The 55,668-nt window shown below is 57.7% G+C and carries 55 protein-coding genes, 2 pseudogenes and 1 CRISPR repeat array (1 of these 58 only partly in view); of the genes and pseudogenes, 18 read left to right on the top strand and 39 right to left on the bottom strand.

Features of this window, described 5'->3' with window-relative positions; all coding sequences use genetic code 11:
- A protein-coding gene (locus D3D01_RS04245) for an MBL fold metallo-hydrolase (protein WP_121511361.1) crosses the window boundary here: on the top strand, positions 1-584 show its 3' portion. Its footprint begins 163 nt before the window's first position; only the last 584 of its 747 coding nucleotides appear in the window; its start codon lies off the left edge, out of view; the stop codon is at positions 582-584.
- Positions 585-608: 24 nt separating this feature from the next.
- Here D3D01_RS04245 and D3D01_RS04240 read toward each other — a convergent pair whose 3' ends face one another.
- From D3D01_RS04240 to D3D01_RS04225, 4 genes are all read right to left on the bottom strand, one after another.
- Positions 609-1,904, bottom strand: a complete 1,296-nt coding sequence (locus D3D01_RS04240; RefSeq protein ID WP_101351060.1) for an NUDIX domain-containing protein — start codon at positions 1,902-1,904, stop codon at positions 609-611.
- Between the two features lie 73 nt (positions 1,905-1,977).
- Entirely contained in the window at positions 1,978-3,081 is a 1,104-nt protein-coding gene (locus tag D3D01_RS04235; protein ID WP_121511360.1) for an aminotransferase class V-fold PLP-dependent enzyme, read from the bottom strand.
- A gap of 218 nt (positions 3,082-3,299) precedes the next feature.
- Complete coding sequence (gene rdfA, locus D3D01_RS04230; RefSeq protein WP_121511359.1) at positions 3,300-3,917, bottom strand: rod-determining factor RdfA; 618 nt, start codon at positions 3,915-3,917, stop codon at positions 3,300-3,302.
- A 44-nt stretch (positions 3,918-3,961) separates the two neighbouring features.
- Positions 3,962-5,923, bottom strand: a complete 1,962-nt coding sequence (locus D3D01_RS04225; protein ID WP_121511358.1) for an archaea-specific SMC-related protein — start codon at positions 5,921-5,923, stop codon at positions 3,962-3,964.
- 305 nt (positions 5,924-6,228) lie between these two features.
- Here D3D01_RS04225 and D3D01_RS04220 point away from each other — a divergent pair, with 305 nt between their 5' ends.
- The 3 genes from D3D01_RS04220 to crcB are packed head-to-tail and all read left to right on the top strand — an operon-like array spanning position 6,229 to position 7,321.
- The gene (locus tag D3D01_RS04220) at positions 6,229-6,576 is read left to right on the top strand and encodes a hypothetical protein (protein ID WP_004590827.1); all 348 of its coding nucleotides are present in this window, start codon (positions 6,229-6,231) and stop codon (positions 6,574-6,576) included.
- Between the two features lie 2 nt (positions 6,577-6,578).
- Positions 6,579-6,962 (top strand): CrcB family protein, encoded by a 384-nt coding sequence (locus D3D01_RS04215; RefSeq protein ID WP_121511357.1) that lies wholly within the window; start codon positions 6,579-6,581, stop codon positions 6,960-6,962.
- Positions 6,962-7,321, top strand: coding sequence for a fluoride efflux transporter CrcB (gene crcB, locus D3D01_RS04210; protein WP_101351065.1), 360 nt, complete (start codon positions 6,962-6,964; stop codon positions 7,319-7,321). The genes D3D01_RS04215 and crcB overlap by 1 nt, the downstream gene beginning before the upstream one ends.
- Before the next feature lie 12 nt (positions 7,322-7,333).
- On the opposite strand, the gene D3D01_RS04205 is transcribed toward crcB, so the two are convergent.
- Positions 7,334-8,398: an ATP-binding protein gene (locus tag D3D01_RS04205; RefSeq protein WP_121511356.1), complete on the bottom strand. Its 1,065-nt coding sequence runs from the start codon at positions 8,396-8,398 to the stop codon at positions 7,334-7,336.
- Between the two features lie 75 nt (positions 8,399-8,473).
- Between D3D01_RS04205 and D3D01_RS04200 the strand changes: the two genes are divergently transcribed.
- Positions 8,474-8,920 (top strand): Ig-like domain-containing protein, encoded by a 447-nt coding sequence (locus D3D01_RS04200; RefSeq protein ID WP_121511355.1) that lies wholly within the window; start codon positions 8,474-8,476, stop codon positions 8,918-8,920.
- Here D3D01_RS04200 and D3D01_RS04195 read toward each other — a convergent pair.
- From D3D01_RS04195 to D3D01_RS04185, 3 genes are all read right to left on the bottom strand, one after another.
- The gene (locus tag D3D01_RS04195; RefSeq protein WP_121511354.1) at positions 8,917-9,648 is read right to left on the bottom strand and encodes a protein-L-isoaspartate O-methyltransferase; all 732 of its coding nucleotides are present in this window, start codon (positions 9,646-9,648) and stop codon (positions 8,917-8,919) included. The two genes, D3D01_RS04200 and D3D01_RS04195, sit on opposite strands and share 4 nt — an antisense overlap.
- Positions 9,649-9,709: 61 nt before the next feature.
- Positions 9,710-10,333: a protein-L-isoaspartate(D-aspartate) O-methyltransferase gene (locus D3D01_RS04190; protein ID WP_121511353.1), complete on the bottom strand. Its 624-nt coding sequence runs from the start codon at positions 10,331-10,333 to the stop codon at positions 9,710-9,712.
- A gap of 1 nt (position 10,334) precedes the next feature.
- Positions 10,335-10,988 carry an HVO_0476 family zinc finger protein gene (locus D3D01_RS04185; RefSeq protein ID WP_101351070.1) on the bottom strand — a complete coding sequence of 218 codons (654 nt, stop codon included), beginning with the start codon at positions 10,986-10,988 and terminating at the stop codon, positions 10,335-10,337.
- A 110-nt stretch (positions 10,989-11,098) separates the two neighbouring features.
- Between D3D01_RS04185 and D3D01_RS04180 the strand changes: the two genes are divergently transcribed.
- Entirely contained in the window at positions 11,099-11,515 is a 417-nt protein-coding gene (locus tag D3D01_RS04180; protein ID WP_121511352.1) for a DUF1648 domain-containing protein, read from the top strand.
- Positions 11,516-11,643: 128 nt separating this feature from the next.
- On the opposite strand, the gene D3D01_RS04175 is transcribed toward D3D01_RS04180, so the two are convergent.
- Entirely contained in the window at positions 11,644-12,603 is a 960-nt protein-coding gene (locus tag D3D01_RS04175; RefSeq protein ID WP_121511351.1) for an aminopeptidase, read from the bottom strand.
- A gap of 192 nt (positions 12,604-12,795) precedes the next feature.
- On the opposite strand from D3D01_RS04175, the gene D3D01_RS04170 reads away from it, so the two are divergent.
- On the top strand, positions 12,796-13,860 hold the full coding sequence (locus tag D3D01_RS04170) for a type II glyceraldehyde-3-phosphate dehydrogenase (protein WP_121511350.1): 1,065 nt from the start codon (positions 12,796-12,798) through the stop codon (positions 13,858-13,860).
- A 3-nt stretch (positions 13,861-13,863) separates the two neighbouring features.
- Here D3D01_RS04170 and D3D01_RS04165 read toward each other — a convergent pair whose 3' ends face one another.
- Positions 13,864-14,355: a metallophosphoesterase gene (locus D3D01_RS04165; protein WP_101351074.1), complete on the bottom strand. Its 492-nt coding sequence runs from the start codon at positions 14,353-14,355 to the stop codon at positions 13,864-13,866.
- Between the two features lie 110 nt (positions 14,356-14,465).
- Here D3D01_RS04165 and D3D01_RS04160 point away from each other — a divergent pair, with 110 nt between their 5' ends.
- Complete coding sequence (locus D3D01_RS04160; RefSeq protein WP_121511349.1) at positions 14,466-14,717, top strand: hypothetical protein; 252 nt, start codon at positions 14,466-14,468, stop codon at positions 14,715-14,717.
- Here D3D01_RS04160 and D3D01_RS04155 read toward each other — a convergent pair.
- Positions 14,714-15,388: an RNA ligase partner protein gene (locus D3D01_RS04155; RefSeq protein WP_101351076.1), complete on the bottom strand. Its 675-nt coding sequence runs from the start codon at positions 15,386-15,388 to the stop codon at positions 14,714-14,716. The two genes, D3D01_RS04160 and D3D01_RS04155, sit on opposite strands and share 4 nt — an antisense overlap.
- Before the next feature lie 98 nt (positions 15,389-15,486).
- Between D3D01_RS04155 and D3D01_RS04150 the strand changes: the two genes are divergently transcribed.
- Positions 15,487-16,599 (top strand): RNA ligase, encoded by a 1,113-nt coding sequence (locus D3D01_RS04150; protein WP_121511348.1) that lies wholly within the window; start codon positions 15,487-15,489, stop codon positions 16,597-16,599.
- A 14-nt stretch (positions 16,600-16,613) separates the two neighbouring features.
- On the opposite strand, the gene D3D01_RS04145 is transcribed toward D3D01_RS04150, so the two are convergent.
- From D3D01_RS04145 to D3D01_RS04135, 3 genes are all read right to left on the bottom strand, one after another.
- A complete protein-coding gene (locus D3D01_RS04145) occupies positions 16,614-18,455 on the bottom strand; it encodes a UvrD-helicase domain-containing protein (protein WP_121511347.1) in 1,842 nt (613 codons plus the stop codon).
- Positions 18,456-18,536: 81 nt separating this feature from the next.
- Positions 18,537-18,836 (bottom strand): hypothetical protein, encoded by a 300-nt coding sequence (locus tag D3D01_RS04140; RefSeq protein WP_053967137.1) that lies wholly within the window; start codon positions 18,834-18,836, stop codon positions 18,537-18,539.
- A gap of 28 nt (positions 18,837-18,864) precedes the next feature.
- Positions 18,865-19,215 carry a helix-turn-helix domain-containing protein gene (locus tag D3D01_RS04135; protein ID WP_004515333.1) on the bottom strand — a complete coding sequence of 117 codons (351 nt, stop codon included), beginning with the start codon at positions 19,213-19,215 and terminating at the stop codon, positions 18,865-18,867.
- A 132-nt stretch (positions 19,216-19,347) separates the two neighbouring features.
- Here D3D01_RS04135 and D3D01_RS04130 point away from each other — a divergent pair, with 132 nt between their 5' ends.
- Positions 19,348-19,845, top strand: coding sequence for a PadR family transcriptional regulator (locus tag D3D01_RS04130; RefSeq protein WP_101351079.1), 498 nt, complete (start codon positions 19,348-19,350; stop codon positions 19,843-19,845).
- A 274-nt stretch (positions 19,846-20,119) separates the two neighbouring features.
- Here the strand turns inward: D3D01_RS04130 and D3D01_RS04125 are convergent, their stop codons facing one another.
- Together D3D01_RS04125 and D3D01_RS04120 are read right to left on the bottom strand one after the other, a co-directional pair.
- Positions 20,120-20,299, bottom strand: coding sequence for an HVO_0416 family zinc finger protein (locus D3D01_RS04125; protein WP_004515335.1), 180 nt, complete (start codon positions 20,297-20,299; stop codon positions 20,120-20,122).
- 196 nt (positions 20,300-20,495) lie between these two features.
- A complete protein-coding gene (locus tag D3D01_RS04120; RefSeq protein ID WP_121511346.1) occupies positions 20,496-21,068 on the bottom strand; it encodes a YbhB/YbcL family Raf kinase inhibitor-like protein in 573 nt (190 codons plus the stop codon).
- Positions 21,069-21,243: 175 nt separating this feature from the next.
- On the opposite strand from D3D01_RS04120, the gene D3D01_RS04115 reads away from it, so the two are divergent.
- Entirely contained in the window at positions 21,244-23,526 is a 2,283-nt protein-coding gene (locus D3D01_RS04115) for a nitric-oxide reductase large subunit (protein WP_121511345.1), read from the top strand.
- A 36-nt stretch (positions 23,527-23,562) separates the two neighbouring features.
- On the opposite strand, the gene D3D01_RS04110 is transcribed toward D3D01_RS04115, so the two are convergent.
- Together D3D01_RS04110 and D3D01_RS04105 are read right to left on the bottom strand one after the other, a co-directional pair.
- Positions 23,563-23,934, bottom strand: coding sequence for a hypothetical protein (locus D3D01_RS04110; RefSeq protein ID WP_121511344.1), 372 nt, complete (start codon positions 23,932-23,934; stop codon positions 23,563-23,565).
- Between the two features lie 82 nt (positions 23,935-24,016).
- The gene (locus tag D3D01_RS04105; protein WP_121511343.1) at positions 24,017-25,006 is read right to left on the bottom strand and encodes a VOC family protein; all 990 of its coding nucleotides are present in this window, start codon (positions 25,004-25,006) and stop codon (positions 24,017-24,019) included.
- A gap of 137 nt (positions 25,007-25,143) precedes the next feature.
- Between D3D01_RS04105 and D3D01_RS04100 the strand changes: the two genes are divergently transcribed.
- Complete coding sequence (locus D3D01_RS04100) at positions 25,144-25,668, top strand: phosphopantetheine adenylyltransferase (protein ID WP_101351085.1); 525 nt, start codon at positions 25,144-25,146, stop codon at positions 25,666-25,668.
- Between the two features lie 38 nt (positions 25,669-25,706).
- On the opposite strand, the gene D3D01_RS04095 is transcribed toward D3D01_RS04100, so the two are convergent.
- From D3D01_RS04095 to D3D01_RS04080, 4 genes are read right to left on the bottom strand one after another with little or no spacing between them, the layout of a single operon-like run.
- Positions 25,707-26,519: an energy-coupling factor ABC transporter ATP-binding protein gene (locus tag D3D01_RS04095; RefSeq protein WP_121511342.1), complete on the bottom strand. Its 813-nt coding sequence runs from the start codon at positions 26,517-26,519 to the stop codon at positions 25,707-25,709.
- Positions 26,516-27,310: a cobalt ECF transporter T component CbiQ gene (cbiQ, locus tag D3D01_RS04090; RefSeq protein WP_121511341.1), complete on the bottom strand. Its 795-nt coding sequence runs from the start codon at positions 27,308-27,310 to the stop codon at positions 26,516-26,518. Before cbiQ ends, D3D01_RS04095 begins: the two co-directional genes overlap by 4 nt.
- Before the next feature lie 3 nt (positions 27,311-27,313).
- On the bottom strand, positions 27,314-27,628 hold the full coding sequence (locus D3D01_RS04085) for a PDGLE domain-containing protein (protein WP_101351088.1): 315 nt from the start codon (positions 27,626-27,628) through the stop codon (positions 27,314-27,316).
- Positions 27,628-28,266, bottom strand: a complete 639-nt coding sequence (locus tag D3D01_RS04080) for an energy-coupling factor ABC transporter permease (RefSeq protein WP_121511340.1) — start codon at positions 28,264-28,266, stop codon at positions 27,628-27,630. Before D3D01_RS04080 ends, D3D01_RS04085 begins: the two co-directional genes overlap by 1 nt.
- A 120-nt stretch (positions 28,267-28,386) precedes the next feature.
- Here D3D01_RS04080 and nikR point away from each other — a divergent pair, with 120 nt between their 5' ends.
- Complete coding sequence (gene nikR / locus D3D01_RS04075; protein ID WP_101351090.1) at positions 28,387-28,797, top strand: nickel-responsive transcriptional regulator NikR; 411 nt, start codon at positions 28,387-28,389, stop codon at positions 28,795-28,797.
- 228 nt (positions 28,798-29,025) lie between these two features.
- Here the strand turns inward: nikR and D3D01_RS04070 are convergent, their stop codons facing one another.
- The gene (locus tag D3D01_RS04070; protein WP_121511339.1) at positions 29,026-29,469 is read right to left on the bottom strand and encodes a hypothetical protein; all 444 of its coding nucleotides are present in this window, start codon (positions 29,467-29,469) and stop codon (positions 29,026-29,028) included.
- 3 nt (positions 29,470-29,472) lie between these two features.
- Positions 29,473-29,994 (bottom strand): ArsR family transcriptional regulator, encoded by a 522-nt coding sequence (locus D3D01_RS04065; protein WP_121511338.1) that lies wholly within the window; start codon positions 29,992-29,994, stop codon positions 29,473-29,475.
- Between the two features lie 421 nt (positions 29,995-30,415).
- On the opposite strand from D3D01_RS04065, the gene D3D01_RS04060 reads away from it, so the two are divergent.
- Both D3D01_RS04060 and D3D01_RS24465 read left to right on the top strand, forming a co-directional pair.
- On the top strand, positions 30,416-30,847 hold the full coding sequence (locus D3D01_RS04060; RefSeq protein ID WP_121511337.1) for a hypothetical protein: 432 nt from the start codon (positions 30,416-30,418) through the stop codon (positions 30,845-30,847).
- Between the two features lie 93 nt (positions 30,848-30,940).
- Positions 30,941-31,170, top strand: a pseudogene (locus tag D3D01_RS24465) (IS5/IS1182 family transposase); the annotation flags it as partial.
- Between the two features lie 253 nt (positions 31,171-31,423).
- Here D3D01_RS24465 and D3D01_RS04055 read toward each other — a convergent pair.
- Positions 31,424-32,416 (bottom strand): annotated as a pseudogene (locus D3D01_RS04055) (transposase).
- Positions 32,417-32,608: 192 nt separating this feature from the next.
- Positions 32,609-32,992, bottom strand: a complete 384-nt coding sequence (locus D3D01_RS04050; RefSeq protein WP_121511336.1) for a winged helix-turn-helix domain-containing protein — start codon at positions 32,990-32,992, stop codon at positions 32,609-32,611.
- 479 nt (positions 32,993-33,471) lie between these two features.
- On the opposite strand from D3D01_RS04050, the gene D3D01_RS04045 reads away from it, so the two are divergent.
- Positions 33,472-34,485, top strand: a complete 1,014-nt coding sequence (locus tag D3D01_RS04045; RefSeq protein WP_121511335.1) for a tyrosine-type recombinase/integrase — start codon at positions 33,472-33,474, stop codon at positions 34,483-34,485.
- 318 nt (positions 34,486-34,803) lie between these two features.
- Here the strand turns inward: D3D01_RS04045 and D3D01_RS04040 are convergent, their stop codons facing one another.
- Positions 34,804-35,928: a site-specific integrase gene (locus tag D3D01_RS04040; RefSeq protein ID WP_121511334.1), complete on the bottom strand. Its 1,125-nt coding sequence runs from the start codon at positions 35,926-35,928 to the stop codon at positions 34,804-34,806.
- Between the two features lie 1,601 nt (positions 35,929-37,529).
- Between D3D01_RS04040 and D3D01_RS04030 the strand changes: the two genes are divergently transcribed.
- Entirely contained in the window at positions 37,530-38,648 is a 1,119-nt protein-coding gene (locus D3D01_RS04030; protein ID WP_158600433.1) for a recombinase family protein, read from the top strand.
- Positions 38,649-38,670: 22 nt separating this feature from the next.
- Here the strand turns inward: D3D01_RS04030 and D3D01_RS04025 are convergent, their stop codons facing one another.
- The 4 genes from D3D01_RS04025 to D3D01_RS04010 form a co-directional block, all read right to left on the bottom strand.
- Positions 38,671-39,618, bottom strand: coding sequence for a recombinase family protein (locus D3D01_RS04025; RefSeq protein WP_121511331.1), 948 nt, complete (start codon positions 39,616-39,618; stop codon positions 38,671-38,673).
- A 34-nt stretch (positions 39,619-39,652) separates the two neighbouring features.
- Positions 39,653-40,330, bottom strand: a complete 678-nt coding sequence (locus D3D01_RS04020; protein WP_158600430.1) for a hypothetical protein — start codon at positions 40,328-40,330, stop codon at positions 39,653-39,655.
- A 112-nt stretch (positions 40,331-40,442) separates the two neighbouring features.
- On the bottom strand, positions 40,443-41,558 hold the full coding sequence (locus D3D01_RS04015) for a Dna2/Cas4 domain-containing protein (RefSeq protein ID WP_121511329.1): 1,116 nt from the start codon (positions 41,556-41,558) through the stop codon (positions 40,443-40,445).
- Positions 41,559-41,645: 87 nt separating this feature from the next.
- Entirely contained in the window at positions 41,646-42,035 is a 390-nt protein-coding gene (locus D3D01_RS04010; RefSeq protein WP_121511328.1) for a hypothetical protein, read from the bottom strand.
- A gap of 216 nt (positions 42,036-42,251) precedes the next feature.
- Between D3D01_RS04010 and D3D01_RS04005 the strand changes: the two genes are divergently transcribed.
- A complete protein-coding gene (locus D3D01_RS04005) occupies positions 42,252-42,521 on the top strand; it encodes a helix-turn-helix domain-containing protein (RefSeq protein WP_121511327.1) in 270 nt (89 codons plus the stop codon).
- A 201-nt stretch (positions 42,522-42,722) separates the two neighbouring features.
- A CRISPR array of direct repeats spans positions 42,723-46,531; the repeat unit is 30 nt; unit sequence GCTTCAACCCCACGAGGGTTCGTCTGAAAC.
- Positions 46,532-46,636: 105 nt separating this feature from the next.
- Here the strand turns inward: D3D01_RS04005 and cas2 are convergent.
- Genes cas2 through cas6 form a run of 8 tightly spaced genes read right to left on the bottom strand, consistent with a single transcriptional unit; the run spans position 46,637 to position 55,663 of the window.
- On the bottom strand, positions 46,637-46,897 hold the full coding sequence (gene cas2, locus D3D01_RS04000) for a CRISPR-associated endonuclease Cas2 (protein WP_121511326.1): 261 nt from the start codon (positions 46,895-46,897) through the stop codon (positions 46,637-46,639).
- Between the two features lies 1 nt (position 46,898).
- On the bottom strand, positions 46,899-47,894 hold the full coding sequence (cas1b, locus tag D3D01_RS03995; RefSeq protein ID WP_121511325.1) for a type I-B CRISPR-associated endonuclease Cas1b: 996 nt from the start codon (positions 47,892-47,894) through the stop codon (positions 46,899-46,901).
- Positions 47,895-47,896: 2 nt separating this feature from the next.
- Entirely contained in the window at positions 47,897-48,445 is a 549-nt protein-coding gene (gene cas4, locus D3D01_RS03990; RefSeq protein WP_121511324.1) for a CRISPR-associated protein Cas4, read from the bottom strand.
- The gene (locus tag D3D01_RS03985) at positions 48,442-51,162 is read right to left on the bottom strand and encodes a CRISPR-associated endonuclease Cas3'' (protein WP_121511323.1); all 2,721 of its coding nucleotides are present in this window, start codon (positions 51,160-51,162) and stop codon (positions 48,442-48,444) included. The genes cas4 and D3D01_RS03985 overlap by 4 nt, the downstream gene beginning before the upstream one ends.
- Positions 51,159-51,989, bottom strand: coding sequence for a type I-B CRISPR-associated protein Cas5b (cas5b, locus tag D3D01_RS03980; protein WP_199725368.1), 831 nt, complete (start codon positions 51,987-51,989; stop codon positions 51,159-51,161). Before cas5b ends, D3D01_RS03985 begins: the two co-directional genes overlap by 4 nt.
- A gap of 14 nt (positions 51,990-52,003) precedes the next feature.
- Positions 52,004-53,026 (bottom strand): type I-B CRISPR-associated protein Cas7/Csh2, encoded by a 1,023-nt coding sequence (cas7b, locus tag D3D01_RS03975; protein WP_121511322.1) that lies wholly within the window; start codon positions 53,024-53,026, stop codon positions 52,004-52,006.
- A complete protein-coding gene (gene cas8b, locus D3D01_RS03970; RefSeq protein WP_121511321.1) occupies positions 53,019-55,064 on the bottom strand; it encodes a type I-B CRISPR-associated protein Cas8b/Csh1 in 2,046 nt (681 codons plus the stop codon). Before cas8b ends, cas7b begins: the two co-directional genes overlap by 8 nt.
- Entirely contained in the window at positions 55,064-55,663 is a 600-nt protein-coding gene (gene cas6, locus D3D01_RS03965; RefSeq protein WP_121511720.1) for a CRISPR-associated endoribonuclease Cas6, read from the bottom strand. Before cas6 ends, cas8b begins: the two co-directional genes overlap by 1 nt.
- Between the last annotated feature and the right edge of the window lie 5 nt (positions 55,664-55,668).

Below are 55,668 nucleotides of genomic sequence, written 5' to 3'. Positions count from 1 at the left end.
ACTACCGTGCGGAAGACGGCGACGTTGTCTGTGTGACCCACGTCCACCACTACGACCCTGATGGTATCGAGCGCGTCGCGAGCGAGGACGCGACCGTTGTTGCCTACGAGGGTATCGATGAGCGCGTCGGTGACCGGGACCTCCCGCCGCTGTCCTCGCTGCCCTACGACGTTGTCGAAGTCGGAATGAAATCACAGACGACAGTCGGGGATGTGCCGATATGGTCAACGCCAGCGTATAACGAACCGGACGGCCCACACACGCGGCCAGATGGCAGCCCGTACCACCCGGAGGGCTTTGGCTGTGGGTTCATGATCGCTGTCGAGGGGACCAGAGCCTTCTATCCGGGGGATTCGGACGTGCTGCCCGGCCACCGAACGCTCGACGTCTCGCTACTGTGTCCGCCCATCGGCCCGCGGGCGACGATGGACCGCCACGAGGCCGCTGCCCTTGCCGCAACCATCGACCCGGACCTCGTGATGCCAGTCCACTACAACACCTTCTCGAACCTCGAAGCCGATTCCCGTGAGTTCGCCGCCGACGTGGCCGAAGCCGGTGTGCCGGTCGTGCTAGACGAGCACTGAGCAAGCGACTTTCGGTCTCGGATGTCACCGGCGCTCGGTCCACTCGCTCCGTTCCCGGTGGGCGTCTGCGATTGCCTCAATATCGTTCGTCTCCAGAACGCCGCGTTCGGTGACGACCGTCACTGCCGACGCCGGCGTCACGTCGAAAGTCGGATTCAATACAGCGATGTCTGTGTCGCCGTCGTACACCTCCTGTGGCTCTCGCTCCTCGCTGTCCCACGTAGCGCGTGGTGCGATCTTGTCCGCCGCACACACCGCGTAGCAGTCCGCCTCCGCGGCGGCCGCCGACAGCGCCGCCGAGCGGGTGCCCGCCTTGTTGACCACGCGGCCGTCCGGAAGGACGCGGTCGGCCCCGACGACGAGCGTGTCGGCGCTCCACGCATCCAATTCGTGGCCGAAGGCCGCGTCGGTGGTCAGTGTCACGGCAGTGCTACCAGCGAGTGTCTCTGCGACGCCGACGCCTTCACTCCCGGGCCGTGACTCGGCGACGAGCACGGCCTCAGGCGCAGTGGCGTCGACCACTGCGCGGACTGTCCCAGACCGAGACAGCGTGGCAAGGCGGTCGCCGACGTGTTCGGCGGCGACGGCGGCGGCCACGCGGTCGGCGGTAACCGCGTGGTTCAGCGACTCCGTAACGGCCCGCTCGACGGCCGCCGGCGACTGGTCGGCGACAGCAGCCATCGCTCGGTTGACCCGGTTGGCGACGACGACCATTGAGGGACGGGCCTCGCGGATTTCGGCGGCGAGGGCGGCGAGCGCGCTCCAGTCGTCGCCGCCCCGCTCGGCCGTCTCCAGGTCGTCACTCCGTCCGGCGTCGGCCAGGGCAGCTTCGTCGCGTAGCACCTCCAGCGCCCGGATCGACAGCCACGCCGAACCGTGGGTTCGGTCCTCGCGAACGGTCGCCGCTCGCGGCCGAACGCGGTCCCAGGCGGTCCACAGCCGCGGGACCGTCTCACGGGTCAGGATTTCAGGCGGGTGGACCCACGCGGTCTCGGTCGTCTCCTCGTTCGTCGTGACTGTGCGGGCCTCGCAGTCGAACAGAAACGGGTGAACCTGCCAGCGAACCCCATGATCGTCGTCTGCGACCTGCAATGAGTCGCCGCGCCGGACGAGCGTCACCGCGTCGGCCAACCCGGTCTCCTCGTCGATTTCAGCCCGCGCGGCCGTCTCCGGGTCCCGGTCCCGCCCGGCGTCGTCGGCAACGTGTCCCGCCACACCACCCCACTGGCCCCGATACGAGCCGACCGCACCGCTCCGGCGCAACAGCAGCACCTCGCCTTCGCTACGCAGGAAGCACGTCACGACGGGGCGTGTCGCCATGCGAGGAAGAACGGCCGGTCGAGACAAGAAAGTCCGGGGCTGTAACGCCAGTCACAACAGGGTGCTGTGAAAGCTATAGCGCGTCGAGCAAGCGGTCGATGTCGTCGGCCGTATTGAACGCGTGGACGGACGCCCGGAGCGCCTCAGGATGAGGGAGTGACCTGATGATAATGCCCTCAGCCGCGAGTCGCTCGACGGTCGCCTCGGGGTCATCGGCGGTGAACGTCACGAGTCCCGACTCGTAGTCACGGGGACTCAGCAGTCGGTCACCAAGCCCGTCCTTGAGCCGGTCGGTCAGCCGTTCGACGCGGGGCTGGATCGTGTCGAACCCGACGGCCTCGACCGTTTCGATGGCATGTGCGAGCGCGACGTAGGGAGCCGGAGAGGTGGTGCCGACCTCGAATCGGCGCGCGCCCTCGTAGTAGTCATAACCGTCAGCGCCGGGGTCTTCGACGCTTCGATAGCCAATGCGGGTCTGATGGAGTCGGTCATACGCGTCCGGGTTGACGTAGAGGAACCCGCCGCCCCAGACGCCCAGCAGCCACTTGTGCCCCGCCGCGGCCACGAAGTCCGCACCCCATTCCGTCACGTCGACGGGATGTTGCCCGACAGACTGGACGGCGTCGACGAGTACCTGTGCGCCCGCGTCGTGGGCCGCGTCGACGACGGCCGAAACCGGGAGTCTGGTCCCGTGAGTCCAAGAGAGTGAACTCAGCGCCACCAGTCTGGCGTCGACCACGGCGTCGGTCACGTCTGCCATGTCGAGTCGTCCGCCGTCTGTTTCCAGCACCCGGACCTCGATACCGTGGGTGTCGGCCAGTCGATCCCACGGAAGCGTGCCGGCAGGGTGTTCAAGGTCGGTCCGGACTACCACGTCGCCGGGTTGCCAGTCTATGGCCCCTGCGACCGTGTTGACTCCGTCGGCGGTACTGCGAGTGAACGCAACGTTGGCGGCGTCGGTCCCGATATGACCGGCGACGACTTCGCGGGCCGCCGCGATAGCGTCCCACGCAACCGTATAGGGCCCCTCAGCCGCAGGCGCGTCGAAAGCGTGACGTTCGAGAAACGACGTTGCGGCGTTGACCACGGGGCGGGGCATCGGCCCGCTTGCTCCTGTGTTGAAATACGTACACCGTTCGAGTGCTGGAATCGACGCTCGGAGGTCGCCTGGGTCCATGACCGTTCCAATGGCCCCCGATGTCTTCAGCCCTGTGTGACCCAGCAGGCAGCTACGACGGCGGATTCCCGGGACGGCAGTCCGGTTCTATTTCTACGGCAGCTCGGTGTCCTCGAATCGTTTGTTCCGTTGGATATCACAATTGCTATCGGTTGTTCTACTGTCAACGCGTCGTTGCAGGTACCTCGGCGTAGTCAGAGAGAGTCCAAAGTGTCGACTCAGTCCTGCTGGCACTCACAGCCGCCCTGGTCGAAAAACTCCGCGACGGCGTACTGGCTGCCACAGGACTGGCAAAGCACCTGTGCGTCCAGAAATACCTCGAAGTCCTCGATGTCGATGCGGCCCGTATCGCGCAGTTTCTCGATACGCTGGTCGGTGACCGACAGCGTTCGGGTCAAGAGTCGCTGAATACTTTCAAGATCCTTTTCGATCTTCTCGTCGTCGGACAGCCCCTGATACTCCGCGCCGCGCCATTCCTTCAGATATGACCGGATGGCCTGATAGGTGATGAAGTCGGTTTCGAGACGGTCGACATCGACGCCATTGCGCTCGAGTCGATTGACGGTGTCAGTCCGAACACCCGTACTGATGTCGTCACCAGTGAGGTTCTCGTAGGTCGATTCTACGTCACTTTCAAGCGCGCTCAGGCCCGCATCGACCAGTTCACGTTCGAGGAGACGCTTGTTGAAAAACTCCGCCAGATCACGGAGACTCATCCGCTCTTCACCGTCACCCGTCCAGCGAGCCTCCATCTCCGCACCGAGTCCATCAAGTTCATACTCGTCGATAAGTCGAGCGACCTTGCTCGACGGCCGGCCGTCTGTCGTATTCGCCATCTGTTGGTCCCACGTACGGTAACCGGAAATAAAAGACTACGGGGTTAGATCGAGGTGATGCGGTTGAAGTCGTCGTCCAGCGCCTGCGCGTCCTCCGGTAGGAGGGCCACGACGAGATGCTCGGCGTAGTCGGCGAAGTACTCGACGAGTTCGGCGATTCGCGCCGAGTCGATGGCTTCCAGCGAGTCAAGCAGCATGAACGGAACGCTCTCGTGGAGGTCATGGACCAGATAGCCCGCGAGGGCAAAGATAAGGCCGGTCACCTCGCGTTCGCTCTCGCTGAGGTGCTCAATGGTATCCTCGTAAGCCGCACCGTTCTCGGTGGTTCGAACGATGTGGAGCTCGAACACCGTTCGGTCGACCTTCTGTCGCCCCTCGCGGACGGTCTGCTCGACGCGTTCGATCCAGATTCGTTCGAGGTTCTCGTACTCCAGAATACCGAGAATGGCGTCCATGTGCTCGTTGAACTGGTCGACGGCGTTGGCTTCGATCTGGTCGATTTTCGTCCGCTTGTCGGTGAGTTCCTCGACGAGAGCGTCGCGCTCTTCACGGAGGTCGTCGGCCCGATTGACCAGCTCCTCGATCTCCTCAATCTCAGCGGACACGTCATCGAGGTCGGACTCCAGACTATCGATCTCGAACTCGAGCTGGTTCGCCTCCCGGTGTAGCGCGAGGATCTCGTCGAAGTCCTCGGATTCGAGGTTGTCGACCTCGTCTTCCAGCGACTCGACATCCTCAGTCAGTTCCTCGCGCCGGTCTTTCAGCGAGGAGACCTGCTCTTCGCGGCGTTCGATCTCCGTTTCGGTCTCCTGTATCTTCCGTTCGACGTTCTCGCGGCGGCGCTGCTTCTTTTCGGCTTCGCGCTGGTCGGTCTTGAGGTCGTCGAGTTCCGACTTGATGTCGTTGAGGTCCTCGACTTTCTGCCGGCGGAGATCCTGCAAACGGTCGACCGTGTCTTCGATCTGCTCGCGGTCGACCGTCGAGCCACACGTCCAGCAGACGACAGATTCCTCGTCCTCGCTTTCGAGAAGTTGCTCTGTCACCGCGCCTCCGGAGCCTTCGGGCGCGTCTTCGAGCGACTGGATGACGTCGTAGTCTTCCTCTTCGAGCCGTTCCTCGTTGTACTGGATCAGGCTCTGGAGGTCGGATATCTCGCTGTTCAGCCGCTGACGCTGGTCACGCAGGCTTGCGATTTCGTCTTCGAGGTGCTGCTGGTCGCCCATCGGCGTCTCTGGCAGTTCCTCCAGTTCGTCTTCGAGGTCAGCCCGTTCGCGTTTCAGCGAGGAGATGCTCTCCTCCTGTGCCTCGATGTCCCGGCGGACAGATTCGAGGTCCGACCGCGTCGAGCGGAGCTCGTCGAGCTTCTCTTCGAGGACATCCTGTTCCTGACGGCTCTCCTCAATATCCCGGCTGCTGTTGTCTATCTCCTCCTCGCGCTCGGCCAGTTTCTCGCGTTTCTCTTCGATCTGCTCGCGGAGTTCGGTCCGGCGCTGTTCGAGGTCCGGAAGGTCGCGCTGGCGGGATTCAACCGTGGCGAGTTCGTCGTTGATATCGCCTTTCTCCGCTTCCAGCTGTTCGACTTCCGAGCGGATCGCGTCGATGTCGACCGGCCGCATGATGATTTCGCGGAGGTCGTCGCCGCGAGCCACCGACCGGCGTGCCTCGTTGGTTTCGAGGAGGAACGCGAACAGGTCGGCGACCGCTGGATCGTCAAGGTATCCCTCACCGTCAAACTGGACAGCGTCTCCCGCTCGCGTGAGTGTCCGTTCATACACTTCATCGCCGTACGTGAGGGCAACGCTCCCCTCGTCGGCGTCGCCTTTCAGCGTGGCCTGCGTACTTCCCATCGCCGCCATGATAGACTGTAGAAACGATGTCCGGTTTGTGGCATTCTTCCCCGTCAGGACCGTCACGCCCGGTGGAATATCGACTGTTGTCTCATCGATCCCACCGATATTGGTGACATCAAAATGGGCGACACTAGATCCCTGTTTTGATTCTGGCATTGCTCTGCCGTAGTTGGAGCGGCTATAAAAATAATTTCATTGCCGAAAACCATTTTAGCCATTGGTGTCTCCGACGATGGGTTACTACGGAAGACTCGGCACGATGGGATACACCAGACCGTCGATACGCCGACAGCGATTCCGGAATAACATCTGTACCAATATTATTCCGGTACAGCGTTATCGCCGAGGAAGTTCGGATCGTTGTCGAACATCTTCTGTTTTGTTATGATCTGTAACTTATATCGCTTGTTTTTGTTTTCGACATGCCAATCTATAAGTCGATGTGTTTGGAATCAAGTCCTGTGACCCGCTACGAAACGCTACTTGAGGTCGAACTGGACGAGTGGGACAGTGGGTACGGTGTCTTGCAGATTGTCGATCCGGATGACAGCGACACCGCCGAGTTGCGGTTCTGCTACTTCAATGAAAACGGGAAATTCACGAACCGACCGCTAACGCTACGCCCCGACGAAGAGACGCTAGACCGGACCACGCGAATGGTAGAGAATCTCGGCTACGTCGCCCGGACGTTCGACCCGGCAGAAATCCGTGAACTCGTGGATACGCTCGGCGAAGAGCGAGTTATCGAACTCGCACAGCTCGTCGACACACTCGGTGAAGCACGGCTGGCGGAGATACTCGGAGAGTAAAAATGGCGGATACCAACCCGCTAGTAACGGTCGAAACTATCGTCCTCGTAGGCCTCGGGGGGTTCGCCGGTTCGAACCTTCGGTACTTCGTCGGCCTCTTTTTTCCGGGATTGCAGGGGACGCTGCTGGTCAACGTCTGTGGCAGTTTCGCGCTCGGTGTGCTCGTGTACGAGGGACTGCAGGTCGGTGCACTGGCCAGCGAGACGAAACTGGCCGCTTCGACCGGCTTCCTCTCATCGTTCACCACCTACAGCACGTTCGCGGTAGAGACAGTATTGACGCCTGAGTGGGCTGTTGCGAACGTCGTTGGGAGCTACGCGTTGGGGTTTACCGGCGTCCTTGTCGGCCGTGAAACCGTCCGGCTGTTCACCGGAGGCGAGCGCTGATGGTCGCTATCGAATCGGCGCATCTGGTCGGGGCCGGTGGGGCACTCGGGGCACTCTGTCGCCACTATCTGTCGGGAGCGGTCCAGCGAGAACCGGTCCCGCTCGGGACGCTCACAGTGAACGCAGTCGGAAGCTTCGTTTTGGGACTGGTCACGTTCGCTGGTGTGACCGGTGACGCGGCGTTGCTTGTCGGTGTCGGTGCGTGCGGATCGTTCACGACGTTTTCCTCGTTTTCGGTAGAGACAGTCCGACTGTGGGAGGACGGCTACGTAGGGCTGGCTGTGGGCAACGCTGTCGGGAACCTCGTCTGTGCGCTGGCTGGAATCGGACTGGCCTGGGGCCTCGTGCGGGCCGTGTGACTCATAGAGTCGTCATTTTTCAGAACGTGCCACAGAGTAGTCCTGCTCTCTGTCTGCGCCGAGGTCACTTGCCCGCGGGGTCTCGCCGCCGTGGGGCGTCCGCCGTTCGCGGACAGTCACGTGATGGACGGATTCGGTGCCGTCGTCAACAACGAGCGCGTCACCGGTCGTCTCCGGAAGCCGGGCCGCGAAATCGCCGTCGAGATACGTCGGCTGGGCGGCCTGTAGTGCGTCGATGTCAGCCGTACTCGTCAGTCGGTGTGCGACGAGCAGATCAGTCTGAGAGACGATTGTCGCCGGGACCGCGCTGGGTCGCTGTGTCGCCAGCACACAACTCACACCGGGCTGGCGGCCTCGCGTGACGAGACGGCGAAGCGGACGCCGGGCAACGCCGTCAGTAAACGCGTGGGCTTCGTCGACCAATAGCCACGGCAGTCGGCACGTCTGCTCGGCCACCCGAACGTCGTACAGCGAAGTCGCGACAGCAGCGAGGACCGTGCTGGCTGGTCGAGAGGCCAGTCCCGACAGATCGAACACTGTCAGGCTATCGCTGCACAGCGTTTCTGTCTCGATACCCGCAGCATCGAAGATGTCCCATGACGCGGCGAGCGCGAGATGGTTCGCTGCCGCGCGAGCGGTACTCGCCGCCGCATCCGCATCGGCTACCCACGAGCGCATCCCGTCGAGTGTCACACACTCGCTCGCCGCTCGCCACACAAGCGCGCCTGCACCTCGTTCCGGGTCGAGGCCGAGCACCGTACACCACTGGCGCGGGTCGAGCGCGTTCGCGCAAACGCTGGGATGTATGACCGTCGCAGACACATCCGCAGTTCCGAGCGGCGTGAACGCCCCCATCGGGTCGATGACGACCGGGGCGACCCCCTCAGCGGCAATCAGTCCCTCGGCGAAGACGCCGAGCGTGTACGTCTTCCCCGACCCACGTTTGCCAACGACGAGACCGACGTGTGGCCGGTCGACATCGAGATTGACTGGAGCACTACTGCTTCCATCGCGGGCCCGATAGTGGCCCAGCCGCGTCGTTGCCCCCGTCGCTTCCCCGCGCCCGAGAACGACCATGCCGGCGGTGGACCCCTTCCGGTATTTGAACGTTCGTCCAAGGGTTCAAATACGAGTTCGGAACCACGCCTGTCCATGTCAGATTCGCTGTGGCGCGACGAACGTGCTATCGAGGGACTGCCGATTCGCCTCGTTATCGCGCTGGTGGTCGGCGTCGCCTGCCTCTCCGTGATGATGAGTACTATTTCGGGAATCGAGACGCTACAAGTGACGGAGATCGACGTTGAGCCACACCCGGAAGTGGCGAATCCGGGGTCACAGGACATCGTTGTCACTGTCGTCGACTCGAAAGGGTCACCGGTCTCCGGCGCAACGGTCGTCGCGAAAAGCGGGACGGCGACACTCTCGTCAGTCAAGACCGGCGAAACAGGTAGTGCAGGGAACGCGACCCTCTCGCTGTCGCCGTCGCTCGGGCCGAATCAACAGGACGGCACAGTCACGTTCGAGGTGAAACCGCCGGCGGGCAGCAGCTACGAGGACGACCGCTCGAACACCGACCTGCTCGTCGTCAGGTCGCCCTAGCCGTCCCAGTCTATCCACTCCTGCTCCCAGCCAGCGCGGGACTGGGCCGCCCGGCGGGCGTGCTCGCGGTCCTCGCGGTGAGTCCGGTTGCGCTCGACGGTGTCGGCCTGCTCGCCCTCGACGAGCATTGGCTGGAAGGCGACGGTGCCGTGTCGCTCGACCGACCCGTCAGCGTCGACGACGGCCAGCGACTGCTCGCCGGTTCCCAGCGGCATCACCAGCCGCCCGTCGTCGGTCAGTTGCCGGAGGAGCGCCCTGGGCGGGTCGATTGCGGCGGCTTCCAGCAGGATTCGGTCGTAGGGCGCGTACTCGGGCAGTCCGTCGGCCCCATCGCGGCGGTCGACGAGGACGGCGTCGTAGCCCGCCTGGGCCAGGTTCTGGCGCGCTTCGACGACGAGCCGCCGCGTGATGTCTATCGCCTGTACGTTGGCCGCGCCAACGTGTTCTGCCAGCACCGCGGCCGTGTAGCCGACGCCGGCACCGACCACGAGCACGTCGTCGTCTTCTTCGGGCGACAGGGCTTCGAGCACTCGGCCGGCGGTGCTGGGCGAGAGCACGCGCGTGCCGAGGCGTTCGAACGGGCGGTCGGAGTAGGCCTGTTGCTCGCCGACGAAGGCCTCGCGGGGGACGGCGCGCATCGCTGTCGACAGCCACGCGCTCCGGACGACACCCTTACTGTCGTGTTGCAGGCTGTCGACCATGTCGTCCCGCAGTACCGCCGGATCCATATCACTATATTCGGCCAGAGCTATATCAATGGCGCGACAACGGCCACGTCTGTCGAAACCGCTACTGGAGCGGGACGAATCGAACCCCGCCGTGGTCGACTCTGTTGAGCGTGCCGTCAGCCTGTTTCTCCGCCCGGATAAGGCGCTGTTGTCCGTCGCCGAGCGGGGCCAGGAGGACGCCGCCGTCGCGGGTCTGGTCGACGAGCGGACCGGGGAACTCCGGCGCGGCGCAGGTCAGGTACGTTCGGTCGTAGGGCGCGTGTTCGGACCACCCCTGCTTGCCGTCGCCGGCGCGAACGGAGACGTCTCCGTAACCGGTCACTTCGAGTGTATCACGGGCCTCGTCAGCCAGCGATGCGTGGTACTCCACACTGTAGACGTTCTCGGGACCGACTAGTTCGGCGGTCACCGCGGCGTGGTAACCACATCCCGTACCAATCTCCAGTACCTGATCCCCGGGAGATAGGTCGAGTAACTCGGCCATGATTGCGACCATGTGCGGCGCAGAAATCGTCTGGCCCGACCCAATCGGGAGCGGGCGGTCGGTGTAGGCGTCATGTCGCCTGTCGGTCGGGACGAACCGGTGGCGGGGGACCGACGCTATCGCCGCGAGGACGGTCGCGTCGGAGACACGCGAGCGCAGGCGGTCGGCCAGCCGCGACCGCTGCCGGTCCCAGTCGGCCATCCTACCACGCCGACCACGCCGTGGTCGACTCGTCTCTGACGTACAGCCGGTTGATGTCCTTCGCGATACCCATGTCGCCGTCGTGGTCCATGTTCTCGTGGTCGTAGCCGTGGGCGTCGTCGCGGACGTGAATCCCCTCAACGGTGAACTCCTCCTCGCCGAACTCCTCGGTTTCGCCGACCACGAACTCGTAGTCGCCGGGGACGTGGAGCTTGAAGCTCTCGGTCTCGTCGTGCGTGCCGTCTTTCGGGTGCATCGTGACGTTGACTGAGACGTTGCCGACGGCCCGCGACCAGATGGTTTCGACGTCCTCGGCGGCCGCCTCGTCTTCGCGGCCGTCCGCGGTCTCTAAACTGGTAATGCGGGCGGTCACGACGGCCTCTTCGGTCTCCAGTAAGAACTCCTCGCCGACGGACAGCTCTTCTTCGGCCGGCACGTCGACCTCTGCGGTGAAGGAGTCGCCGTCCTGTGAGACGACAACGCTTCGCTCTAGTGTCTCCTCCTCTGGCAGTTGCTCCTTGTGGACGTGATCACAGTCCGTACAGCGGACCGTCACGTGGCCGCCCGGCTTCAGCACCTCGTGAACCGTTTCCAGGTCCGGCGAACAGGCCGGACACGGGAGGGCGATGCGGTCGCCCGGTGTAGCGTCTGTCATATGCAGGCGTTGACTGCGCTCCCGTAAATGGTCGTCGCCACGGCGCTGCTCGTGGTTCTGTCTCGCATAGTCACGCTGCCTTTCTTGAGCCGCCGGATCAAACGACAGGTATGGCGCGCCGACAGAGCCGTGCCGACATCGTAAGCGGTGCCATCATCGCCCTGACAGCCATGGCCGGTGTGGCGGTCTGGTCTCGCCTCCCAGCCGAAGTCGCGATTCACTTCTCCGCGTCCAGCACGCCTGATAACTACGTCTCGAAGCCGGTTGGTGTCGTTCTTATGCCGGCATTGATGCTCGCTACGCTCGTCGTGCTAGAGTGGGCGTTCCGCTACGACCCGCCGGACGTGCCGCAAGTAGCGGCCACGGTCACCGTCGCAACGATGGCGTTCATGGGGGCGATACACGGACTCGTGCTCGCGTGGAACCTCGGCTACCAAGTCCCGTTCGACCTCGTCCTCGTCGGATCTCTCGTCTGGGCGGTGCTCATCGTCGGATATGCTGTGAAGATGGAATACGAACACGGGTAGGAGAAACCATCAGCGGTCGGCATGGGCGACCCACGCTTCCATTCCTGTCTGTCGTGACTCCGTTCTGGCCCCGGGTCGGTCACTCTACACGAGGAAATGTCACTGCCACATCTGCCTCGCGGTTCATTTTACTCACCGCTCGGCTCCGGGAGGTCTACGACCTCCCCATCCGCATACACGGTCGGCTCCGTCAGAATTCCGTCCAGATGGATCGGCGCGTGCACGTCGCCACCCATTGCGTGGTCGTCGCCGATAGCGATGTGGACAGTGCCGCCGGCCTTCTCGTCTAGAAGAACAGAGCCGACGAGTTCGGTCACAGCGACGTTCGTGCCGATACCCAGCTCTGCGAGATTGTACGCGTCTTGGCCGACTTCCTCGGCGGCGTCCTCGACCTGTGCGCGGATATCGGGATCGTCGATGTCCGTGACGTAGCCGTCCTCAACCTCGAAGGTGAGACGCTTCCCGTCGAGTTTGCCGTGGGGGCGCATCGTCCCATCGACGACGAATGTGCCGTCGGCCGTCTCAGGGGCGAGGAACACCTCGCCAGCGGGGAGATTCGACATCTCGCCGGCCTCGTGGACAATGCCGGTGTCCATGTGCCACTCGCGCGCACCGATGCCGAACGTGATATCGGTCCCTTGTGGTGACGTGACGTGAATTTCCTCAGCGTCTTCGACCTGCGCCAGCACGTCCTCGCAGTGCTGTTCGATACGGTGGTAATCGGCGTCTAACCCCATGAGGAACACGCCCTCACTAATCCCGGGCAGGGTCGCGACGCGGGCACCGGCCTCGTTGGCGTCGGTTCGGGCTTCTGTGTGGCTCAGGCTCTTCGTCGTGGGCGCGAGTACGACATCAGCGGTCTTCATCGCGCCGGCGACCGGCGCGGGCGGCTCTGCGCCGTGTTGCTCACCCGGCGGATAGCGAACGAAAACGGAGTCGTCAGTAATCTCTGTGGCGACGCGATACAGCGCTTCGCCGATTGAGTTCCGCTGGTCATCAGTGACGACCGCACACGATTCGTCAGGCTGGAGGTTCAGACACTGTTTGACGGCAGTCTCGGCGGGCGCGCGAAGCGACGAGTTGTCCATACAACTAACTGCGTACTCCGCCTGAATAACTCTTGATAGACTGCCGGCGTACGCCGCCGAAACACACTACAGCTCAGTGTTTTCTGATAATTTGTGTTAAAAGTTCACAATGTCCAGAGGTACAACTATCTGAGTTAATTTCTCCGTATATTAATCACAAAGAATATACTCTCCCCGGAGGAAAGGACGTGTATGCTCCACGTGGGCATCAACGGCTTCGGCACCATCGGGAAACGCGTCGCTGACGCGGTGCGTGTCCAGCCAGATATGACAGTTGCGGGCGTCGCAAAGCGCTCGCCGAACTTCGAGGCAACTATCGCAGACGACCGCGGCTACGACCTCTACGCCGCGGACGGCCGCGAACCGTTCGAGGGCGCCGACCTCGCGACGGCCGGGACGGTCCATGACCTCATCGAGACGAGCGACGTGGTCGTCGACACCACGCCAAGTGGCGTCGGCGCGGCTAACGCGTCGCTGTATACCGAGCACGACACGCCAGCCATCTTCCAAGGTGGGGAAGACGCTGCTGTGGCAGATGTGAGCTTCAATGCTCGCGCCAACTACGAAAATGCGGTCGGGGCTGACACGGCCCGCGTTGTCTCCTGTAATACAACAGGCCTGTCACGCCTCCTCGCACCGCTCAAGGAATCATACGGCGTTGAAAAATCACGTGTGACACTGGTCCGGCGTGGTGCTGACCCGGGCCAGACCGGTCGCGGCCCGATCAACGATACACTTCCCGACCCCGTCGAAATCCCCTCCCACCACGGTCCTGACGTCCAGACGATTTTTCCCGACCTCGACATCGACACGATGGGAATGAAGGTCCCGACGACGCAGATGCATACCCACAGCGTCAATGTCACGCTGGAAAGCGAGCCAACGACGGAAGAAGTCACGTCCCTCCTCGCCGACGAGTCGCGCCTGTTCCTTATCCCTGAGACGCTTGGTATCGACGGTGCGGGGAAGCTCAAGGAGTACACTCGCGACGCCGGTCGTCCGCGCGGTGACGTATGGGAGAACTGTATCTGGGCCGAATCCATCACGGTCGAAGGACGGGACCTCTACCTGTTCCAGGCCATCCACCAGGAAGCCGACGTGGTGCCCGAGAATATCGACGCCGTCCGCGCACTCTCCGAGCGGACCGCAAGCGCTGAAAAGAGCATCCGACGCACCGACGAAGCTCTCGGCGTCGGTCGCGGCCTCGTCGAACACGACGGCAGCCCACAGCGCGTCGACAGTCACGCCGACGACTGATTCTCACCCCAGTTCGTGGAATTCGACCTCTCCGGTCACCGTCGAGAGCGTCGCAACCGAGAACGGCTCAGGGGCCGGCGGAATCGAGATGCCGCCGGGATTGATTCGTTCCGTCCCCCCGCGCTCCTCGTGGCCGCGTTCGTGGGTGTGCCCATGGAGCACGTAGTCGTAGGTGCCACACTCGACCAGCGCGTCGACGATCTCGCCGCTGGTGCCGTGGTACATCGCGATGTCGTGGCCGTCGACGGTCACCTCGCCCATCTCGCCGAAGTACGTGCCGAAGTCCGCAACGGTGGACTGGACCGCCCACTCGCCGTCGTTGTTGCCGCGGACGGCGTAGAACGACCAGTTGCGGTCGAACGGCGTCACCGAGAACGGAGCGACGAAGTCGCCACAGTGAACGACCGTCTCACAGCCCGCATCAACGAATGTCTCGACTGCGGCTTCGACCTGCGACACGTTGTCGTGTGTGTCCGAGACGATGCCGATTAGCATACCAGCGACGTTTAGCCGGCAGCGACTTGAACGTATGTCCCACGAACTGGTGTGGCCGCGGGCGTCACGCAGGCGCGGTGCTTTTGTTCGGGCACCGTCTACAGCGACCGATGGCACGGGGGCTCATCGGGACAATCGAGCTGATGGCCGCGGTCGTACTCGCCGCGCGGGTCACCCTCCTCGGTGTCGACAACATCGCCCGCGGCCAGACGACAATCGGTGCAGTCTTTCTCGGGTTAGCCGCCGCCTTACTGGTCATCGAGTGGGTCGCCCCCTCCCCGACGGACATCCCCGGCGCAATCGCGGGGCGGGCGCGTAGCGTGCTCCCCGGCGGGAACTCGCCGGACCGTGACGACGATTAGGTCTCGTCGCGCCAGCGGTCCGGGTCGTCGGCCGCGAGGTACTCCCTGAGAAGCGACGGGAAGTTCCGCCCCTTGAGATACCGTAGTCCGAAGTCCTCCGCCCAGTTGATGATACCCTGATCCTCCGTGACGACGCCGGCGTCCAGTTCCTGTGCGAGTATCAGGAGGTCGAAGTCCTCGCGGGAATCGAGCACGCCCTGCCGGAGCGTGTCCCGGTACTCGTCGCGCAGGTCCGAGATGACCTTGTCCACCTCCGTCATGTGGTCGTGTTCCTCAACCGTTTCGGCCCGCGACTCCTCGGCTTTCCGGACGGCCTTCTCGGAGACGCGCAGACCGCGGTCCACCCGCTCGGACATCTCGTCGATGAACTCGTAGACGTGGGCCGCCGGAATCCGTACCTCGTGGTGGGCCGGGGACTTCGTAATGACCCACGTGTCCAGTTTCGTCAGCACCTCGTCGCTGATGGCCCGGTCTTCGAGCATCGTCGTCAGTTCCGCCTGTATCGACGGCGGCATGTAACAGGAGATGTTGTGGACCAGTTTCGCCTCCGAGATGAGGTCGAGCAGTTCCAGGCAGGCCGCCTCCAGGTCCTCGTCGCCGCTCCTGATTTCCGGGGTGAGAAACAGCGACGTGTCGAGGACGAACCGTTGTTTGAGCGGGCGGTCGACCATACCGGCGCTACGGTAGCCGGTAACTAATGCTCTCTGGCGAGTCCCGCCGGGCGAGACGCGCCAGCAGAATTTTAGTGTCATGTCAACAAGACTCACTCATGTCGAGAGACTGGGGGTCGCTGTTCGACGTCGACGCCGACCCCGCGGACCTGCTGGAACACTTCGACACCGAGTGGTTCCGCGGCCGGCGGTACCGACACCTCAGCGACGAGCGCCACGGCATCGAGCGCGGGACGGCGCTCGTCGGCGACGCGGTCGTCCGGGGCTACCCGTCGATGCCGCGCGCACTCGTCCTCGAACCGGCGGTTCGGGAGACCTTCGAGGGACCCGTCGCCATCGAGGAGAAACTCAACGGCTACAACGTCAGGGTCGCCCGAATCGACGGGGACCTACTCGCGTTCACCCGGAGCGGGTTCGTCTGTCCCTACACCACGCGGAAGGTCGAGGCGCTGCTCGACGCCGAGGCGTTCTTCGACGACCACCCCGAGCACATGCTGTGTGGCGAACTCGTCGGGCCGGAGAACCCCTACACCGACCACGACTACAGCGAGGTCGAGGAGGTCGGGTTCTACGTGTTTGGGATCCGCCACCGCGAGAGCGGGACGCCGATGGGCGTCGAACGGCGCCTCGACCGGTGTGAGACCTACGGTCTCGACAGCGTCGACCACTACGGGACCTACACCCCGGCAGCGGCCGTCGACGTCGCCCGCGAACGGATCGATGATCTGAACGCTCGCGACCGGGAAGGCGTTGTCTTGAAATCGACGGACGGGAAGACGGCGCTGAAGTACACGACGAGCGCGATCCATCGGGCCGATCTTGAACACGCGTTCGAACTACCATTCGACTACGGGCGAGACTTCGTTTTCACCCGCGTCATACGGGAGGCTTTCCAGGCCGTCGAGCGCGGCGAGTCGCCGGCAACGATTCGCGAGCGGGCACAGGAGTTGGGTGAAGCCATTCTTCAGCCTGCAGTCGAAACAATACGGGCGGTAGACAGAGGTGACCCGGTCGGCGAAACACACACCGTTCGTGGCGACCCGAAAACCATCGCCGACCTGCTGTCGTACTTCCGCGATCAGGGCCTGGAACTCCATATCGAGCGTGACGAGACGGATGGCAACCAGCGGGTTGTCACGTTTACCAAGGTCGCCCAGTCGACGCGTGACAAGACGCGATACTACCTAGAGGGTGGGACCATCGACGAGTGAGAAGAGTGACCGCTTCAGTCGGCCGCGATGGTCTCACTGGCGTCGTCAAGCAGTTGCTCGATGGAGCGGTCGCTTGGCTCGTTTTCCAGCAAGACGTCGATAGGGAGCGTCGGCGCGCCGTCGACGAGGTTCTCGAGTAGCACGAGTCGCTCGCGAGCGCGGGACATCCCGACGTAGAACACACGCCGTTCGTTGTCGGTCAGCGTCGGCACGGGACTGGTGTGTTTCGTGAACTCATCCATACCGGGTACCTCGATACCCTGCTGGTCGACCGTGGCGGCCATCTGCTCGACGACTTTCTCCGTGAGGTCCGTCGCGACGAACACGTGATCGGCCTCGCGACCTTTGGCGGAGTGGATGGTCCCCACGCGGACGCGGTCGGCGTCCATCCCGGTGTAGTCGCCGGTGAAGTACGCGTCGACGGTCCGCTCCTGGAAGTTTGTCACTTTCCGGAGCATATCGCCCGCCGAGGCCGCGTCGGGGAGGAACGGCACGTGCTCCTGAACCACGTCGGGTTGGATCTCGATGTCGGCGATATCTTGGTCCTCGTGGGCCTCGTCTATTTCTTCGAGCGCGTCGAAGAGATCGTCGCGCTCACCGGTGCCGAACGCGGAGTCGACGAGCATGTCGGCGAGGCGGCGGGCCTCAAGCACCGTCAGCGGCTCATCGGCCTCGACGGCTTCGAGCCCGTTGACGTACTGGGTGAGCCGGTCGGTCCACATCCGCTGGTCGGTGAGACAGGAGAAGGGGATCCCGTTGTCGATGAACTCGTCGATGAACTGGAACATCTGGTAGCGGGCCCGGAACAGGACCATCACCGTCTCGTCGGACTGCTCGATGGTCCGGGTGACGTTCCGCGAGAGGTCGAACATCGAGGGGTTCTGGACCGCTTCGACGCGACCGCCCTCCTTGCGCGGATTGAGGTCTTTCTCCTGGCGCTTCTCGATGTGGCGGACCTCGCGGTTGACGACGTTGAGGATGCGCGAGGGGAGCCGGTAGGAGTTGGGCAGCACCTCGTCTTGGGTGACGACTTCCTCAAGCAGGAGGTCTGGGTCAGCGCCCTGCCAGGCGTAGACGACCTGGTCGTCGTCGCCGGCGATGAGCACCCGCTCCATGTGTGGTTTCCACTCGTCGTACACGTCATACTGCAGCGTCGTGATGTCCTGAAACTCGTCGATAATGAGGTAATCGACGTTGGGGAGCAGCGAGCGCTGGGCGACCCGCTCGAGCATATCGGCGAAGCCGGTCAGGTCGTTCTCGCCCTTGTAGGTGCGCCAGCCGCGAATGGCGCTGGGGACATCGACGCGGTCGTCGTCGGTCGGCCAGGTCGGCGTGTACTTGTTGCCGGTCTGGGCGTTGTCGTCGATTTCCGGCGGGAGCCGGACCTCCTCGTCGTCCCACTTGAAGGGGACGTCGTACCAGTCGGCCACGTCGCGACGGGTCCGCTGGAGCCACTGACTGGTCGCAATAATCTTGTTCCCGAGGGTGGTCGAGCGGGCCGACCGACGCCGAGACCCCTCGTACTCATCCTCGTAGTCGATACCGAACTCCTCGCAGAAGGCCTCCTTGTCGTCTTCGCCGACGACGTCGCCACGGGAGAGGTTCAGCAGTTCGTACGCCTTCGCGTGCATCGTACAGACGTTCCCGCGGAGAGCACGAGGAGACAGGCCGAGTCGGTCCGCGAGTCGCTCACGGATCTCGGCGGCCGCCGCACGCGTGTACGAGACAACCAGTACATCACGGAAGTCTACGTCGTCGTCTTCCAGCAGTTCGTCCACGCGGTCGAGCAGCGCCGTCGTCTTCCCGCTACCGGGCCCACCGAACAGGCGGACAACCTCGGTGGTCGAATCAGTCATTGAACATGTAGTGGAACCGCGGCCAAATAAACAACGTGCTTTACCGGGACGACAACTGACCGGTGCACCCGAACGGATTTCTCACCGGTACAACGACACGTACAGCATCGCGAACCCGATGATGAACGGGATCGTCTCTGCCATCTGGAAGAACACGCGAACGATGGCACCGGTCTCGCCGGCGCTCAGTTGTGTGATAACGCTAGAGATGGCGACACCCATACTGATGAACGCAAACCCGACAAACGCGTACTGGAGGCGTTCCGACGGCCGCTTCCGGTAGGCCTGGAAGCTAATCAGCGTGATACCGAGTGTCAGCCCGAACACCACCATCCGCATCAGGATGAGCGCGCTACGTGCGATGGTCACGCCGGTCGTCATGTGGTCACCCGTCCACTGGTCGACACGCTCATTCCGGGTTCAGCTCGTCCCAGAGCTGACTAAACCGGTCCGGGAGGTTCTCTTCCCGATAGATGCGTACTTTATACTCCTCGTCTTCGAGCGAGATGACCGTCGACTCGAAGTTGGACTCGTACACCTTGTAGTGATTCCCGTCCTCGGCGACGAGCGTCCGGTCGGTGACGAGGTCGTACTCGTCGAGCAGTTCGATACGTCGATACACCGTTGGCAATGAGAGGTCACACTCCTCCGCGAGTTCCTTCGCCGACTGCGGTTCTCGGCTGATCGCGGCGAGTACACGGCGTGCGTGCTGGTCGCCGATCGTATCGAGAATCTCCTCGATGCTCTGTTCCTCAGCCACTACACCAAGATTCGCGTCATATTATATAAGCGTTTTCGAGCACTGTGGTGATTTCACGCTCAGAAAACACTGCCCCGTTTATATTATGATAGCCCCTATAGCACTCACTGCGGATTGCGTTCAGGTGAGACGATGTCCGGAGACAACCTCCGTCGCGTGACGACGGGCAAGATGCAGGGCCAGAGCGCCGATGAGCGAGTGACCCCTCTCGGCGATACAGAGCGCCCGGAATCGCATGACCCACCCAGTCGTGACGCCATCACGGAGTCGTTGTTGGACCCGGTCATTGACGATGTCGTCAACGGCGAAACCGCGGTTGATGACGGAATCGTCACACAGAGTCTGGAAGAGATTCTACTGGCGATGATCGCAGTCGCCGATGGTGGCACCCACGGGACCGGACTGATGGAGGAACTGGACGCCCAGTTCGGTGCCGAACTGAGTCCGGGGACAGTGTACCCCCGGCTGCACGAGTTAGAAGCGGATGGCACGCTCCAGATGCACGAACTCGTCCAGACGAAACAGTACGGAATCGCGGACGATGCGGCTGCGAAAGAGCAGATCGCGACGTCTGCGTACCAACATCTCGCGCTCGGGCTGTTCCTCCATGCGGCGCTTGATTCGCTGTAACCACCACAGGCCGGTCAGTCCGCCGACACACGACCCCCCAATTGTCGGTCCTGAACCGGTCGGCCCGCCGGCACACGACCCCCCCAACCGTCGGCTGGCCACGCAAAGACTCCCCATTTCCTTCTACACTGTAGCGCAGTTCCGACTGTCTGTACCGGTGCTGTCCCGACAAGCGACGGCGTGAGGTGCGACTCGACAGAGAGCAAACTGCCGGTTTTGCCGGTCGCTACTGCCGCTGCTGGATGAAGGTGGAAGACCGAAAAACGGAGTATCCTTACCGTACCGGTGTCCAGCCACACACCGAGCACTGTGCCGCTGTCGACTCGTGAAGACCGCCGCAATCAGGGCACTGCTTCTTGTTATAGCTCTCTTCCCAACCACTCTGGTCCACGTCGTGGCCACGCTGGGAGAGGAACTCGTCGAACATATCGTCACTACTCGGTGCGGACGCCATACATGATATGGTATAACACATCAGTATATAGGTTTAATGGTATTGTGAACTATTGTCACAATTAGCTGCGCGCCACACAGCATGCACTGGTCGGTCACAGCGAGCCGTGTCACTCAAGAGCCGTCCAAACGGCAGACAGCAGATAGGCAGTCGTTCAGACGATGTACTGGATTCGGGTGGGCCGCGAACTCACACGTTAGCTGTCGGTCCCGGCCGGGTGGGTGTAATCAACAGTGAAACGAGTGCTTGCGATAAGCGCGTTCGCGATGGTCTCTGACGCTTCTTCCTGTTCGGTTCCGCCCTCGATAGAGAGTTCCTCACCGAGTGCGTACACCTGAAACCGGTGTTCGTAGGGCTGTCCGGCCGGCGGGCACGGCGGTTCATATCCCGGCTCGTTTGGGGGCTGTGTTCCCTGTCGAGCGCCGCCGAGCGTATCGAGGGTCGGCTCGCGCGGGAGCCCGGCCGGAATCCGCTCGGTCTCGGGTGGGACGTTCCACAGCGTCCAGAACACTGGCTGGCTGAACACGCCGCCGTCGTACTCAGCCGTGACCGCCAGCGCCGCCGTCGGCTCCGGGACACGCTCTATGACAAATGGAGGCGAAACGCCCTCGCCGTCACAGGTGAATCGGGGCGGAAGCGTGTCCCCGGAACTGAACGCGGGGCTCGACACTTCGAAGGCCGGTGTTGTGTCGTCCGACTGCTCGGTACAGCCTGCGCTCCAGACCAGTGCAGACGCCCCGAGCGTCTGGACGAAGCGGCGACGGCGCATACCAGAGTGAGAGTGGCAGGTAGTAATCTGCCTTGTGATACCCCGCTACGTCCCACGTCGAATCCGGGGACAGAACACCACTGGTCCCTGTCAGGGCGAACATGTTCTCCCCCGTCGCCAGCGACTGGGAACGTCTTACCCCCTTCTTATTTTGGGGTACTGGAGTTCCAACCACATGGAGCTCAAACGCAAAACAATCGCGAAGGTAATCGCCGCCGCGTTCGTCTTCAACCTCGTCGTCATGGGGGCCGGCGCGTGGATCGCGTACCAGGAAGCGCCGCCAATCCCTGAGGAAGTCGTCGGACCCGACGGCGAGACCGTTCTCACGGGTGCGGACATCCGGGAGGGCAAGAAGACGTTCCAGAAGAACGGACTGATGAACCACGGGTCGATTCTCGGGAACGGCGCGTACTACGGCGCGGACTACACCGCCGACGCGCTGGAGTTGAAAACCCAGCACATGCGGACCTATTACGCCGAGGAACGCTACGGGACCGAGTACGACTCGCTGTCGACGGCTGAACAGGCTGCCGTCGACGATGACGTCAAACAGGACCTCAGCGGGGAGTACGACGGCGGGAACATCGAGTACTCCGCCGCAGAACTGTACGCCCACCAGCAGGTCCGTCAGGAGTACGTCGAGCGGTATCACGAGGGGAGCCACGAGCGGGGCGTCCCCGAGGAGATGATTGACTCCGAGGCCGACGCCCGGCAGTTCGCCGACTTCGCCATGTGGACGGCGTGGTTCTCACACACCGACCGTCCGGGCGGCGAACACTCCTACACGAACGACTGGCCGTACGAGCCCGCCGCCGGGAACGATGCGACCGGCGCGGCGATGACTTGGAGCGTCATCGCGATGGTCCTCCTCGTCGGTGCTGCCGGTGGCGGAATCTGGCTCTACAACGCCGTCAGCCTCCCTGAGCCGTCCGCCGGAGACCTCTCGGTGCCCGAGCCGGGCGACGTGAGCATTTTCCCCAGCCAGCGGGCCGCCCTGCGGTTCATCCCGGTCGCCGCCGGGCTGTTCCTCGCGCAGGTGTTACTCGGTGGGTTGCTTGCGCACTTCTACATCGAACGGGCCGGCTTCTTCGGCATCGAGGAAATCTTCGGCGTCCACATCCTCCAGCTACTGCCCTTCGCTATGGCGAAGACATGGCACATAGACCTGGGCATCCTCTGGATAGCCGCGACCTGGCTCGGCGCGGGCCTGTTCCTCCCGCCGCTGCTGACCGGCCACGAACCCAAACGCCAGTCGACCTACATCGACGCGTTGCTCGTCGCGATTGTCGTCGTCACCGTCGGCGGCCTCGGCGGCATCTGGCTCGGCTCGCACGGTTACTTCGGCGACCTCTGGTGGCTCGTCGGCAACGAAGGGCTAGAGTACCTCGAAGTCGGGAAGGTCTGGCAGGTCGGGCTGCTCGTCGGCTTCGGTCTGTGGGCCGTCCTCTCGATTCGCGGTCTGAAGCCGCTGCTGGACCGCGAGCCAGTGTTCGGCCTCGCACATATGATCCTGTACGCTGGCGGCTCCATCGCACTGCTGTTTACCGCCGGGTTCTTCTTCACTCCGGAGACCAACATCGCCGTCACGGAGTTCTGGCGCTGGTGGGTCGTCCACATGTGGGTCGAAGGAGCCTTCGAGTTCTTCATCGTCGCCATCATCGGGCTGACGCTGGTGTCGATGAACCTGCTCAGCCGCCGTAGCGCCGAGAAGGCAGTCATGCTTCAGGCCTTGCTGGTGATGAGTACGGGCGTCATCGGCGTCTCCCACCACTACTGGTGGGTCGGCATGCCCGACATGTGGGTCCCCATCGGGAGCGTGTTCTCGACACTTGAACTGCTCCCGCTCGTGTTCATCCTCTACGAGGCGCTGGGCCAGTACCGGGCGATGTCCGAGACCGGCGGGTTCCCCTACAAGCTCCCGTTCATGTTCATCATCGCCAGCGGGATCTGGAACTTCGTCGGGGCCGGCGTGCTCGGCTTCTTCATCAACCTCCCGCTCATCAACTACTACGAGCACGGCACCTACCTCACCGTCGGCCACGCCCACGCTGCGATGTTCGGAGCCTTCGGCTTCCTCGCACTGGGGATGGTCACCTACATGCTCCAGCTCGCCATCAAACCCGGTCGCTGGGACGGGTCCTGGCTCCGGGCGGCGTTCTGGTGCTGGAACGTCGGTCTGGCGCTGATGGTGTTCGTCTCTGTTCTGCCCGTTGGCTTCCTCCAGCTGGAGGCGGCGTTCACCGGCAGCTATGCCTCAGCCCGGAGCGTAGCGTTCTACAACCAGCCGCTCGTCCAGACGCTGTTCTGGGCGCGACTCCCCGGTGACACGCTCATCATCCTCGGGACGGCCATCTACGCGGCCGACCTGATCCGCAAGCGGTTCGTCCTCCGGGCGTCCGAGGACGACCCCACGGTCGAGGACATGGCTGTCGCGGAGGGTGTCATGAGCGACGACTAACGACGGCGTTTCAGGCAGAGCGCGTTCGGACTCCGATCAGACGCTCCCGAGTTCGTTGGTCCAGAGGTGTTCGATGTCGGCTTCGAGGTCGGCGGTATCGAGCGTCTCGACCCCGGACAGGTATTCACGGGCGTCAGTGAGGTGCTGCTGGACGGCGGCCACGTCATCAACCGACTTCGCGGCATAGAGCGACACCCGCGCCCGGTTGATCTCCAGTCGCTCCCCGAGCGCCTGCGTTACCGGGATGTCGTGCTCGTCGCCGAGCTGTGCCATTCGGTCTAGCACGCTTGTCGGGACTTCCAGTTGGGCCGCAATGTCCCGCGACGGCAGGTCGACCGTCACGTCGGTCGTCTCACACTTACTCTCCCCCCACGGCGCGATAACGTACTCCTGTCCCTCTGTGGACATATAACACGAGACACCCCGGGCACGCATATTTACTCGCAGGCTAACAGATAGAATGAAGCGGATACCAGTCGTCTCGTCTGCGTTAGTCGCCGGCTTCGGCGGCCGCTGGCTGGGGAATCGTCACGTCTGTGAGCCCCGCCTCAATTTCCTCGCGTCGGTCCTCGAACTTCCCGGGCAGCACCAGCCGGCCACCAAGGTCGTCGAGTGGTTCGTCGCTGTCGTAGCCGGGGTCGCTGGTGGCGAGTTCGATCAGGATGCCGCCGAACTCACGGAAGTACACCGACCGGAACCAGTGGCGGTCTATCTGCGACGTGGGGCGCAGCCCCGCCCCGCGGGCGGCCTCGCGCATCGACTGCTGGTCCTCGTCGGTCGGCGTCTGGAAGGCGACGTGGTGGACCGTGCCGTGGCCCTGCCGGCCGCCCTCGATAGTCGGCAACACGTCGACGTACGTCCCAACGGCCCCCGGCGCGGCGAATCGAGTCCGTTCGTCGCCGGGCGTGTCGCCCTGTGCCTGCTCGGTACCGACTTCTTCGAGGCCCATCGTCCGGAGCAGCTCCTCCGTAGGTTCGGGGTCAGCCAGCCACAGCGTCACAGAGTGGAAACCACGGATGGCGGCGTCTTCGGGGACGAACGCCGTCCACGGCTCGGTCGGGTCGTCGTCAGGAATCTCGACTTCGACCAGTTCGACCGGCAGTCCGTCCGGATCGCGGAACGGGAGGACAGTCTCACCGAACCGCTCGACGCGGTCGTCGTAGTCGACACCGTACTCCTCGAAGCGGTCCTCCCAGTAGTCGAGGCTGCCCTCCGGCACGCGGAACGCTGTGCGTGAGACCTGTCCGGAGCCGACTTTGCCCTGTGCGTGGTTTTCCCACGGAAAGAAGGTCATGCTCGTCCCTGGGTTCCCTTCGGCGTCGGCAAAGAAGAAGTGGTACGTACTGGGATCGTCCTGATTGATCGAGCGCTTGACGAGCCGGAGACCGAGTGTTTCGACCCAGAAGTTCATGTTTTGCTGTGGGTCGCTCGCGATACACGTGACGTGGTGGATACCCGGTGTCGGGGTGACGTTAGTCATTGGTGTCGATACGTGCCGAAACTACTTCAATGACTGCTGACGCGAGTGCTACCGGGTTACTGTCGGTAGAGACCGTTGGGACTGACGAGTTATGCGACGGACAGCAATTATATATGACGCTGGTGGGACATTCGCGTATGGCAGACGCGGATCGGACAGCGATTCTCGGCGGGACCTTCACACCAATTCACAACGGCCACCGGGCGCTCCTGCATAAGGCGTTTCAGACCGCAAGTCACGACGGGAGCGGCGATGGTCACGTCATCGTTGGTCTGACCAGCCCTGAACTGGCCACAGAGACGCGTAGTGACCCGACACACGTCGAACAGTTGGGTGCGTACGATGACCGTCGAAGCGCGCTCGCGTCCGAGCTGGACCAGTTGGGTGAGCCGTATACCGCCACGTATGAGATTGTCCGGTTAGACGACACGCAGGGACCGGCCGCGACGCGGGCGGACGTGGATGCGCTCGTCGCCTCACCGGAGGCGAAGGCACAGCGCCGCGCCTACGAACTCAACCAACAGCGACGAGACGCGGGGCTCCACCCGCTGGAAATCCACACGCCGCCGTTCGTCGTCGCCGAAGACGGCACGCGGATCAGCAGCACCCGGATCCGGAACGGCGAAATCGACGTGCACGGCCGCCTGCTCGCCTCGGAATGACAGCGGCCGGGTAGAAGTCCGTCCCCGGACCCGGACTATCACTCCACGGTATCCGCACCGTCCGTGTCCAGCCGTTCGGCAGCCCCGTCGACGGTCAGCGGCACGTTCTCTGTTCGCCCCTCGAACAGTCTGACGACCTGTGGCGGACGCAGGTCACAGTCCCGAAGTAACTCTGTGTCGGTCAGGAGACGGCGGGTTGGCCCCCGCGCAGCAACCGCGCCGGTGTCGTCGAGCAGCAGCACTCGGTCCGCGACGTGCGGGACGAGTTCGGTGTCCGGCGTCGAGACGACGAGCGTGACGCCATCGGCCGCGAGTTCGTCGAGCAGGTCGAGAATCGTTCTCCGGTTCGCGGCGTCGACGTTGCTCACCGGCTCATCAAGCAACAGCACGTCCGGCTCGACGGTGAGCGCGCTTGCAAGAGCGGCGCGGCGCTGTTCACCCCCGCTAAGTCGGAACGGCGGCTTCGACAGGAGGCCATCGAGGGCAAGCCGGTCCGCGACTCGCTGGACGCGGCGGTCGACTTCCGCACGGTCGCAGTCGAGCTGTGCCGGCCCGTAGGCGAGGTCCTCCTGAACGGTCGGATTGAACAGGTAATCGGCAGGATTCTGCGTGAGGACACTGAGGCGACTGCGGACGGTGTCTGCGTCGGTCGTCTCCCCGAAGTACCGCACCTGCCCGCCGTCAGGGTCGACCAGACCGCCCAGCAGTTCCAGCAGCGTCGACTTGCCAGCCCCGTTCGGACCGAGCAGTGCCACACGCTCGCCGCGCTCGATGGATGCGTCGACGCCGTCGACGGCCAGCGTTCCGTCAGGGTAGGCGTAGCAGAGGTCGGTGGCTTCGATAGCAGTCACGCGACAACCACCACCGCGACAGCGAGTGCAACGATCAAACCGAAGGTGAGGTCGGCCCGCCCGAGCGGTTTCCGGGGCTGTGCCGGCGTCGGGCCAGTGCCGCCGCGGGCGCGGGCGGCCCGCTGGACCCGCTCGCCGCGTTCCAGGCTCCGGACGAGAAACGAGCCCACGAAGTGCCCCGAATCGCGCCAGTTCCGGCGGAGGCTCGGCTCGGCGATGGTTCGGCTCCGTCGAGCCCGAACCATGCGTTCGAGTTCGGCAAAAAAGAGGAGGAGATAGCGATACGTGATTCCGAGCAGCGAAACGACGATCGTCGGGACCCGAAGCCGGCGAAACGCCGCCAGCAGGTCGGCGAAGCGAGTCGTCAACAGTAGCACGGACAGAAAGCCGACACACGCAGTTACGCGGACGGCGAACGTGAGCACATAGTCGATGCCAGCGGCCGAGAGGGGAAGCGACCCCAGCGAGGGGCCATGCATCAAGAACGCTTGCGGGGCGACGACAACGAACGCGAACGCCGGTGGACCGGTCAGACGACCCAGAAAAGTACGGATAGGTACCCGAGAAATGGCCGCAAGTGCTGTCGCGAGGAGCGCGAGCGCGCTGACGACTGCCAGCGCCTGCTGTGTCACGGTAAGCGCGACGAGCGTCGCAATACCGACGAGCTTGACCGTCGGCGTAACGGCCTGGAGGAACCCGTCTCGATCCGGCAGGTCCTCAGCAAGCAGGAACCACTGGGCGCTGGCCGCAATCGCTGTGACCGTCCGGTCGAGCAGGTCCCTGCCGGACATGCGCTATTGCCGTCCGTCGACGTCCGTTCCGAGTACGCGTCCGATAGCGGCACCGAGGAGGAGCGTCAGCGCGGTCCCGACGACAGCCGATACGAACGTCCCAGTCGCGCCGCCGAGGCCGGGGACGCCGTAGTCCGGAAACAGCGCCGTCCCGACGGCGGTGGCGTGTTCTGTCGCGCCGGTCGCCTCGGCGGCATTTTCCAGCGGTTCGGCGTAGCCAACCTGGCCAGCCGCCCACCCAAACACCGGCGCGAGCAGGGTCAGGACCAGTAGCGCGGCGAGCGCACGGGGTAGCCAGTCGGGGTAGTCCGGTACCATCACGCGCTCACCTCCGGTGCGGCGTTGGGCCGGAGGTCAGGGCGAGCGCGAGCGAGGTACCGGTACACCGAGGCGGTGATGGCACCCTCAATCAGCCCCAGCACGAGATGCCCGACGCCCATTATCGACAGTGTCGTTAACAACTGGTACTGGAACGCCGAGGAGAGACCGAGCTGGAGCGCGGCGGTCAGCGCGCCGGCCGTAATTCCCAGCCACCCCGCGACGAAGGCAGCGCGGAATTCACCGTACGGAACGAGCAGGCGATAGATGGCATAGCCGACGTACACCTCGACGATAGCCATGTTGAACACGTTCGCGCCGAGCACCACGATGCCGCCGTCGCCGAAGACGAGCGCCTGAATCGTGACGACAGTCGCGACACAGAGTGCGCCCAGATGCGGACCGAGGAGAATCGCCGCGAACGCGCCCCCGACAAAGTGAGCGCTGGTACCGCCCGGAATCGGCCAGTCGAGCATCTGTGCGGCGAAAATGCTCGCCGCGACGACGCCGAGCAACGGTGCACGAGTGTCAGATATCTCACCGTTGACGCGCTTTGCAGCGACGCTCAGAACGACGACCGCAAGCGCACCGAACAGCAGTGCAAGCGGCAAATCGATATATCCGTCGGGAATGTGCATACTACTCACGTCTGGTCCCGGCGACGTAATAATACTTTTTCATCGAGCAGTATTACTGCCGGCGGGTGAGTATTACCGAAGCCCGGATACCCATATGCGGGCCCGTCCCTATCGGCACACATGAGTGAGGATCTCGACCGGATCAGCCTGACACTTCCATCGTCGATGGTCGAACGACTCGACGGCATCGTCGACGAGTGGGAATACGCGAGCCGGTCGGAGGCGATACGCGACTCGCTACGTGACTTCTTTGCGACCTACGAATGGGAATCCGGTGATGAACAACACCACCACGGAACCATTGTCATCGTCCACGACCACCACGTCTCGGGCATCGCTGACGAACTCCAGACCGTCCAACACGAGATGGCCGACATCATCACCTCCGTGCAGCACATCCATCTCTCCCACGACACCTGTATGGAAACGCTAGTCGTCGAGGGCGCGGGCGACACAATCACGGAGTTAGCCAACCGACTCCGGGCGATTGGCGGCGTCCAGCAGGTCAAGGTCGTGGTTGTTGATGAGTGAGCAGCGAACCGCGAGCGAGAGCGGTCCCGGAGCGATAGCGCCATTCAGTTCAGCAGAGAGCTCTCTTATACGCGACTTCGAGACAACAGAGATGGGCCCTGCCGGGGAGTATCCAGAGAATGCTGGGCCGTCAGCTAGCTTTCTATAGCACTTTTACGCTCTTAGCGAAGAGTTTAGAGATCTGTTGTGGTGACAGATGGTGTCAATATCCGGGTGGTTTCTGAGATACTATGGTGGATTCGACTGCGTGTTGACGAATGAGGGGTCACCACGTTCGAGTGCTGTGCGCCAGCATTTCAAGACGGCTCGCGTGACGACTTCGACCTGTTCGACTTCGACACACGAGGGAACCCTCGCATCTGCATCCGGTGGTTCGTGGAAATGCTTCTCTTGTGCGTTCGGTTCTGGGTGGCGGTCGAAACGGAAGTCAACGCCGTCTGGCTCGGTGTAGTGGAAGTTGTAGCAGTCCCGTTCGGTCCAGACGATATCAAACCGGCCGGATGGACTGGATCCGAATCCCTCACAGACCGTGATATTTAGTTCGGGCTGTGGATCGAGTCGGCCACTAAGATCGTGATGCGTGACGAGTGGTTCGTTTGTGAGGAAGATGTCGCGGATTCGTTGGAGTGCCTCGTAGTCGGTCGGCCCCGTATTGCCTGTAAGATACGACATCGCTCAGACGACCACTTTTTCGGCGTCGTAGAAGCTAATCGCTGCCTTGGCTAGATAGAGGTTCTTCTGAGCGGTTTGCCACGTCGTGTGGTCTTCCCATCCGCCGTGGTCGTCCGGGTCGAGTTGCTGGGCGAGCTCTGCGGGCGATTCAACGCCGTGTTTCGTTCTGATTTCGCTGACCGTCTGTTTCAGGTCCTGCAACGTCTCAACCAGTTCGTCCTCAGAGTACTCGTCCTGAAGTTTCAGCACCTGCCGATAAATATACATCTGGTCGTTGCGCTTGTACAGCGCACCCTGGCCACCGTCGATTTTCTCGACGAGTCCAATTTCCGCGAGTTCGGTGAGCTCATCGCGGACGACCGGCTCGCTCGCTCTCGCTTTGTCAGCGATTTCGGACGCTGGCGTGGCCTCCGTCGTTCTCGTGATGACGGACTTAATTCGCTCCCGCGTTGTCGTTTCGCTCTTCCAGTCAGTGACTACTGCCTCGTTGACATCGTCGTATTCTTCGATTGAATCGGGGTTCATGTATTCTCAGGGTCGCAATTTGTGGGATCCCCCACTTGCTTGTGCAAATATATTATTCCACTCGCAAATATATCTTATGTCGGATCCTATTATCAATGCCAGTCCACGACTGAGACAGAATCAAGTGCTGTGTTGAATAGCGCCTCCTAAGCCACGGTGAGGCGACACCGATTCTGAGATTGCTGGCACTAGCTCCTGACAAGCCGACTCAAATTTCTAATGTCCCAACCAGCACTGCTATTCAACACAGCAGAATCGAGAAAGATGGAATATTATAACTTACGTCAAATAGTCCGGGAATACCGATAAATGGCCTCTGTAGATGGTTTTCACTATTTTATCAGAGTGGGGTTGCAACCAGTGTCGCACAAGTCACCAATACGGACCGATTATTTATACAGAGTAGGTCAAATACGTAACTATGTCTGATCCAACCGACTCAACAGAGAGTTCGTATGTAAAACCGACCGATGAGTCGGACCCCGACCGAGTACTTCTGCGGACTGGGGTAGGGAGGGAATTAGCCGGTTCAGAAGCCTTTGGATCAGTCTGCGTGCTATCCACTGAACAAGCCCGCCGGATACTTTCTGGTGATAAAAAAGAGCTCATTCATACATTACACGAGCATGAGAAAGCCACTGAGGAGGAACTGTCCGAATTGCTTGACCGTCATATCGATGGGATTCGAATCGATTTGAAAGAACTAGCACGTGGTGACCTCGTTGATATTCAAGAGAAAGGCTCAGCCAGACAAGCGATGCTGAGTTACGATACAATCATTGTCGAGCCGCTTGTCGCTCCTAAGTCCATTAGCGAAGACACATCGTACTCAGTTCAGAATGAGCCTAAGTGAATACAGTTGTTTGATGTGCTCTGGTGAATCGCTGAGCTGCGTCGGTTTCGGCCGTCAGAGCTATCGAGATAATAGAGAAGCTGTCGATGATTGATGTCTAAGATTCCTTCACAACAAGTCCTTCAGTTAGCTAAAAGTACGGTTGGTGGGCGAGGCGAAGTCGCTGCCACAAAGCGGTAGTGGCGTTACACTGTCTGCGGTTTACCCCGAAAAGTCCTATCGAGACGCACTTGGTTTGCTGAGCAAGGTGCCACAAATACGGGTGGAAATTGGTCTTGAGCCGGCCCGGTTTCACCGGTCACTCCACGCTAGTCAAGTGGTTTTTGCCATCTACACCTATATCCGCTTGAAAACAAGTCTCAGTAGCTAAGCGTGGGAATCAACGTTTCCTACGCGTGGTATTGTGTTGCCGTGGCATACCTGCGTGCCACTTCTCTTTGAGGGCGATGAAACGGTAGGGTGGGGTAACGAAGACGATGAAACCCATCGAAACACATGGAGCCGACGAAACCGATGAAGGCCGTCGAAACCCGTCAAGTTACTTGTTCACATACTGAGCGTGTCATAGAATCGATCTCATAGCTTCTCACAGCCCGGTTCGTTTCTCCGCTCGTAGTTGGTGATTGCAACGACGAGCCGGAGACACAGCGCAAGGAACACCTCTGTTCGTGCGTGGACGCGGCCTCGGGCGCGAACGTGCCCGAGGCCGCAGTCCTTGACTGCGTCGTTGGTTCGTTCGACTCCTGTCCGGTTGTTGTACGTCTCGTCCAAGATAGATTGTTTCAGCTGGACGCCCTCGCTGTGTTCCCCGATTCGGTCTTCGACCCTGTACTCAATGTCTTTCGGGTCGTCAGTGTTTCGCGGATTGTATGGGGCAATTGGCACGACCCCTGCGGCCAGCAGGTGGTCGTGCCAATCGAGGATGTCGTAGGCGCTGTCTCCGAGCATCCACGGCGGTTCTTCGACGGCGAGCGCGTCACGCGTGACGCGCATCGCCGTCTCTTGGTCTGCTTGTTTGGTCTGCGTGAACTCCGCTGCTATCTGGATCTTTGCGCCGGTTGAAACGATCGTACAGCCGAAGCCGTAGTAGTACTCTTCGGCTGTTGGATCGTAGTTCTACGAAGCAGCGTCGTTGTACTGGATTGCTTCGATGTGCGTCGAATCGATGGAGTACGTCGAGTCGAGCAGGCCGCGGGCGGCGGCCTGCTCGACGAGCCTGTCGAAGACATCGCTGATGACGTGTTCGAGGTCGGTGAGAAATCGGTCAATCGTATCTCTAGATGGCGGTTTGTCGAGTCCGCAGTAATACCAGACGAGGCTGTGCTGGAGTTCTCGTGTAACTGGACGTGTGCCGTAGATATCCTCGTAGTAGCAGTGCAGAAAGCCACGAAAGAGATCCGGTAGCTGATGTACTCGTGTTCGCTCCCGGCGAGCGGGGGCGAACACGTCGTACTCCAATAGAAACCCGAACTCAAGATGTTCCAACAGCGGTACTGTCTCGGTAGCCGCGACATTCAAGAAGTCGTCTACTGAAGCTACGTTTTGCAGGGTTGCGCTTGTGTTGGACACACTTCGCGCACCCTGCTGCTTCGTACGTGACGCTTTCTATGACACGCTATCACATACTAGCAAAATGGAAAGGATAGTTATCGGGCAAATAGATGTCTTCGACATCGGATCAGATAGTTATCTGACAATCATCCCCCAGACAGGAAAAAACGTCTTGATTAAGGTGGGCGCGGCACGGTTACTCGGTGCTCATTATTCGGGGACTGGGTTATTATCAATATCAAGCTCGCCAGCGGCTTCTTTCTCGGCGAGGTGCTCCATCAGGTGCCATTCCATCTCCGACAACGCTTCGGCGGCGTCACTGTCGGTGTTAAGAGCGTACATCTGACTGTTGCCAACCTTGCGCGTTTTTTCAATAAGCCCCCAGGCACGAAGTTCGTCGATATACTTGTATACTGTGTCGCGCTTAATATCAGCGTAGTCAGCTATCTCAGTGATGTTGAAGTCTTTCTCGGGAGCATTGATTAGAGCAGCAAGTGTCTTCGTCTTCGGATGGTCACCTAATGCGCCAAATAACAGGTGTTCCTCGGTGACGGTTTCTTCATTTTCCGTGTCCGGTTCTCTGCTCTTGCCCATATACTATTTTTGCGTATTTATTATATAAATCTGCCCACAAAAGTAAACTCCTAAGCACTATTTTCGGGCTTTTACACCCCATTGTGTGGACATTACCGTCCACAAAACGGGACAGAATTATATACACAGGTGATTCTGAAGAAAAAATGAGAATAAGAGGCCCCTGCGGTATTTCGTCTGGCTTACGAAACTGCATCCATTGAACTGCCCCCAGACGTCCTAACAGAAATTTGATCCAGTAAATGGTTCGTCTGTATCGACCGTACCAATATAAATATGTCAACTTTTGAGTGTATCAACAGAGTCATTCTGTACTATTTATTCAGCACTCTGTAAAGCGCATAAATCACTCTGAGATTCAGTAATGGGTACTCAACGGATGATTGATTAAGCCAAACCAGAGAAGTAGTAGAACTGAGGGCCAATTGATGTCACTCTGTCGGTGAAAACCACAGGTAATCATCAGCCTGAATCATCCGATGAGCGCGAACCTCGATCCCCTTAACCCTACGACGGCAAAGAAAATGTATCTAGATGAGCGCAGTCATGAAGTAGCTGAGGCAACGCTCCAATCCCACGCCTACCGCCTGAAGCAGTTCGTACAGTGGTGCGAGCAGGATGGGATCGACAATATGAACGACCTTTCAGGTAGGGATATCCACCGGTTCCGAGTAAAGCGTCGGAACGAGGATGAGCTGGCGACGGCATCTATGAAATCACAGCTCGCGACACTACGACTCTTTCTCCGGTTCTGTGCAAGTATCGATGCTGTCGAACCAGGGCTTGACGAACGAATTATACTCCCGACGACAACAGCGAAGGACGCTCGCGAGGTACTGCTACCGAAGGACCAAGCAGATGAGATACTCGCGTATCTTGAACGATTCCAGTACGCAACGCTGGAACATGCACTAATTGGCGTCCTTTGGCATACAGGTTTACGGGTTGGGGCGGCAGTTGGGCTTGATAACCGGGATTATGACCCTGATGAGCAATATCTTAGATTAGTTCATCGACCAGATGAAGGAACGTCGTTAAAAAACAAAATAAAGAGCGAACGAATGGTGGCTCTGAGTAGCCCTATCTGTGATATACTAGATGACTGGCTCTCGATCAAGCACCCCGGGAAGGTTGATGAATTTGATCGGACGCCACTCTTTGCGACCAGCCGTGGACGTCTCAGTCGTAATCGTGCGCGCTCAATTGCTTATCAATTCACACGCCCATGCGTGTACGAAAACAAGTGCCCACACGACCGTGATATTGAAACATGCGAATATCGACCGACAGAGTACGCGTACGGATGCCCGTCAGCACTGAGTCCACATCCAATCCGTCGTGGCTCAATTACCTACCATCTACAGTCCGACACCCCGGAACGGGTTGTTAGCGATCGGATGGACGTTGGAAGGGATGTGTTAGACCGTCATTACGATCAAAGGACAGAGCGAGAAAAAGTCAACCAACGCCGACGATACATACCTGACAAATGATCGCTTAATTTTCAGCTATCCACTACCGATTGAGTCATGTCAGCTATTTATTCAGCAGCGATTCATCGTCGTACGAAGCTAGCAGTTGATACCACATTAGCGGACTTCCGGATTCTGCAACGGTAGTCAAATCGATACGTCTGAGAACTTCCTAAAGCACACCAAGACGAATCAAGAATCCGCTACACGCCCACTAAAATGTATGTCTAATACGCCCCCAATAGTTCAATTCTCTTCCGTACCAGCGTAGCGACAGGATATAGGGGCCCAGTAATGAAGATGTCAAGCACCAATTCCGTTCGCTGAGAACCGTCTCAGTTATTTATTCCAAGCATTCCGGACTGCTTCAGATCGGTCTTCTTTCCGCCTCCGTTTCGTCCGGGGATCGTAATGCTTTCGCAGAGTCTGGATCGAAACGTCAAACCGCTCGCTAGCGATACTTGGACGGAGACCACCACTGAGATGATGTACGATTGAACCACGACGGATAGCATGAGGATAATATGAGTACGTACAGACATTTGAGTCTGGATCACAGTTCTCATCACAGGCACCGTTATCTGAGTCATTACCCCACCGACAACTGGTCGCCTCATACACCCGGCGACGAAGTGTTGACCGTGTCGCGCGACCGTACTGCGTAGCGAAAAGTGGCTCACGGTCGAAATCATCGGTGACGGAGGGACGGCTGCAATCAATATAGTGTTCAATTGCCTCAACAGCAGAGGTACTAAGTGTGACGTTCCGCTCACCGTCGCCAGCTGCGTTCTCATTGTCATTCCCATTTTTTAGGCGAGTCCCCTTTTTCGGGCGATGACGAAGTCGAATTTCTCGATTCGTGGGATCAAAATCTCTCACATCCAATGAATGGGCACCACCAATACGTATGCCACTGTTCCAGAGAAGTTCAAGAAGAGCATGTTTGAAAGAACCACACCGTTGACGGTCAAGTTGTTCAAGAATTGATATTGCCTCATCTGCGGGAATCGCTTCATCACGAGCCCGTGGCGACAAGCCGAGCTCATCCTTATCTAAAATCGTATATACATCATCAGGACACTGGCCGCGCTTATTAAGCCAGCAGAGCCAGCCACGGACATTCGTGGTGTACGTGAGAATGGTGGCATCTGCGTCATACTCTCTTTGTAAATCATCAATATAAGCGTCAACGAGCTCTGTCGAAATACCAGCGGGCATCTTGATATCGCGATCCTCAGCGAATTTGATGAATGACGGAATCGTACGTCGGTATTGTGATCTTGTCGCGGGACTTCGGTCGTGCCTCCGTGAAAGGTAACGTTCATAGAGTTCGTGAAGTGTCGAAGGATTCGACGGCTCAGTCTGGTCACTGGTGAAATCAACACTGTCAGACAACTCGAGTAATTTTTCAATTGTGTCGGGATCCTCAATATCAGCCAGTAGATCTACGATATGGTCTGACATGGTTAGGACAGGATTTTGTAAATGGCGTATTGCCAGAGTTTAGCCGGCACAATGGCCTGTGGTTGATTCTCAGACGCGAGAGACGCACTCGCCTGCTTGACTGACCGTCGCAGTGTCGATGAGCTGGGCCGTCCGTCATATGTTGTGAGCAGTGGGCTTCGTTGATCGGAAATTGACCCTTCACGCTCGTATTCGAGATATATATTGAGGGCTTCTAGAGTCGTTGCTGAAAGAGGGCAGACACGTTTGGTGAGGAGACCAACTGAACGGACCACATAAGTCTCAGAAATGCCGACAAGAATCTGTCCATTGTCGATATTTAGGTCACTAAAATCGAGTTGTCGGACTTGCTCAGGACGGCTCTTTGTGTCTAGGAGAATTTCGACATAAACGTGCGTCCTTGTTCCGAACTGGTGTTGACGTAGGGTGGTAATAAAATCGTGAATCTGCGACGATAATCGCGAATTCGGTTCAGTCTCAGTGTCTCCGATGATGCTGTCACCGACATCCTGGAGACTAGAATCAGGGTGTTCACGTAGCGCCGATGCTATCTTTATTTTCAGAAGTTGTGGATCGCGTCTGTACTGGTACGCAAGAAAGTTCGAAATCGTTGAAACGTGGCCTCTTACCGTACTCTGAGAATAATTCGAATTAAGAAGATACGAACCCAGGAACTGGACAGCGATATTTTCTGGAGCAGTTGCCAACTCAATTTGATGTCTATCGATCCAGATACAGAATTCGGATAGGACTGATTTGTGTGAATAAAACGTACTATCAGGGACCTTCCCTGCAATACAATCAAGATATGTTCGTAGTGATGGGACCAGTCCCTCGGAAGCGCGCGCGAGCAATCGAGGGGAGTAGCTAGTCATTAGTTCCCACACCCCCATTTCACCGCCCAATACGTGTTTAAAGGCCTCCTGAGCCGTTTTAAATGCGTGATACAGCAGTCAGGTGCATCTGGGTGGAGTCTTGCCGAAAATCCAGTATTAGTACGCCCTGTTTTTTGACTCTGGTTCGGCGGGATCCCGTCAAACAGTAGCTGCGGTCGTTCTAAAGCGAACGGCAACGAAATATTAGCGACTCTATACTTTGAGAGAGCTTCAAATCTCTTCGAGAATTTATTACCATATCCCAAATATTCCAATAATATCATCATATCAAAGTTTTTAATAGTGTCCGGCCAGACAGTGTGCATAACGAGCCAGGTACCAATATGCTCTGTACAACGCCTTTGAACAATGTATGAGGTGAGTACGCATCGGTACTCACATCAGAAGTTGTAGAAATGACCTTACCAAGACACTTATAAAACCAACATCAGTCTCAGCGAAAGGTTTATTTCATCTCCGGCATACGAAAATTGTACTTTTTTTCTCTGATGTTCTGACCTATTGAGGCAACCTCCTACATTGCTTAGATGGACATGTGTTGAATGGAATATATGTTGGTGTTTGTATAATATTATGCCGGATGGTCTTCTCGACCCTGCTCAAACAGCTCTCTTCGTAGTGAAATTTACCGTACTGTTTACCGTACTAGTCAGATTACAAATACTAGAGATTTATACGATTTCTTTCTATACCGTTGGGTGCAATATGGGAGAATCAACCCAGGCAGCGGATGGCTCAAATTTGGATGAAGCAGCGATCGCTTATACCCGTGTGAGCACAGAGAAACAAGTTCGGAACGGCCGAAGTTTGCGTGACCAACGTAATTGGGTCAAACTCGAATGCAATAGACGTGGAATCGAATTGATAGAGACATTTACTGATAAGGGCGAATCTGGAACTAATTTCGACCGGCAAGGGATTCACGACCTACGAAATAAAGCCAAGTCAGATACCGTCTCATACCTTCTCGTAGATGAACTCGATAGAGTTGGTCGTCACGCTGTCGAGACCCTCTACTACCTGTATGAGCTCCGTACAGAGTACGGTGTAAAAGTTATCTCGAATGAAGTTGGAGAGCTCGATGTTGCGAACAACCAAGATCTAAATTACGTGACGAACCGCGTCTTATCGGCCCAGTCGACACTGGAGACGCAGGCACGACGAGCACAAGCCGGAGTTGCACGGAATTTCATTGATAAGAAGTGGTCTTCAGCTTTCAGGCAGGTTCCACTTGGGTACGAAGCAAATGACGAGGATGACTGGATTTCCATTAATCCGGCAGAGGCACTCATCGTTGAGGAGGCGGTAGAAACATTCATTGCAGCGGATCCGGCCCGAGCACTAACCGAAACGCTGGAAGAAGCACCAGCACTGCCTAATTCTTTTACTAGGGGAAAGCTAAGGAGGATGCTACGGAGGCCCCTATATATAGGCAGGCCGACAACAAAGTACGTTGATTATACACGGAACGACGACTCCAAGAGTAGTACGACAGTCGTAGACGAGTCATTAAGAATAATTAGTGACGAAGAGCACGACGTGATTCTCAAGAAACTTGAAAAGATGTACGAAACGTACAGTAGCAATAAAGAGGAGGCTGACGATGTCGAGTCACTCGCTACCGAATTCAGCGCTGAGACACTCTTCAAGTGCAGCGAAGTAGTGCAGATACGGTGTCCGGACTGCGATAGCGAGATGATGAAGGATGGGAGACGAAAGACAGGTTCGCGAATGGTACACAACTACTTATGTCCTCACTGTAGCCGCAATCGAAAATTCCCCTATAAACAAGAAGTAGAAGAGTTCAAACAAGAGGATAGTTAGAAGTATGGTTATAGCTTCTGGATCAGTTAATCCAGTTCTGATACTGATTCAGAATCCGGTTGACACGGGTTCTTTTGCGTTTTGAACCCATTGATGGTCTAGATTCAGACTCAGTACTCTCAAAACGAGTCCGTAGAGTGCGTGTCTGTTCGAATAATTCATCTGAGACGATTCTATACGTATTCTCACACCTCTCAACATCGCCAACAGTATACTGACCTATATAGAGAGTATTCCGGAGAATAGCGCTGATTAAAGACGGCGTCCACTTTTTATCGATTGAGTCTTGCTTACGGTTCACATCCAGTTCTTTTGCAACTTCGGGCATGGATTTCGTCTCGGTATATCGTTCGAAAATCCAGCGAACGAGTTTGGCCTCGGACTGAACGATTTGAAGTCGGCCATCAGGGGTAGCTTCGTAGCCCAAGGGGGGAGATCCATTAGGCCACTTGCCTTCCATTGCCCGTGCAGCGTGCCCCATTTTTGTCCGCTGTTTAATCATCTCTCGCTCAAACTCGGCAGAGTTCGCAAGATTCCTGAAGTTGAATTGTCCGGCAGGCGTTGTTGTGTCAATCTGTTCAGTGACGCTGTGAAGTCCGACACCCCAGTCCCGAAACTGCTTTTCCAACTGGACGGCGTGCATAATGCTTCTAGAGAAGCGATCGATCTTCCAAAAAACTACAACATCTATCAGGCCATGCTCTGCCTGAGTTAGCATCTTTTGGAACATCGGTCTATCCGTGTTCTTTCCGCTCTTCGCTTCGTCACGATAGACGAACGCGACCGTCCAATTTAATGCCAGACATCTATTCACACATTGCCGAACCTGTTCGGCGATCGAGTAACCTAGTTTTTGTCTCGTCGTTGAGGTTCGTGCATATATGGCCGCGCGGTGTTTCGGCTGCTCATGTTGATGAAGAGTAGCAGTGGTTCCAGGTAATGCGTGGGATGGGAATGTCGATCTGTCCATTATTTCTCCCTGTTATTTAGATTTTTCTCTGTTTTTACTGTATTTTTATGCATTCTCGACACTCCTTAACTCTGAGGCGGATTGTTTCAGTTGTCACTGCCGTTGCATTTGCAACCTCGCGCTGAGTTACTTCACCGTCTGCAGCAAGGTATAGTGCGGCCCCCGCAAATGCTCCTGGATGTTTTCCGCTGAGATGATATGAGGGAATAGCATCGATGATAGCATCGGCATCCGCAATCAACGACTCGTTGAGTTTGAGCGTCCGTGCAAGGTCAGCTAAGTAGGCTCGGGGCGGACATGGAGATGTTCCTACATCAAGATTCTGACGAAGGACCCGACAAACGCGCCGAAGAGAGTTGGAATTAACCTGTGCCGCCTGTGCGATACGGCTCGCCGGGATCGGTGATCCGCACTCGTTGGCAGCCACAGTGAGACAAGCAGCGATAAAGAGGGTCGTTGATCGACCACTGGTGAGTGTCTCGATAGCACCTTCCGCATAGACCTCTGCTGCATACTGATGTGTTTCTGTTGGGACATCAAGCTTGGTTCCGAGTTCTTCCAAGTATTCAAGCGCGCACGCGACTTGGTGCTCTGTACTGTTTGTAACGCTGTGATACTCGGACCACGGTACGGTTGTGCCGTCTTCCGCCTCGTGGTCTTTCAAATTAGCGTCGAATTCAACAGGAGCGGTGACGACAGCGCCGCATTCCATACAGGCTGGATCCAGGCCAGGTATGGAAGAATCTACATTGGTAGAATTACAGAAAGGGCACCTAGTTTCAATTCGCCCTGTCTCCTCTTGCAGGGCCTTCCAAGGAGGTGTTTCAGACATTTTCATGGCCCTCTAGAATGGCGCTGCTCTCAGGAAAGGGGCCCGAGAGCGATGAGTGGATTCCATCTTCACCACATGTACCGCAGAGGGGCGGTCGATTTGTATCACCATCCCAATCTACGGACTCTGGTTGTCGGTTGACACCACATACAGGACAGGTCCAGTCATAACTCCCGTACTGAGATGCGATATCTGGAAAGCGGTAGGCGAGTGTCGGAGTGAGTTTAGCTCCGTCATTGGCTTCTAAGTATTCGATGGCGCTTTCACGAGGATACCCGTCAAATAGTGGGAGGAAACCAGTGACACCAATTCCCTCAGTATTTGTCTCGCCTTTCCCGCACCGCTCGTAGTAGTCACAGAATCCACACTCCCAGCTGAATTCCGGTAAAGCAGGCGGGAGTTCATTGTTGAGTCGATACTCTGTGTGTTCACTAGCCCACTCAATTACAACGTCTTCCCAGAATGATTTGTCGAATTCGACATGGAATGTTAGGATGTCTAACGATTTCCGGCTACCGTACAAGATTGCTGCTTCGGTCAATTCAATATCATACTTTTTTGAGAGCCCAAACAGGTACGCGTGGACCTGAGCACAGTGATGACGATTTGGCGAATCAAGGTTGTCTAAAGAGGATTTAGTCTTGACTTCTGTCGGTAGAATCGGGATTGACTCTGCATCAACAATAACAGGATCAGTCGAACCCTTTATTCGTAACTCACCTACGTCTGTCTCAACTGTCGAATCAATCCAAATGGAATTCCGTGCGTATGTGTCTGTGCCTGTGACGGATTGTTGTAAGAAGGGGAGAGCGATTTTTTCCTCAAACATCGTTCCAAACCAGAAAATTCCGTTTGGGTCAGGCTGCTCAGTTGGAGTGTTGCATTGACGATACAATGCCTTTCGATGACACTGAAGTAGTGAACTTGGGCTATGTCGCTCAGGCTCAGGAATGGATGCCGGTCCGTTGAAGTACGGTGTTCCGTTCTCAATGTTCTCCCTGTACTGTCGTTCGCCATACCACTCGCGAAATCGATCTGGTGATAAGGCGTCGCGTATTTCCTGTATCTTCCTCTCTGAGTCAATGGCAGCTTCCTGTTCTGTTTCCATGATTCGTTGATGATGACCTTCCAGCCGGTCACCGCTATCCTCACATAGGAGAGCACACGTTTGCTCTATGAGCGATTGCGACTCTCTCTAGTCCTCACTGTTGTCTGATTCCTCTACAATAGAAGAGAATACGTAGACGGTTGGAGTGTTCGTATCAATTAGAAGTGCTGCGAGGTCGAAATTAATACCCGGTGTCGCAATCTGTCTCTCGGAGTCATAGATGATTATCCCGGCATCTGATAGCGTAGGTAGATGCGTCTGGGAAAGGGCATTGTACGCGTTACGATAGGGTTCACCAGTAGCCTGGTGTTCTGGAACATTCATCTCAAGGCTAGCAATCTTACGGGCCAGTTCTCGTGTCGTGACCGATCTTCTATCTGCGCTCTCCAGAGACTCAATAACGTACCGGCGGCGGGTCGCCCGAAGAGAATGGTAGAGTATAGAAAGAAGTTCATCAGCATCTTGATCGCTCCTCATCGGAGCATTACTAACATAGAAGCGCTGGCCATGCGGTCTTCCGGGGAGAATTCCGCATCAATTCGATTGGGTGGTCTATCGCTCTTTCACGCGGTATCTTTTGTTCAGGCACCGAAATTACACCTTTCTGAGGGTTTCTAGATAACTGTAGTTGCTTAAAGATTTTGTAGATTGCTTAGCGGTGTTTCGATTATCTAAGTGAACCCATCAACGACTATGCGGTTTGATGATGACTGGATGTCACGGGCCGATGACCGGATTCTAGAGCATTTGGCGGAAAGAGGTCCTGACACGCCCAAAGAAATGGCTGATAGTGACCGAGTCCGGTTTTCTCGTCAGCATATCAATCAACGCTGTAAGACGCTCGTTTCTTCTGGTTTGGTTGTCCATCTTGGGAACGGTGTCTATGACATTACGGAACAGGGAAAGCAATATCTCAATGGTGACATTGATGTGAGAGACCTCGATTTTGATGACGAGTCCTGATCATCTGTGTACGGAGCGGAAGCACGGTTTTCAGTGTCTCAACAGCAATATTGAGGGCAGATCATCCGACTATGAAAGAAGCAGCGGAGGTGCGCACAGAGACAAATCATACTTTTTGTGGCAATGAATAGGTAATAACTTAGGTGGGTTTTTGTTGGAGAGTAAGAAGCACTACCTTTGGACGGCAGGAGCACTGACGTAGTTTCAGCCTTTCAAAAGTTCGGCTGAAACTCTATCGACCAGCGCGGAGTAAGACTGTGTGTGCCGAGCTTCAACCCCACGAGGGTTCGTCTGAAACGCGTTCTTCACGCGTCATAGAACCGCCGTCGGTTCGCTTCAACCCCACGAGGGTTCGTCTGAAACTATAACGTACAATTGCAGAGGGCTAGACCATGTCTGCTTCAACCCCACGAGGGTTCGTCTGAAACCTTGTGCTCAGCCAGGCGGTCGTAGACTCTGTCAGCTTCAACCCCACGAGGGTTCGTCTGAAACTATCTGATACCGTTGAGCCACAGGACGCAGAACGGGCGCTTCAACCCCACGAGGGTTCGTCTGAAACAGATAAGACTATGAGTGAACGTGACACCACAGAGGCTTCAACCCCACGAGGGTTCGTCTGAAACACACTGACCACCCATTACACAAACTCACGTATGTAAGCTTCAACCCCACGAGGGTTCGTCTGAAACGGGCGACCTGTACCCGGCGGTCTCGTGAACTCATGATGGCTTCAACCCCACGAGGGTTCGTCTGAAACCGGACTGCTGCAGGAAGGTGAACGACTCGTTGCCGCTTCAACCCCACGAGGGTTCGTCTGAAACCATCAACCATGTGGATGGCGATGACTTCGGGGGTGGTGCTTCAACCCCACGAGGGTTCGTCTGAAACGTGATACGCGAACATCGCGTCGAAACCCCAGATGTTGGCTTCAACCCCACGAGGGTTCGTCTGAAACCGGCGTCACACCTGGCGGGACGTGGGTCACGGTATGCTTCAACCCCACGAGGGTTCGTCTGAAACATGGGGAGGTCGCCGGGGCCGACTGCCTGCCCGTCGACGCTTCAACCCCACGAGGGTTCGTCTGAAACTATATTAACCGATAGCGAACAGAAAAAAGACGTAAATGCTTCAACCCCACGAGGGTTCGTCTGAAACAGTGGTCGTTCAGCGGTCATACCGCGGGCGTAAACGCTTCAACCCCACGAGGGTTCGTCTGAAACCCGTCCTCCCGTATGGGGCCTCTCCGTCCTGCTCGCTTCAACCCCACGAGGGTTCGTCTGAAACTGAGCACCGCCTCGGAGGATGAACTGAGCTATGAGGCTTCAACCCCACGAGGGTTCGTCTGAAACTCGACCTATCTGACCTGTCGGTCATCGACGAGCTGGCTTCAACCCCACGAGGGTTCGTCTGAAACTTCCCGGGGGCCAGATAACCTCTGCTGTCTACGAGGCTTCAACCCCACGAGGGTTCGTCTGAAACCCGGCTGGACTCGGGCTTCCAGTCGGCCCGTATCCTGCTTCAACCCCACGAGGGTTCGTCTGAAACCGTGTGGCCGGCGTCCGAATCCGCAATTGCATACTGCTTCAACCCCACGAGGGTTCGTCTGAAACCATCACGGGACAGCCGCTGACCGCGTCGAGGAGGCTTCAACCCCACGAGGGTTCGTCTGAAACGGTCCTCACCGGGGAGCTGGCACAGCACCTCTCTGAGCTTCAACCCCACGAGGGTTCGTCTGAAACTGGGGTGTTCGGCATGACGCCCGACGCCGAGGTCCGCGCTTCAACCCCACGAGGGTTCGTCTGAAACGGACGGTTTCGGAACCACGGCGCGGAGGTCCTGCAAGCTTCAACCCCACGAGGGTTCGTCTGAAACCGGTCCGCCGGTCGTGTATCCTGTGGCTGACATGGTGCTTCAACCCCACGAGGGTTCGTCTGAAACGATTGGGATGATCTCGATGAGGCCCCCGAACCGGCTTCAACCCCACGAGGGTTCGTCTGAAACCCGTATCCCGACTGCGAGTTCCCGGAGAGCCCGCTGGCTTCAACCCCACGAGGGTTCGTCTGAAACACATTCAGTTTGTGCAATGCACTCACAATGAAAGCTTCAACCCCACGAGGGTTCGTCTGAAACTTGCTCTACAGTCGTCCACGGAGTGGCAGTGTCAATGCTTCAACCCCACGAGGGTTCGTCTGAAACCAGTTACGTCTAACTGTTCGTCTAACTCATCTCGCTTCAACCCCACGAGGGTTCGTCTGAAACTTGTTGCACTGCATAGAACGGTTATCGATGAATGGGAGCTTCAACCCCACGAGGGTTCGTCTGAAACAGTGTTTCAACGGACTGTTCGTCATTGTCAGTAGCTTCAACCCCACGAGGGTTCGTCTGAAACGCGGCACGACCTCCAACGAAGTCCATCACAGTAAGGCTTCAACCCCACGAGGGTTCGTCTGAAACTCTACGGTAGACGGGTGGCTAAGTGGCTATATCACCGCTTCAACCCCACGAGGGTTCGTCTGAAACAAATCTCCGAGGACAACCCGTTCCGAGAGGTCATGCTTCAACCCCACGAGGGTTCGTCTGAAACTTGCCCGTCTCGCCGACGACCAAGCGCGACACGAGGCTTCAACCCCACGAGGGTTCGTCTGAAACGGAGTTCGAGGCGCTGCTGGTCCGCTGCCAGCAGGCTTCAACCCCACGAGGGTTCGTCTGAAACAAATCTCCGAGGACAACCCGTTCCGAGAGGTCATGCTTCAACCCCACGAGGGTTCGTCTGAAACTTGCCCGTCTCGCCGACGACCAAGCGCGACCACGAGGCTTCAACCCCACGAGGGTTCGTCTGAAACGGAGTTCGAGGCGCTGCTGGTCCGCTGCCAGCAGGCTTCAACCCCACGAGGGTTCGTCTGAAACACTGAGTCGGCCCGGTGGTGTCACACCATCCTGCCTGCTTCAACCCCACGAGGGTTCGTCTGAAACCGATTGAGGGTTTGTAGACGGGTAAGACAAGCGATAGCTTCAACCCCACGAGGGTTCGTCTGAAACGCCGGGGACGCCGTCAGCGGGTTCGTTTGATGCGCGCTTCAACCCCACGAGGGTTCGTCTGAAACACTGAGCAACCAGAAGGTTCTTTTCGGGTCGCGCTTCAACCCCACGAGGGTTCGTCTGAAACGATGGCTGGGCGTGCACACTCACTCCGGAGTCAGCAGCTTCAACCCCACGAGGGTTCGTCTGAAACTCGCATCGCCCGCGTTGTCGAACGGCTGGGCAAAGCTTCAACCCCACGAGGGTTCGTCTGAAACTGGTTGATGATCAACGGCGTGTCGTTGAGGTCTGCGCTTCAACCCCACGAGGGTTCGTCTGAAACGAGGAGCTCGTCGCGGTACTCGGCTGCCAGCTCGGCGCTTCAACCCCACGAGGGTTCGTCTGAAACGGGTTCGTCGATCATCTCTTGGATCTGGGTCGGCTTCAACCCCACGAGGGTTCGTCTGAAACCTGTGCCAGTCCTCGTCGAGTTTGCATTTTTCAAAGCTTCAACCCCACGAGGGTTCGTCTGAAACGTGTCTGACCAATTAGCTTGCCCGCCGCTGCCATGCTTCAACCCCACGAGGGTTCGTCTGAAACGCGTATGATACCTCCTGGGGGAGACTGGCTGTCAGAGCTTCAACCCCACGAGGGTTCGTCTGAAACTCGGCCTCGAAGGACTCGCCGATGCCGCCGAGGTCGCTTCAACCCCACGAGGGTTCGTCTGAAACATGCTGGCGCACATCTACCGCGAGGTCAACGGGTGGCTTCAACCCCACGAGGGTTCGTCTGAAACTATGTTGCAGGGAGGGATTCATAGGCGCTGTGGCCGGCTTCAACCCCACGAGGGTTCGTCTGAAACGAGTATCGGTTTGGTACTCGGGCCGCCCGGAGCGGGCTTCAACCCCACGAGGGTTCGTCTGAAACCAGCCGGGATGTGAGCGGTGCTGTCGGCGAGATTTGCTTCAACCCCACGAGGGTTCGTCTGAAACCATGCCCGATATACGGGCCATAAGGCTGCTAACGGCGGGTCACAGTAAAGACCTTCCGTCGACCATCAATAGGGTGCTTCCCCCCGGGGGGTCGACGGAAACCGACTATAGAAACCGCTGATCCTCAGTTGGATCGTCGCCGTAGACTGTCCGGTTGAGCAGTGTATCAGAAGACAGCTCGTAGATGATTGTCGATTCACCTGGTTTCAGCAAATCATCAATCTCGTTTTTGAGCTTGGAGAGATCTCCCTCAGAGATTTCGCCTTCAAGAACTGAGTTCTGTACGTGAGTCAGATATCGCCGACCAATTTTGAGCGCTTTCTGTGTTCGATCCGCTTCCAAATCGTATACCATCACCACGTACATTTTACCACCACCGTTGGAACGAGTCGTATGCTTCTCCGGCGAGGAGATGCTTTTTCAGTTTGTATGCTTCGAGACGCATCAGGTACTGATAACTAACTTTTCGGTTGAGCGTCGGGTGTTCAACAGTACGTTCAAGCATTTCTTCGAACGCCTTCGTGTACGTTTTCCGACCAGCTTCGTTCAACAGACAGGAGCCGAGCTCGGTCTCAAAATCACTTTCCGAAATTTGATTCCGATTCACCAACCGGAATAGTACCCGGTCTGCGAGCACGGGTTTGAATAAGTCAGCGATATCAAGAGATAGCGAGTACCGCCGCTCACCGGGCTCGTGTAGGTAGCTAATCGTCGGGTCGAGTGCAGTGGCTCGAATTGCTGAGACGCAGTTGGCGTAGACCAGCGAATTGCCGAACGAAATGAGGCTATTAATCTCATTCGGTGGTGGGTTGTATTCCCGTTGGGAGAGTTGGAACTCACTCGGAAGAATTTGGTTGAAGCTACGGTAGTAGGCCTTTTTTGCGGTCGCCTCGATACCCATCAGTTCGTCAATCGGGAGACTCTCGTCAACGCGTGTTGCTGCGGTTTCCAAGTCCTCAATTACACTGTCGAGATCGTGATCTCGGCCGTTGTAGTAGACCACATTGGTTCGCATATTGTGGATACTCCCCTTCACAATCGCGGCGGCCAGTTGTCGTCGGTGTTGACTGTCCTCATATGCTCGAACTTGGTTGACTACAGTTTTCCCAGAGGTTTGGCCGCGTTTCGGCATCACCGAGCCAGCATAGTAATCCTCCCAGCCGAAGATGTGTAGCGCGACCGTCCGATCGTTGAGGAACGACATCAGCCGCGTGTTGAAATCGATCTGACCGTGTAAAAAGAACGCCTCAGCGTTCTCGATTGGAATGTATTGCTTGTCCCCATCGTCGTCAGGGACGAGTCTGAGCGTGTCGTCACTGCGTTCGAGTCGACCGTCGGAAAAGACGTGGTAGTTCCTATCCATTATTAACACCAACAGAAGTCATGGTACGCACAGGAGTCACAGAATGGTTTCTCCTCGGCTGGCGGTGGCGAGGACTGATTGACGATATCGTGAATTCCGTGGATCGCAGTTTCGACTTTTTCGCTCCGCTCCGTCGTAAGTTCGACCGGCTCACGCTTCCGCTCGCGTGGGTGAGCCAAGACGCCGTCTCGTTGGATATCGGCGACGCGGTCGAGATACCAGAGGTAGTATGACAACTGCATTTCAGCGGGTTCGGTAAGCGTTGATGAAGGTTTGACTTCGACGACGCGGCCGTCGTCTAGCAGGTCGAGGGAGATCATGCCGAGATGGAGGTTCTCACGTTTGTCGCTGTAGGCGGTCTCGTCGACACGAGTGCCACGGACGACGGTCGCATTCTCACGGTCAATTTCGAGGTTTCGGCTTTCGAACCAGAGTTCGCGTTTGCAAACGTAGTAGTATTGCACCATCACGCCCGTAACGCGGAACGGGTCGTCGACCGGCTCGCCGCGAGCGGTTGCGAGGAGGCGGTCGACTGGATCAACGGCGGTCAAAAGAATCGATCCTCCACACCGTATTCGCTCGGTTGCACGCCGAACTCTGAGTCGAATATTGAATTCGATGCATGGAGAATCCGTTCTGGATCGTGCCGCTTCTCCTCCTCATCGACCAACGGCTCAAGACTAAGGATACCGCTCGCAGCATCCGTATTCGCCCTTGGAACCGGAATCGAAACCCGAATCGATGCCAATTCATCCCGTTTTGAATCTACCTCATCGAACTTCCGCTCTTTCATAAGTGCTTCAATGGCCGTTGCGGAGTCGTGTTCCTCCTCAGTCCGACATACGTATACCTCAACTGACTGTCGCCGTTCGATGAGTGACGCTTCGCGCAGTGTCTCCCCATCTGCCTGCTCGAATGCAGTTACCAGATCATTGCTCTCGGAAACACTGTGAATACGTTCTCCAACAGTATCGTGGTAGCGTTCGATGGCATCCTTCGCCAGAACTTCGTCAGCAAACGCGGTTCCGTGTTCTTTCCGGACAGTTTCGAGAACGGATCGAGTATGCATTAGAAGATCCGTCTCACCCCGACTTCGGTTCGGTGCGTACACTGCGGTTGATGGGGGCGTATTGCCCTCACCGGGTGGTTCGAGCTTCCAGACGGTGGTAACACCGGTTTCCGGTGCGCATTCGTATGAGCGGTTACACCGACCCGCCGCCTGTACTATCGAATCTAGGGGTGCGAAGTCACGGTAGACAGTGCCGAAACTGATGTCGACCCCGGCCTCGACGAGTTGTGTCGAGATGAGTGCGAACGGAATATCAATCCCAGCGAGATCGTTCGCAACAGCAAGGAGGAACTGCCTATCGCACGGGCGCACACGCGTCGTCAGATGCAGATACGCTACGGTCTCTTTGGTTCGAAGCTCCTCGACAACAGCGCGAACGAGCCGACCGCGCTCAACACTCGGCCGTTGCTTGCCGTCGTATTCTTTTGTTGCTGACAGCCCACCGATTTCGTCTTCATCAAGCTGGGCTTCATATAATTCAGAGACAGCAACCGGATCTGTCTCAGATTCTGAGATACTATCGACAAACTCCCTCGTAAGCGTTCGAGTGCTTTCTATCGTGTTACAAATCGCTAACGTCGTATCTCCACTTACGACGGTTTCTGCGAGTAGATTTGCTGCATCCAGGTGGGATAATCTATCTTCATTTTCGGTGACGAGTGCTGTCGGATGGAGTTGATACTGTACTCTCGATGGTGGGTTGCCAGTGAAAACGGACTGTTCGATTTCAAGCAATCGCTCAGATGAAATAAGCTCAAACGAATCCTCAACGAGGGAGGGTTGCGTAGCGGTCATTAGCAACACCTGAGCATCGAACTGCTCGGTCAGCATATCGATGAGCTTCCCAACAATAGGCCACCAGTGCTGTGGGATCGCCTGTGGTTCATCGATAACGACAGTGCTACCCTGAAGCGCGGACAGCTTGAGCGACTGTCCGTTTCGTGGGCCAGCGAGACTTTCAAACAATTGTACAAAAGTCGTTAGCGTCAGCCCAGTTCGCCAGCTCTCTGCCAGTAGCACCTCGTGTGAAGCGTGTTCGTCCGTTTCCTCTTCCTCTTCGCTTTCTGTATCGGTTCTTGTTTCTGCGAGATGGTGATGTACCGTCAGCAGATTACCGGATGGATCTGTCTCGAAAACTTCCTGTAGCGTTCCCGAAGTCTGATCAATGATCGAAGTAAACGGGAGTGCGTATACGAGTCGCCCATCATGGTCATCACAGAGTGTAAGCCCAGCGAGCAGCCCAGCGAACGTTTTTCCGTACCCTGTCGGAAGCGTTAATGTAGTGACCGATTGATTGCTTTCGAGAAATTCCTGTGTCTGTTCCGGAATCTCATCTTGAATCTTTGTTCTAACTTCGTTTAGCTGAGTTTCAATATCGTTTTGCGTTTCTCCACCCAGCTCAGTTAGATGTGTTTCGAGTTTATCGAGTGAAGGAAACTCTCCCGATAGTCGATTGTCATCGGAATCAATTCCTGCAGCATCCGTCTTGTCTGCAAACGTCAACGCGCCAAATAGGATCAAATGCGTCGTATATATCGACTCATTGAACTGAGAGGGTTTCACTTCCAGTTCGCCAGCGAACCCCCCTCTCTTACCTGCATCTTCAACGGCATCTGTGAGTATAGGTGAGTCGGAGGCGTCTCCGATCTTTTCCAGGAAATCGTCCCAAGCCCCCTCACCGACTGCTTCCCTGAACAGATCACGAGCGAACGTCTCGGCATGAGCTTCGATTGTTTTAGCTTGCTTGATTGCCTGAATAGTTTGATTGCTCCCCATCGGATCGATTCGGGGCTCGTCGAACGTTTTTCTGATATATTTCGCTGCATCCGGGACATCTCCGTGATGTTTGGCAACAGCAAGCAGTCCAGCTAACCGGGTTTCTCGCTCATACCCGTTCTGTTCAAGAAAGAAGTAAGCGACCAAACTACCCAGTCTTGCATGGTGCTTTGGAGAGTCGTAGGACTCATTTCGGATGTACCGCTGAAATGCCGGTGTTGCTTTCGCAAAGTCATGAGCAAGACCGAGAAGCTGGACTATTTCGCTGAGTGAATTCCCAGGCTGTGCTTTTGAGTCCTCAGATACAGCAGCAGCGGCTCGATCACTTACTCCCGTCAAGTGGCCCCAGAGCGGTTTTGGGTCACGGTTCGCCTCTGACGGATGGGAGAGGATTTCTCGGCCAGAGTCAAGCGTCCACGTCATCGGAACACCACAGTTCGATTATCAACGCTTGCTACTGTTGTATCTGAGACAGTGAGTGAATCTCCATCCGGACTATAGGTATAGGTCAGGTAGCTCGTCGTTCGACGCCCCGAGAATTCTCCGGATGTCGTTGTTCGTTCCATGAATGCCGGTGACCGTTCCGTCCCATAGTTGACGTTTGGTTCCGGTATCACGCCATCAGGGTCTGGAACTGCGGAATCGACAGCGTGCGGTTCGGATTGTGCTACCGCTGTTACTTCGTATTCGCCGAGGTATTCGATATCAGCCAAGTATTCGGAAAGGCCAAGCGACGGCGTGTAGTATGATTTTCCTTCCGAAAGATACTCCCGAAGTTCGTCGTACTTTTCTTCGTCATCAAGCCAAAGATCGATTCTGTACTCGGGCTCAACAAGGACTTCGTAATTCGTTCGCTGCCTGTCCTCTGTTGGATCTGGATAGTAGACGCTGACTTTGCCTCGCGTATTGACCCCTTTCAGTCCTTCTTGTGAGGTGGTGAGGTTGTTCACGGGGAGATTTATTGTTCGTAGTTCGCTCACCGGCTCAATAGCCATCGCAGATGACTCGGGGCCGAACAGGTCGTAATACTGGTTTCGCCCGATACCCAGAACTGCGGCCAAGAGACCAGCGACGGTTGTTCTGGGGATGATTCGGTACGTGGTTTTCACTGTATTCCCCTCGACGCGGCGGAAATGTCCCCACGGGCCGGATAACCGAAACGACAGGCACTGCTCTGGAAGAGAATCGGGAGTCGCCTCAGTATCTTGGCTCGTACTCTCGTCGGCGTGGTCGTCCAGTTTTGATTGCATCGCTGTATGATCCGCTAGTGGTCGTAAACATCGATTTCATGGACTGATTCGAAGCGATCTTGGAGCGCACCAACGAATCCGTCGTCTGGAGTCTCACCATCGAGTGTTATGTCTAGCGCATCGTCAGCAACGACATGCACTGTCTGAATGCGATCCTCATGTGATTTGAGACGGGAGACGAGGTCCGTTGCATCGACTGTAACGTCTTGGACAGTCCGGTAGGAGCGGGCGTCTCCGTCGTCGCCGACAACATCGAGTTCGTGCGTGAGGCCACCGATATGGAAACTGTCAGTGTCGTACTCGACACGAACGTAGAGCCGCGGCTCCTGTCCTACCTTGCTACGGGTGATCGTTTGATTTTTGATTGCACGCCAGCAGGTCGAATCCAGTTGTTCGATATCCTCCGTTTTGAGGTTGGTATCCTCTGCACCGTTTTCATCGACCAGTCCGTGGAATCCGATCAGGCCGTACTTGATCCGGTGATCATCCAGATCGAATCCGCCCTGCTCTTTTTCATCGTCAGTACCGATAACGCTCGTGAGGCTGTTGTACTCCTCGTTTACCTCGACAGGGTGGAGCGTCTTGCCTGGTGAGAACTGCACGGGGCCAGTAAGGTGATCAGGAAGGTGATTTTCGAGGGCCTCGATAAGCTCACTCTCATCGGTGTCAATGCTGAACGTTGCACCGAACAATCGGGCGTCGATTGCGTTTTCGAGGAACCTGTCGAAGCCATCGAACTCTTCACCTTCGATTTCCTCGACAGTTGTCACACCGAACGTTTCTTTGAGTAGATCCTCGCGCTCTTTGGCATATTCTCCGCGTTCACTCGTAATGTAGACGCCCTCACCGTCCGCCTCGAACTGATCCCGAAGATAGCGTTTCAGCCGAACGTCTGTGACGATTGCCTCGTTAGTCACGGGATCGATTCGCGGTCTGTTCGCTCCACTGAGCGGATTACCGTTCGGGTTCGCGTCAACGGCATCGTACAGGAAGACGATTTCTGAACGGTTCTCGACGATATCGGTGGTATTACTCATTGCTGTAGTCTGAAGTGCTGGAATCGTTTTTGCCGTAGGCGATACCCATTGCGTAGTGGAAACGGAGGTCCTCAGTAGAGAGTGTTAGCTCATCTTGGTCAGTTGATTCAAGACCATCAGCAACGGCTTGCATCAACTCTCCATACATGGTTTGTTTATAGCCTTCTTCTTCGGAGTAGATCACATTACTCTCCACGACTTCCGTTGCTATTCGTCGTATATTATGTTTGGTCAGGTTCCCAATTGGGTACTGACTGACCGCAGTTGTGCCTCTTCCGTCGTCGCTTTGATATCTGGAAATACGACCAACAAGCGCCCCGAGTGCAAATACTCCTTGCCTCGTTTTATCGCTCAATGCTGGGTGATCTTCGATGAACTGTTCGAACTGTTCTTGGCGATTATCTGCTGTCGCTTGTGATGTTTGATTGCTCATGTGTTGTGGTTGTGTTACGAGTTGCTCGTCATCTGCGGTGAGCAAGTTACACGCTCTGAGCGCGTTAAGTTGCACGTACTGCTGTGCGAGAGTCGCCATCGGGAAGGGATACTGGTCGTCCGGATCGAATTTATTGACCAGTTTTGCGACGTACTCTTCAAGCAACTCCTCAACGCGGAGCTGTTTTCCACTAGCAATCGTCGCTGTCCCTCGGAATCGGAAATCATCACTGCTCGGATCATCGGCGTCATCACCGAGACACGTCTCTCCAAGATACGCGACGCTGGAAACAGCGTTTGATAGTGATTCTGCCTCCTCTATGCTGAGGAGAGAAAATTTTTCACGCTTAGAGAATATTTTGTCTTCGGTTACCCAGCGGCTATCAAGAACAGCAAGATGTTGTTGGGTGATATCCTCGATGATATGGGTAGACGCTGTCGGAGTGGCTGCAAGAACACGCCATCGATCTTTTTGATATTTGTTAACGATGACAAGCGAGAATCGAATAGCATCCAGTTTATCGGTAGCCTTGAGTCGACGATACTTGCTCCCGACAGGAGAATACTCGTCGTCAGAGTTGACTTGTTCACTCAGTAACTCATACAGTACTCTTGCACTGTTTGCATCGATTTTGCCTGTCGGATATGGGAGATAGAATGCTGACGTTCCCGGTGCTGAGGTAGCACACGCATCAAGGAACGTGTCTGCGTTCTGTGCTCGAATCGCTGCATCACGACCGAGGCCTTGCGTCTGCCACGACCGATCAGCATCGAGAGCAGGGAACTTTTCCATTTGTTTCGAGAGGTAGTGTTTCATCGGGTCGCCAACGACACCGTATACCGTTTCGTCGGTGTCGAAAACGAAGCACGTTCCATCACCGGAGGCGTCATCAGCCCCCTGAGTATTCGCCCGGAATTTTCCGGTCTTACGAGCCGCCATCGCTTCTTGAAATACTTCGATTTCACCGGGATAGTGCCAAGTTTCGTTAGACTGGAACTTCGCTGTAGTGCTTACTCCACTGTTGTCGAACGCAATAGCGACTGTATGTAGAAGTTGATCCTCTTCTGAGAGGAGCGACTCAACTTCATCTCTAATTCTTTTTTCACTCTCATCGTCGGCACCCAACTCGGCCAGCTTTTCTATAATCCAGCCGTCCTCATGGTCTGATGCTACCCCTTCGATTGCCTCCTGATTGGGCCAGCTCGTCAATCGTTCCACGGCGTGGTCGCCCTGTTTCTCAGGACCATTTGTTTGTCCTGACTGGTGAGTGATACTGTAGTCATCCCCATTTGCAGCACTAAATTTCGAATGGGCAACACGCGACACCAGGTCCTCGGGGAACATTTCGAGTTTGACCGGTGGGTCTCCGAGTGTCGCTTTGTCGTTACGCAGATCGACACGAACAACCACGAGTGATTCGCTTCCGATTTGGTCGGCGGCAGCGTCCGGAGTCAGGTATGCGCCATACGGCCCAGTTAATCCTCGACCGAGCGTATACAGGGCTCCGTAGAGTACTTCGATATCGCGCAACGATGCGACCGGACGACGTGGAATCGTCGATTCAATCGTTTCGTCGCCCACATCATCAAGAGCTTCCGTGTCCATTAGTTTGCCTCCTCAAGATTCACGAACCCGAGCCCCAAGGAGTTCCGTTCGCCGAGCCCACAGTCCAACGCGAGGTTGAGATGCCGGCGATGGTGGTCGTCCCGAACTGTATACTCGAATTTCCACTTGCTCAGTACGTAGGTCATTTCCTGGCCCTCGGTGACAGTCAGGGGGACGGCGAACGTCTTGAGCAGTTCGTAGCCGTCGAACAGATCGCCGTCGACATCGCTCGGGCCCGGCAGGTGATCGTGGGCGAAGCGGTCATGTTTCTGATCGAGATTGTCCTCCAACTGCCTCCGGAGCGGCTCCATCGAATGTTCCGGCCGCCAGAAGACGGCGGTGTCGCCGCCGGGATGGTCAATACCGTACTCGTCGCACCGCCACGGTGGAATCCGAACCAGTAGACCGGTTCCGGTTTCAATCGTCCCGCGCGTGCCCGGTTCGCCGACATCGGGCGCTAGCGACGTGACATCGTCGACGCGAAACGGCATTTCGCCGATGTTCAGTTCCGGTTCCTCCAGCAAGTCAGCAGCGACGTGTGCCAGTAGCTCCTCCTCTGGCGAGGCGACCAATAGCTTCCGGTCATCACCTGCCTCCATATCGT

It is taken from the genome of Haloarcula sp. Atlit-7R, from assembly GCF_003666065.1.
In the GTDB taxonomy this organism is placed as follows: Archaea; Halobacteriota; Halobacteria; order Halobacteriales; family Haloarculaceae; genus Haloarcula; species Haloarcula taiwanensis.
This window is presented reverse-complemented; position numbering and strand designations above follow the sequence as displayed.

Excerpts from the sequence above, each read along its gene's own strand:
- crcB (WP_101351065.1), top strand. The coding sequence starts at position 6,962 with ATGGTCGCTATCGAATCGGCGCATCTGGTCGGGGCCGGTGGGGCACTC.
- D3D01_RS04240 (WP_101351060.1), bottom strand. The coding sequence starts at position 1,904 with ATGGCGACACGCCCCGTCGTGACGTGCTTCCTGCGTAGCGAAGGCGAG.
- D3D01_RS04040 (WP_121511334.1), bottom strand. The coding sequence starts at position 35,928 with ATGTCAGACCATATCGTAGATCTACTGGCTGATATTGAGGATCCCGAC.
- D3D01_RS04005 (WP_121511327.1), top strand. The coding sequence starts at position 42,252 with ATGCGGTTTGATGATGACTGGATGTCACGGGCCGATGACCGGATTCTA.
- cas5b (WP_199725368.1), bottom strand. The coding sequence starts at position 51,989 with ATGCAATCAAAACTGGACGACCACGCCGACGAGAGTACGAGCCAAGAT.
- D3D01_RS04195 (WP_121511354.1), bottom strand. The coding sequence starts at position 9,648 with ATGGATCCGGCGGTACTGCGGGACGACATGGTCGACAGCCTGCAACAC.
- D3D01_RS04175 (WP_121511351.1), bottom strand. The coding sequence starts at position 12,603 with ATGGACAACTCGTCGCTTCGCGCGCCCGCCGAGACTGCCGTCAAACAG.
- D3D01_RS04030 (WP_158600433.1), top strand. The coding sequence starts at position 37,530 with ATGGGAGAATCAACCCAGGCAGCGGATGGCTCAAATTTGGATGAAGCA.
- D3D01_RS04110 (WP_121511344.1), bottom strand. The coding sequence starts at position 23,934 with ATGTCCACAGAGGGACAGGAGTACGTTATCGCGCCGTGGGGGGAGAGT.
- D3D01_RS04190 (WP_121511353.1), bottom strand. The coding sequence starts at position 10,333 with ATGGCCGACTGGGACCGGCAGCGGTCGCGGCTGGCCGACCGCCTGCGC.
- D3D01_RS04065 (WP_121511338.1), bottom strand. The coding sequence starts at position 29,994 with ATGAACCCCGATTCAATCGAAGAATACGACGATGTCAACGAGGCAGTA.
- cas1b (WP_121511325.1), bottom strand. The coding sequence starts at position 47,894 with ATGGATAGGAACTACCACGTCTTTTCCGACGGTCGACTCGAACGCAGT.
- D3D01_RS04010 (WP_121511328.1), bottom strand. The coding sequence starts at position 42,035 with ATGAGGAGCGATCAAGATGCTGATGAACTTCTTTCTATACTCTACCAT.
- D3D01_RS04200 (WP_121511355.1), top strand. The coding sequence starts at position 8,474 with ATGTCAGATTCGCTGTGGCGCGACGAACGTGCTATCGAGGGACTGCCG.
- cas6 (WP_121511720.1), bottom strand. The coding sequence starts at position 55,663 with ATGGAGGCAGGTGATGACCGGAAGCTATTGGTCGCCTCGCCAGAGGAG.
- D3D01_RS04140 (WP_053967137.1), bottom strand. The coding sequence starts at position 18,836 with ATGACGACCGGCGTGACCATCGCACGTAGCGCGCTCATCCTGATGCGG.
- D3D01_RS04145 (WP_121511347.1), bottom strand. The coding sequence starts at position 18,455 with ATGACTGATTCGACCACCGAGGTTGTCCGCCTGTTCGGTGGGCCCGGT.
- D3D01_RS04125 (WP_004515335.1), bottom strand. The coding sequence starts at position 20,299 with ATGGCGTCCGCACCGAGTAGTGACGATATGTTCGACGAGTTCCTCTCC.
- D3D01_RS04115 (WP_121511345.1), top strand. The coding sequence starts at position 21,244 with ATGGAGCTCAAACGCAAAACAATCGCGAAGGTAATCGCCGCCGCGTTC.
- D3D01_RS04160 (WP_121511349.1), top strand. The coding sequence starts at position 14,466 with ATGGCACGGGGGCTCATCGGGACAATCGAGCTGATGGCCGCGGTCGTA.
- cas2 (WP_121511326.1), bottom strand. The coding sequence starts at position 46,897 with ATGTACGTGGTGATGGTATACGATTTGGAAGCGGATCGAACACAGAAA.
- D3D01_RS04020 (WP_158600430.1), bottom strand. The coding sequence starts at position 40,330 with ATGGAATGCGGCGCTGTCGTCACCGCTCCTGTTGAATTCGACGCTAAT.
- D3D01_RS04080 (WP_121511340.1), bottom strand. The coding sequence starts at position 28,266 with ATGCACATTCCCGACGGATATATCGATTTGCCGCTTGCACTGCTGTTC.
- D3D01_RS04025 (WP_121511331.1), bottom strand. The coding sequence starts at position 39,618 with ATGGACAGATCGACATTCCCATCCCACGCATTACCTGGAACCACTGCT.
- D3D01_RS04215 (WP_121511357.1), top strand. The coding sequence starts at position 6,579 with ATGGCGGATACCAACCCGCTAGTAACGGTCGAAACTATCGTCCTCGTA.
- cas7b (WP_121511322.1), bottom strand. The coding sequence starts at position 53,026 with ATGAGTAATACCACCGATATCGTCGAGAACCGTTCAGAAATCGTCTTC.
- rdfA (WP_121511359.1), bottom strand. The coding sequence starts at position 3,917 with ATGGCGAATACGACAGACGGCCGGCCGTCGAGCAAGGTCGCTCGACTT.
- cas8b (WP_121511321.1), bottom strand. The coding sequence starts at position 55,064 with ATGGACACGGAAGCTCTTGATGATGTGGGCGACGAAACGATTGAATCG.
- D3D01_RS04235 (WP_121511360.1), bottom strand. The coding sequence starts at position 3,081 with ATGGACCCAGGCGACCTCCGAGCGTCGATTCCAGCACTCGAACGGTGT.
- D3D01_RS04225 (WP_121511358.1), bottom strand. The coding sequence starts at position 5,923 with ATGCCAGAATCAAAACAGGGATCTAGTGTCGCCCATTTTGATGTCACC.
- D3D01_RS04060 (WP_121511337.1), top strand. The coding sequence starts at position 30,416 with ATGTCTGATCCAACCGACTCAACAGAGAGTTCGTATGTAAAACCGACC.
- D3D01_RS04150 (WP_121511348.1), top strand. The coding sequence starts at position 15,487 with ATGTCGAGAGACTGGGGGTCGCTGTTCGACGTCGACGCCGACCCCGCG.
- D3D01_RS04105 (WP_121511343.1), bottom strand. The coding sequence starts at position 25,006 with ATGACTAACGTCACCCCGACACCGGGTATCCACCACGTCACGTGTATC.
- D3D01_RS04015 (WP_121511329.1), bottom strand. The coding sequence starts at position 41,558 with ATGGAAACAGAACAGGAAGCTGCCATTGACTCAGAGAGGAAGATACAG.
- cbiQ (WP_121511341.1), bottom strand. The coding sequence starts at position 27,310 with ATGTCCGGCAGGGACCTGCTCGACCGGACGGTCACAGCGATTGCGGCC.
- nikR (WP_101351090.1), top strand. The coding sequence starts at position 28,387 with ATGAGTGAGGATCTCGACCGGATCAGCCTGACACTTCCATCGTCGATG.
- D3D01_RS04100 (WP_101351085.1), top strand. The coding sequence starts at position 25,144 with ATGGCAGACGCGGATCGGACAGCGATTCTCGGCGGGACCTTCACACCA.
- D3D01_RS04170 (WP_121511350.1), top strand. The coding sequence starts at position 12,796 with ATGCTCCACGTGGGCATCAACGGCTTCGGCACCATCGGGAAACGCGTC.
- D3D01_RS04085 (WP_101351088.1), bottom strand. The coding sequence starts at position 27,628 with ATGGTACCGGACTACCCCGACTGGCTACCCCGTGCGCTCGCCGCGCTA.
- D3D01_RS04185 (WP_101351070.1), bottom strand. The coding sequence starts at position 10,988 with ATGACAGACGCTACACCGGGCGACCGCATCGCCCTCCCGTGTCCGGCC.
- D3D01_RS04165 (WP_101351074.1), bottom strand. The coding sequence starts at position 14,355 with ATGCTAATCGGCATCGTCTCGGACACACACGACAACGTGTCGCAGGTC.
- D3D01_RS04155 (WP_101351076.1), bottom strand. The coding sequence starts at position 15,388 with ATGGTCGACCGCCCGCTCAAACAACGGTTCGTCCTCGACACGTCGCTG.
- D3D01_RS04130 (WP_101351079.1), top strand. The coding sequence starts at position 19,348 with ATGTCCGGAGACAACCTCCGTCGCGTGACGACGGGCAAGATGCAGGGC.
- D3D01_RS04120 (WP_121511346.1), bottom strand. The coding sequence starts at position 21,068 with ATGCGCCGTCGCCGCTTCGTCCAGACGCTCGGGGCGTCTGCACTGGTC.
- D3D01_RS04205 (WP_121511356.1), bottom strand. The coding sequence starts at position 8,398 with ATGGTCGTTCTCGGGCGCGGGGAAGCGACGGGGGCAACGACGCGGCTG.
- D3D01_RS04045 (WP_121511335.1), top strand. The coding sequence starts at position 33,472 with ATGAGCGCGAACCTCGATCCCCTTAACCCTACGACGGCAAAGAAAATG.
- D3D01_RS03985 (WP_121511323.1), bottom strand. The coding sequence starts at position 51,162 with ATGACGTGGACGCTTGACTCTGGCCGAGAAATCCTCTCCCATCCGTCA.
- D3D01_RS04070 (WP_121511339.1), bottom strand. The coding sequence starts at position 29,469 with ATGTCGTATCTTACAGGCAATACGGGGCCGACCGACTACGAGGCACTC.
- D3D01_RS04180 (WP_121511352.1), top strand. The coding sequence starts at position 11,099 with ATGGCGCGCCGACAGAGCCGTGCCGACATCGTAAGCGGTGCCATCATC.
- D3D01_RS04050 (WP_121511336.1), bottom strand. The coding sequence starts at position 32,992 with ATGGGCAAGAGCAGAGAACCGGACACGGAAAATGAAGAAACCGTCACC.